Annotated in this window: 55 protein-coding genes and 3 pseudogenes (2 of these 58 running past the window's edge); 35 read left to right on the top strand and 23 right to left on the bottom strand. The window is 61.0% G+C overall.

Annotated features, from left to right (window positions below; all coding sequences use genetic code 11):
* The 5 genes in view from recB to PspCFBP13509_RS25185 are tightly spaced (at most 12 nt apart) and all read left to right on the top strand, a layout consistent with a single transcriptional unit that may run on beyond the window.
* Positions 1-745, top strand: partial view of an exodeoxyribonuclease V subunit beta gene (gene recB / locus PspCFBP13509_RS25205; RefSeq protein ID WP_065925939.1) — the end only. It extends 2,930 nt beyond the left edge of the window; only the last 745 of its 3,675 coding nucleotides appear in the window; the start codon falls outside the window, past its left edge; it ends in the stop codon at positions 743-745.
* A complete protein-coding gene (gene recD / locus PspCFBP13509_RS25200; RefSeq protein WP_065947231.1) occupies positions 742-2,847 on the top strand; it encodes an exodeoxyribonuclease V subunit alpha in 2,106 nt (701 codons plus the stop codon). Before recB ends, recD begins: the two co-directional genes overlap by 4 nt.
* A 12-nt stretch (positions 2,848-2,859) precedes the next feature.
* Positions 2,860-3,426, top strand: a complete 567-nt coding sequence (locus PspCFBP13509_RS25195) for a YfiR family protein (protein WP_065925941.1) — start codon at positions 2,860-2,862, stop codon at positions 3,424-3,426.
* Positions 3,423-4,685 carry a diguanylate cyclase domain-containing protein gene (locus tag PspCFBP13509_RS25190; protein WP_065925942.1) on the top strand — a complete coding sequence of 421 codons (1,263 nt, stop codon included), beginning with the start codon at positions 3,423-3,425 and terminating at the stop codon, positions 4,683-4,685. The genes PspCFBP13509_RS25195 and PspCFBP13509_RS25190 overlap by 4 nt, the downstream gene beginning before the upstream one ends.
* A 4-nt stretch (positions 4,686-4,689) precedes the next feature.
* Complete coding sequence (locus PspCFBP13509_RS25185; RefSeq protein ID WP_065925943.1) at positions 4,690-5,181, top strand: OmpA family protein; 492 nt, start codon at positions 4,690-4,692, stop codon at positions 5,179-5,181.
* A 101-nt stretch (positions 5,182-5,282) separates the two neighbouring features.
* Here PspCFBP13509_RS25185 and PspCFBP13509_RS25180 read toward each other — a convergent pair whose 3' ends face one another.
* Entirely contained in the window at positions 5,283-6,230 is a 948-nt protein-coding gene (locus PspCFBP13509_RS25180; protein ID WP_065925944.1) for a LysR family transcriptional regulator, read from the bottom strand.
* Positions 6,231-6,361: 131 nt separating this feature from the next.
* Between PspCFBP13509_RS25180 and PspCFBP13509_RS25175 the strand changes: the two genes are divergently transcribed.
* Positions 6,362-7,879 (top strand): CoA-acylating methylmalonate-semialdehyde dehydrogenase, encoded by a 1,518-nt coding sequence (locus tag PspCFBP13509_RS25175; RefSeq protein ID WP_065925945.1) that lies wholly within the window; start codon positions 6,362-6,364, stop codon positions 7,877-7,879.
* Positions 7,880-7,893: 14 nt separating this feature from the next.
* Positions 7,894-8,781 carry a 3-hydroxyisobutyrate dehydrogenase gene (gene mmsB, locus PspCFBP13509_RS25170; protein ID WP_065925946.1) on the top strand — a complete coding sequence of 296 codons (888 nt, stop codon included), beginning with the start codon at positions 7,894-7,896 and terminating at the stop codon, positions 8,779-8,781.
* Between the two features lie 179 nt (positions 8,782-8,960).
* On the opposite strand, the gene PspCFBP13509_RS25165 is transcribed toward mmsB, so the two are convergent.
* Entirely contained in the window at positions 8,961-9,305 is a 345-nt protein-coding gene (locus PspCFBP13509_RS25165) for a cupin domain-containing protein (RefSeq protein ID WP_003230905.1), read from the bottom strand.
* 300 nt (positions 9,306-9,605) lie between these two features.
* Between PspCFBP13509_RS25165 and kynB the strand changes: the two genes are divergently transcribed.
* Entirely contained in the window at positions 9,606-10,256 is a 651-nt protein-coding gene (gene kynB / locus PspCFBP13509_RS25160) for an arylformamidase (protein WP_065925947.1), read from the top strand.
* Complete coding sequence (gene kynA / locus PspCFBP13509_RS25155) at positions 10,253-11,110, top strand: tryptophan 2,3-dioxygenase (protein WP_090400760.1); 858 nt, start codon at positions 10,253-10,255, stop codon at positions 11,108-11,110. The genes kynB and kynA overlap by 4 nt, the downstream gene beginning before the upstream one ends.
* Before the next feature lie 43 nt (positions 11,111-11,153).
* On the opposite strand, the gene PspCFBP13509_RS25150 is transcribed toward kynA, so the two are convergent.
* From PspCFBP13509_RS25150 to antA, 4 genes are all read right to left on the bottom strand, one after another.
* A complete protein-coding gene (locus tag PspCFBP13509_RS25150) occupies positions 11,154-12,560 on the bottom strand; it encodes an amino acid permease (protein WP_065925948.1) in 1,407 nt (468 codons plus the stop codon).
* A 57-nt stretch (positions 12,561-12,617) separates the two neighbouring features.
* Positions 12,618-13,625 (bottom strand): anthranilate 1,2-dioxygenase electron transfer component AntC, encoded by a 1,008-nt coding sequence (gene antC / locus PspCFBP13509_RS25145; RefSeq protein ID WP_065925949.1) that lies wholly within the window; start codon positions 13,623-13,625, stop codon positions 12,618-12,620.
* A 206-nt stretch (positions 13,626-13,831) separates the two neighbouring features.
* On the bottom strand, positions 13,832-14,323 hold the full coding sequence (antB, locus tag PspCFBP13509_RS25140; protein ID WP_065925950.1) for an anthranilate 1,2-dioxygenase small subunit: 492 nt from the start codon (positions 14,321-14,323) through the stop codon (positions 13,832-13,834).
* Positions 14,323-15,714: an anthranilate 1,2-dioxygenase large subunit gene (antA, locus tag PspCFBP13509_RS25135; RefSeq protein ID WP_065925951.1), complete on the bottom strand. Its 1,392-nt coding sequence runs from the start codon at positions 15,712-15,714 to the stop codon at positions 14,323-14,325. Before antA ends, antB begins: the two co-directional genes overlap by 1 nt.
* A gap of 312 nt (positions 15,715-16,026) precedes the next feature.
* Between antA and PspCFBP13509_RS25130 the strand changes: the two genes are divergently transcribed.
* The gene (locus tag PspCFBP13509_RS25130) at positions 16,027-17,019 is read left to right on the top strand and encodes an AraC family transcriptional regulator (protein WP_137212848.1); all 993 of its coding nucleotides are present in this window, start codon (positions 16,027-16,029) and stop codon (positions 17,017-17,019) included.
* Between the two features lie 45 nt (positions 17,020-17,064).
* On the opposite strand, the gene PspCFBP13509_RS25125 is transcribed toward PspCFBP13509_RS25130, so the two are convergent.
* Entirely contained in the window at positions 17,065-17,940 is an 876-nt protein-coding gene (locus PspCFBP13509_RS25125; protein ID WP_065925953.1) for a LysR family transcriptional regulator, read from the bottom strand.
* Positions 17,941-18,054: 114 nt separating this feature from the next.
* On the opposite strand from PspCFBP13509_RS25125, the gene PspCFBP13509_RS25120 reads away from it, so the two are divergent.
* From PspCFBP13509_RS25120 to catA, 3 genes are read left to right on the top strand one after another with little or no spacing between them, the layout of a single operon-like run.
* Positions 18,055-19,182, top strand: a complete 1,128-nt coding sequence (locus PspCFBP13509_RS25120) for a muconate cycloisomerase family protein (protein WP_137212847.1) — start codon at positions 18,055-18,057, stop codon at positions 19,180-19,182.
* Between the two features lie 12 nt (positions 19,183-19,194).
* The gene (catC, locus tag PspCFBP13509_RS25115) at positions 19,195-19,485 is read left to right on the top strand and encodes a muconolactone Delta-isomerase (RefSeq protein WP_027607668.1); all 291 of its coding nucleotides are present in this window, start codon (positions 19,195-19,197) and stop codon (positions 19,483-19,485) included.
* 41 nt (positions 19,486-19,526) lie between these two features.
* Positions 19,527-20,456: a catechol 1,2-dioxygenase gene (gene catA, locus PspCFBP13509_RS25110; protein WP_065925955.1), complete on the top strand. Its 930-nt coding sequence runs from the start codon at positions 19,527-19,529 to the stop codon at positions 20,454-20,456.
* A gap of 80 nt (positions 20,457-20,536) precedes the next feature.
* Here the strand turns inward: catA and PspCFBP13509_RS25105 are convergent, their stop codons facing one another.
* Complete coding sequence (locus PspCFBP13509_RS25105) at positions 20,537-21,010, bottom strand: Lrp/AsnC family transcriptional regulator (protein WP_003176072.1); 474 nt, start codon at positions 21,008-21,010, stop codon at positions 20,537-20,539.
* Between the two features lie 144 nt (positions 21,011-21,154).
* Between PspCFBP13509_RS25105 and kynU the strand changes: the two genes are divergently transcribed.
* Positions 21,155-22,405, top strand: coding sequence for a kynureninase (gene kynU / locus PspCFBP13509_RS25100; protein WP_137212846.1), 1,251 nt, complete (start codon positions 21,155-21,157; stop codon positions 22,403-22,405).
* Positions 22,406-22,522: 117 nt separating this feature from the next.
* The gene (locus PspCFBP13509_RS25095; RefSeq protein ID WP_137212845.1) at positions 22,523-23,929 is read left to right on the top strand and encodes an amino acid permease; all 1,407 of its coding nucleotides are present in this window, start codon (positions 22,523-22,525) and stop codon (positions 23,927-23,929) included.
* On the opposite strand, the gene PspCFBP13509_RS25090 is transcribed toward PspCFBP13509_RS25095, so the two are convergent.
* The gene (locus tag PspCFBP13509_RS25090) at positions 23,875-24,771 is read right to left on the bottom strand and encodes a LysR substrate-binding domain-containing protein (RefSeq protein WP_065947223.1); all 897 of its coding nucleotides are present in this window, start codon (positions 24,769-24,771) and stop codon (positions 23,875-23,877) included. The genes PspCFBP13509_RS25095 and PspCFBP13509_RS25090 overlap by 55 nt on opposite strands.
* Positions 24,772-24,878: 107 nt before the next feature.
* Between PspCFBP13509_RS25090 and PspCFBP13509_RS25085 the strand changes: the two genes are divergently transcribed.
* The 7 genes from PspCFBP13509_RS25085 to PspCFBP13509_RS25055 all read left to right on the top strand — a co-directional run bounded on the left by PspCFBP13509_RS25085 (position 24,879) and on the right by PspCFBP13509_RS25055 (position 31,879).
* Complete coding sequence (locus PspCFBP13509_RS25085; RefSeq protein ID WP_137212844.1) at positions 24,879-25,643, top strand: sulfite exporter TauE/SafE family protein; 765 nt, start codon at positions 24,879-24,881, stop codon at positions 25,641-25,643.
* A 118-nt stretch (positions 25,644-25,761) separates the two neighbouring features.
* Positions 25,762-26,352: an NAD(P)H-dependent oxidoreductase gene (locus PspCFBP13509_RS25080; RefSeq protein WP_065925960.1), complete on the top strand. Its 591-nt coding sequence runs from the start codon at positions 25,762-25,764 to the stop codon at positions 26,350-26,352.
* Positions 26,353-26,382: 30 nt separating this feature from the next.
* Positions 26,383-27,279 carry a LysR family transcriptional regulator gene (locus PspCFBP13509_RS25075; RefSeq protein ID WP_065947220.1) on the top strand — a complete coding sequence of 299 codons (897 nt, stop codon included), beginning with the start codon at positions 26,383-26,385 and terminating at the stop codon, positions 27,277-27,279.
* 103 nt (positions 27,280-27,382) lie between these two features.
* Positions 27,383-28,276, top strand: coding sequence for an NAD-dependent epimerase/dehydratase family protein (locus tag PspCFBP13509_RS25070; protein WP_065947219.1), 894 nt, complete (start codon positions 27,383-27,385; stop codon positions 28,274-28,276).
* Between the two features lie 184 nt (positions 28,277-28,460).
* Entirely contained in the window at positions 28,461-29,639 is a 1,179-nt protein-coding gene (locus PspCFBP13509_RS25065) for an AAA family ATPase (RefSeq protein ID WP_074848241.1), read from the top strand.
* A complete protein-coding gene (locus tag PspCFBP13509_RS25060; RefSeq protein ID WP_137212843.1) occupies positions 29,632-30,312 on the top strand; it encodes a hypothetical protein in 681 nt (226 codons plus the stop codon). Before PspCFBP13509_RS25065 ends, PspCFBP13509_RS25060 begins: the two co-directional genes overlap by 8 nt.
* 121 nt (positions 30,313-30,433) lie before the next feature.
* Positions 30,434-31,879, top strand: coding sequence for a SulP family inorganic anion transporter (locus PspCFBP13509_RS25055; protein ID WP_137212842.1), 1,446 nt, complete (start codon positions 30,434-30,436; stop codon positions 31,877-31,879).
* A gap of 131 nt (positions 31,880-32,010) precedes the next feature.
* Here PspCFBP13509_RS25055 and PspCFBP13509_RS25050 read toward each other — a convergent pair whose 3' ends face one another.
* A complete protein-coding gene (locus PspCFBP13509_RS25050) occupies positions 32,011-32,391 on the bottom strand; it encodes a lysozyme inhibitor LprI family protein (RefSeq protein ID WP_065925965.1) in 381 nt (126 codons plus the stop codon).
* A 247-nt stretch (positions 32,392-32,638) separates the two neighbouring features.
* Between PspCFBP13509_RS25050 and PspCFBP13509_RS25045 the strand changes: the two genes are divergently transcribed.
* Genes PspCFBP13509_RS25045 through PspCFBP13509_RS25030 form a run of 4 tightly spaced genes read left to right on the top strand, consistent with a single transcriptional unit; the run spans position 32,639 to position 36,724 of the window.
* Complete coding sequence (locus PspCFBP13509_RS25045) at positions 32,639-33,988, top strand: GntT/GntP/DsdX family permease (RefSeq protein ID WP_235865606.1); 1,350 nt, start codon at positions 32,639-32,641, stop codon at positions 33,986-33,988.
* 12 nt (positions 33,989-34,000) lie between these two features.
* On the top strand, positions 34,001-34,861 hold the full coding sequence (locus PspCFBP13509_RS25040) for a MurR/RpiR family transcriptional regulator (RefSeq protein WP_065925967.1): 861 nt from the start codon (positions 34,001-34,003) through the stop codon (positions 34,859-34,861).
* Position 34,862: 1 nt separating this feature from the next.
* Positions 34,863-36,326 (top strand): N-acyl-D-amino-acid deacylase family protein, encoded by a 1,464-nt coding sequence (locus tag PspCFBP13509_RS25035; RefSeq protein ID WP_065947214.1) that lies wholly within the window; start codon positions 34,863-34,865, stop codon positions 36,324-36,326.
* A gap of 29 nt (positions 36,327-36,355) precedes the next feature.
* Entirely contained in the window at positions 36,356-36,724 is a 369-nt protein-coding gene (locus tag PspCFBP13509_RS25030; RefSeq protein ID WP_027607654.1) for a glyoxalase superfamily protein, read from the top strand.
* A 640-nt stretch (positions 36,725-37,364) separates the two neighbouring features.
* On the opposite strand, the pseudogene PspCFBP13509_RS32270 reads toward PspCFBP13509_RS25030, so the two are convergent.
* From PspCFBP13509_RS32270 to PspCFBP13509_RS32260, 3 pseudogenes are all read right to left on the bottom strand, one after another.
* Positions 37,365-37,958, bottom strand: a pseudogene (locus tag PspCFBP13509_RS32270) (methyl-accepting chemotaxis protein); the annotation flags it as partial.
* Positions 37,959-38,219: 261 nt separating this feature from the next.
* Positions 38,220-38,366 (bottom strand): annotated as a pseudogene (locus PspCFBP13509_RS32265) (HAMP domain-containing protein); the annotation flags it as partial.
* Positions 38,367-38,486: 120 nt separating this feature from the next.
* Positions 38,487-39,284 (bottom strand): annotated as a pseudogene (locus PspCFBP13509_RS32260) (methyl-accepting chemotaxis protein); the annotation flags it as partial.
* A 262-nt stretch (positions 39,285-39,546) separates the two neighbouring features.
* Between PspCFBP13509_RS32260 and PspCFBP13509_RS25020 the strand changes: the two are divergent.
* Positions 39,547-40,164 (top strand): FKBP-type peptidyl-prolyl cis-trans isomerase, encoded by a 618-nt coding sequence (locus tag PspCFBP13509_RS25020; protein WP_003176055.1) that lies wholly within the window; start codon positions 39,547-39,549, stop codon positions 40,162-40,164.
* Positions 40,165-40,299: 135 nt separating this feature from the next.
* Here the strand turns inward: PspCFBP13509_RS25020 and PspCFBP13509_RS25015 are convergent, their stop codons facing one another.
* From PspCFBP13509_RS25015 to PspCFBP13509_RS25005, 3 genes are all read right to left on the bottom strand, one after another.
* Positions 40,300-40,557: a PA4570 family protein gene (locus tag PspCFBP13509_RS25015; protein WP_003194088.1), complete on the bottom strand. Its 258-nt coding sequence runs from the start codon at positions 40,555-40,557 to the stop codon at positions 40,300-40,302.
* A 159-nt stretch (positions 40,558-40,716) separates the two neighbouring features.
* Positions 40,717-41,058 (bottom strand): zinc ribbon domain-containing protein YjdM, encoded by a 342-nt coding sequence (locus tag PspCFBP13509_RS25010; protein WP_017254008.1) that lies wholly within the window; start codon positions 41,056-41,058, stop codon positions 40,717-40,719.
* Positions 41,059-41,243: 185 nt separating this feature from the next.
* Entirely contained in the window at positions 41,244-42,212 is a 969-nt protein-coding gene (locus PspCFBP13509_RS25005) for a polyprenyl synthetase family protein (RefSeq protein WP_065947210.1), read from the bottom strand.
* Between the two features lie 239 nt (positions 42,213-42,451).
* Between PspCFBP13509_RS25005 and rplU the strand changes: the two genes are divergently transcribed.
* From rplU to PspCFBP13509_RS24970, 7 genes are all read left to right on the top strand, one after another.
* A complete protein-coding gene (gene rplU, locus PspCFBP13509_RS25000) occupies positions 42,452-42,766 on the top strand; it encodes a 50S ribosomal protein L21 (RefSeq protein WP_003176051.1) in 315 nt (104 codons plus the stop codon).
* Between the two features lie 34 nt (positions 42,767-42,800).
* The gene (rpmA, locus tag PspCFBP13509_RS24995; RefSeq protein ID WP_003176049.1) at positions 42,801-43,058 is read left to right on the top strand and encodes a 50S ribosomal protein L27; all 258 of its coding nucleotides are present in this window, start codon (positions 42,801-42,803) and stop codon (positions 43,056-43,058) included.
* A 194-nt stretch (positions 43,059-43,252) separates the two neighbouring features.
* Positions 43,253-44,476, top strand: a complete 1,224-nt coding sequence (gene cgtA, locus PspCFBP13509_RS24990) for an Obg family GTPase CgtA (RefSeq protein ID WP_015885843.1) — start codon at positions 43,253-43,255, stop codon at positions 44,474-44,476.
* A gap of 109 nt (positions 44,477-44,585) precedes the next feature.
* Positions 44,586-45,704, top strand: coding sequence for a glutamate 5-kinase (gene proB, locus PspCFBP13509_RS24985; RefSeq protein WP_065925971.1), 1,119 nt, complete (start codon positions 44,586-44,588; stop codon positions 45,702-45,704).
* Between the two features lie 16 nt (positions 45,705-45,720).
* On the top strand, positions 45,721-46,185 hold the full coding sequence (locus PspCFBP13509_RS24980; RefSeq protein WP_027607650.1) for a CreA family protein: 465 nt from the start codon (positions 45,721-45,723) through the stop codon (positions 46,183-46,185).
* A gap of 101 nt (positions 46,186-46,286) precedes the next feature.
* On the top strand, positions 46,287-46,769 hold the full coding sequence (locus tag PspCFBP13509_RS24975; RefSeq protein WP_065925972.1) for a glutathione peroxidase: 483 nt from the start codon (positions 46,287-46,289) through the stop codon (positions 46,767-46,769).
* 194 nt (positions 46,770-46,963) lie between these two features.
* Complete coding sequence (locus PspCFBP13509_RS24970) at positions 46,964-48,067, top strand: NADH:flavin oxidoreductase (RefSeq protein WP_065925973.1); 1,104 nt, start codon at positions 46,964-46,966, stop codon at positions 48,065-48,067.
* A gap of 855 nt (positions 48,068-48,922) precedes the next feature.
* On the opposite strand, the gene PspCFBP13509_RS24965 is transcribed toward PspCFBP13509_RS24970, so the two are convergent.
* Entirely contained in the window at positions 48,923-50,101 is a 1,179-nt protein-coding gene (locus PspCFBP13509_RS24965) for a glycosyltransferase family 4 protein (protein WP_065925974.1), read from the bottom strand.
* Between the two features lie 54 nt (positions 50,102-50,155).
* Complete coding sequence (gene cysZ, locus PspCFBP13509_RS24960; protein ID WP_137212841.1) at positions 50,156-50,920, bottom strand: sulfate transporter CysZ; 765 nt, start codon at positions 50,918-50,920, stop codon at positions 50,156-50,158.
* Between the two features lie 294 nt (positions 50,921-51,214).
* Between cysZ and trxB the strand changes: the two genes are divergently transcribed.
* Positions 51,215-52,177, top strand: coding sequence for a thioredoxin-disulfide reductase (trxB, locus tag PspCFBP13509_RS24950; protein WP_025858049.1), 963 nt, complete (start codon positions 51,215-51,217; stop codon positions 52,175-52,177).
* A 96-nt stretch (positions 52,178-52,273) separates the two neighbouring features.
* Here trxB and PspCFBP13509_RS24945 read toward each other — a convergent pair whose 3' ends face one another.
* The 5 genes in view from PspCFBP13509_RS24945 to folM are tightly spaced (at most 23 nt apart) and all read right to left on the bottom strand, a layout consistent with a single transcriptional unit that may run on beyond the window.
* On the bottom strand, positions 52,274-52,615 hold the full coding sequence (locus PspCFBP13509_RS24945; RefSeq protein ID WP_065925976.1) for a HopJ type III effector protein: 342 nt from the start codon (positions 52,613-52,615) through the stop codon (positions 52,274-52,276).
* On the bottom strand, positions 52,608-52,904 hold the full coding sequence (locus tag PspCFBP13509_RS24940; RefSeq protein ID WP_027607644.1) for a DUF1244 domain-containing protein: 297 nt from the start codon (positions 52,902-52,904) through the stop codon (positions 52,608-52,610). Before PspCFBP13509_RS24940 ends, PspCFBP13509_RS24945 begins: the two co-directional genes overlap by 8 nt.
* A gap of 23 nt (positions 52,905-52,927) precedes the next feature.
* Positions 52,928-53,299, bottom strand: a complete 372-nt coding sequence (folX, locus tag PspCFBP13509_RS24935; RefSeq protein ID WP_003194073.1) for a dihydroneopterin triphosphate 2'-epimerase — start codon at positions 53,297-53,299, stop codon at positions 52,928-52,930.
* A 2-nt stretch (positions 53,300-53,301) separates the two neighbouring features.
* Positions 53,302-53,862, bottom strand: a complete 561-nt coding sequence (gene folE, locus PspCFBP13509_RS24930) for a GTP cyclohydrolase I FolE (RefSeq protein ID WP_025858052.1) — start codon at positions 53,860-53,862, stop codon at positions 53,302-53,304.
* 20 nt (positions 53,863-53,882) lie between these two features.
* A protein-coding gene (gene folM / locus PspCFBP13509_RS24925; RefSeq protein WP_065925977.1) for a dihydromonapterin reductase crosses the window boundary here: on the bottom strand, positions 53,883-54,563 show its 3' portion. 30 nt of this gene lie beyond the right edge of the window; 681 of the gene's 711 nt are visible here — the last part of the coding sequence; its start codon lies beyond the right edge, outside the window; the stop codon is at positions 53,883-53,885.

The raw sequence follows: 54,563 nt of genomic DNA, 5'->3' as shown, positions 1-54,563 counted from the left end.
CCCACGCGGTCCGAACCCCGGCACCTTCCTTCACGGCCTGCTGGAGTGGGCCGGGGAAGAAGGCTTCAACGTGACCTCGCAAGCCATCGAACACGCCGTAGGCGCGCGCTGCAATCGCCGCAACTGGGAAGGCTGGATCGTCACCCTCAGCGATTGGCTGGGCCATCTGCTGCACACGCCGCTGCCGGTGGATAACGACCAGGTCGCCCTGAGCGACCTGCAGCACTACCAGATCGAAATGGAGTTCTGGTTCGCCAGCCATAAAGTCGACGTGCTCGCCCTCGACAAGCTGGTGTGCCAGTACACCCACAACGGTGTGTCCCGCGTCGCCGCCGAACCGGTGCTGCTCAACGGCATGTTCAAGGGTTTTATCGACCTCACCTTCGAACATGACGGCCGTTACTACGTGGCCGACTACAAATCCAACTGGCTCGGCCCTGACGATTCGGCCTACACCCAGGACGCCATGGAACAGTCGATCCTCGAGCACCGCTACGACCTGCAATACGTGCTTTACCTGCTCGCGCTGCATCGTCAACTCAAGGCGCGCCTGCCGGACTACGACTACGACCGTCATGTGGGTGGCGCGCTGTACCTGTTCCTGCGCGGCACTCAGGCCGTCAGCCGAGGGGCGTTTTTCACCCGGCCGCCACGGGAACTGATCGAAAGCCTGGACCTGCTGTTCCAGGGCAAGCCCATCCCGCCCAAGGCTGAGCCTGCCTGGGAACAAGGAGTGTTGTTATGAGCCTGTCGCCGTTACCGCTTGAGGCGTTAGCGCCCTTGAGCCGCGCCGCCGACCTGGTGCACCTGCTGGAGCGTTGGGTTGACAGGGGGTGGCTGCGGGCGTTGGACAAGGCGTTCGTGGGCTTCCTGCACGAGCTCGATCCACACGCCGACCCCTTGGTCCTCCTGGCGGCGGCGCTGACCAGCCATCAACTCGGCCACGGCCATGTGTGCCTGGACCTGTTCGAAACCCTCAACGCGCCGGATTTTGCCCTGTCCCTGCCGCCCGAAGGCGACCTGCAAAGCGGCGCCATGCTGCTGCCGTCGCAATTGCTCGACGGCCTCGACGGCGCCCACTGGTGCCATGCACTGGCCGCCAGCCCGTTGGTCGCCCTGGCGGTGGACGGCAGCGAATCGGCACACAGTCGTCCCCTGGTACTGTCGGGCAAACGCCTGTACCTGCGCCGCTACTGGACTTACGAACGACGTATCGACAGCGCCTTGCGCCTGCGTCTCGCCACCCAGGAAAACGTCGCCGCCGATTTGCCCCAGCGCTTGAATGGCTTGTTTGACCAGCCGGCGCCCGATGGCGTGATCGACTGGCAAAAACTCGCCTGCGCCCTGGCCACCCGCGGTGCATTCAGCATCGTCACCGGCGGCCCCGGCACCGGCAAGACCACCACCGTGGTGCGCCTGCTCGCGCTGTTGCAGGCGCCGGCCGTTGAGTCCGGCAGCCCGCTGCGTATCCGCTTGGCCGCGCCGACCGGTAAGGCCGCCGCGCGTTTGACCGAATCCATCAGCCAGCAAGTGCTGTCGCTGACAGTGGCGCAAAGCGTGAAGGAAAAGATCCCGACCCAGGTCACCACGGTCCACCGCTTGCTGGGCAGTCGCCCGGGCACTCGGCACTTCCGCCATCACCTTGGCAACCCGCTGCCCCTGGATGTGCTGGTGGTGGACGAAGCCTCGATGATCGACCTGGAAATGATGGCTAACCTGCTGGATGCGTTACCGCCCCATGCTCGCCTGGTGTTGTTGGGCGACAAGGACCAGCTTGCCTCGGTAGAGGCCGGCGCCGTACTCGGTGATTTGTGCCGCGACGCCGAAGCTGGTTGGTACAGCCCCCACACCCGCCAATGGCTGCAAACCGTCAGCGGCGAAGACCTCAGCGCCAGTGGCCTGCACGAAGACCTCGATGGCAGCCATCCCTTGGCCCAGCAAGTGGTGATGTTGCGCTACTCGCGCCGTTTCGGCGAGGGCAGCGGCATTGGCCAGCTGGCGCGCTGGGTCAACCAGCAAAACGCCGAAGAGGCCCGCAAGCTGCTGGCCGCGCGCAGCCACAGCGACTTGTTCTGCGTCAGCCTCAAAGGCGAGCACGACCACGCCCTGGAGCGCCTTGTGCTGGACGGGCAGGGCGACGGCGCCCAGGGTTATCGCTATTACCTCAACCTGCTGCACAGCGCGCGCCCCACCGTCGACACCCCGCGCGATGACCTCGCCTGGACCCACTGGGCCCAGCAACTGCTGCAAGCCTTCGATGCGTTCCAACTGCTCTGCGCCGTGCGCAAGGGCCCTTGGGGGGTGGAGGGACTGAACCTACGCATCACGGCCGCCTTGCGCAAAGTGCGGCTGATCGAGGGGGATGAGCAATGGTACGAAGGCCGTCCGGTGTTGATGACGCGCAACGATTACGGCCTGGGCTTGATGAACGGCGATATCGGCATTGCCCTCAAACTGCCTGAAAGCGACGGCGGCCCCCAGGTGCTGCGGGTGGCTTTCCCACGTAACGATGGCCAGGGTGGCGTGCGCTTTGTCCTGCCCAGCCGTCTCAATGATGTGGAAACCGTGTACGCCATGACCGTGCACAAATCCCAGGGCTCGGAGTTCACCCACACCGCGCTGATCCTGCCGGACGCGCTGAACCCGGTGCTCACCAAAGAGTTGATCTACACCGGCATTACCCGCGCCAAGCGCTGGTTCAGCCTGATCGAACCCCGGGGCGGGGTGTTTGAAGAGGCCGTGCGACGCAAGGTCAAACGCTTGAGTGGGTTGATGCTGGCGTTGGGTCAGGAGTCAGAACTATCTGATGCTGTGCTATCGTTGCGGCATCACCCCGAAAACACCTGAGAGTATCGCTGCATGAACGTGGCCGTCTCGCCCACAGAGCGTAGTTTGAGCTGGAGGCGCCTGCTGCTGGTGGCGGTTCTATGCCTGCTGGCGCCCCGCGTATTTGCCGAGGGCCCAGGCCCGGCGGACCAGCGCGCCCAGGCGGTCACGCAAGTGGTACTCGGTATCCTCAGCTATGCCCGCTGGCCGGTAGAGCCGGAGCAACTGCGCCTGTGCATCGTCGGCCCGACCCAATACACCGACGACCTGATCAAAGGCACCACCCAGGCTACCGGTCGTCCGGTCGTGGTGCGGCGCCTGCTGGTCGACCACCCCGATGTGGTCAACGCCTGCGACGCCGTGTACATCGGCAAACTCAGCAATGACGAACGCAACCGCCTGTTTGCCTCGTTGATCGGCCACCCCGTGCTCAGCATCAGCGAAGGCGGCGACCAGTGCACCGTGGGCAGCCTGTTCTGCCTGCGGGTGGGCGATGAGCAAGTGTCGTTTGAGGTCAACCTCGACTCGGTGGCGCGCAGCGGCGTGCGCATTCATCCCAGCGTGTTGCAACTGTCCCGGCGCCGGGCGCCCGCCACATGAAAGTGGCGAACGTACGACCTACCCTGCGTTCCGTCATCGGCCGAGGGCACATGATCCTGGCGCTGGTGGCGGTGACGCTGGCCAGTGTTTCCCTGACCCTGCTCGGCGTGTTGGCGCTGCGGGTCTACGCCGAACACAACCTGCACCTGATCGCCCGGTCCATCAACTACACCGTGGAAGCGGCCGTGGTGTTCAACGACCGCGGCGCGGCCACCGAAGCCCTCAGCCTGATTGCCTCCACCGAAGAAGTCGCCCAGGCTGACGTGTTCGATAGCAGTGGCCGGCTGTTGGCGCACTGGGAACGTCCGGAAACCGGCATGCTCTCCCGGGTTGAACTGGCGCTGGCGCATACCCTGCTCGAGCAGCCCATCAGCCAACCGATCCTCCACCAGGGGCGCACCATCGGCAGTATTCACCTGACCGGCCACGGCGGTAGCCTGCTGCGCTTCCTGCTCAGCGGCCTGGCGGGGATCCTGATCTGCACCGTCCTCAGTGCCTGGGTCGCCCTGCACTTGGCGCGGCGTCTGTTGCGTGGCATTACGCAGCCGCTGCAAAGCCTCGCCGCCGTGGCCCACGCCGCCCGCAGCGAGCGTGACTTCGACCGCCGCGTGCCGCCGGCCCGCATCGCCGAACTCGACAGCCTGGGCAGCGACTTCAATGCCTTGCTTGGCGAGATGGAAGCCTGGCAAAACCATCTGCAAAGCGAAAACGAAACTCTCGCCCACAAGGCCAACCACGACAGCCTTACCGGTCTGCCCAACCGCGCGTACTTCGAAGGCCGCCTGATTCGCGCGCTGCGCAGCGCCGCCAAAGCCAAGGAGCAGGTGGCCGTGCTGTACCTCGACAGCGACCGGTTCAAAGAGATCAATGACAGCTTCGGCCATGCCGCCGGTGATGCCGTGCTGGTGGCCGTCGCCGAACGGGTGCGTGCGCAATTGCGTGAAGATGACCTGGTAGCGCGCCTGGGCGGTGACGAGTTCGCCATCCTGCTGGCGCCGCTGCACAAGGTGGAAGACGCCCAGCGCATTGCCGAAAAAATCATCGCCAGCATGGACATGCCGATTGCCGTGCCTGGCGACACCCAGGTGTTGACCTCCCTCAGTATTGGTATCGCCATCTACCCCGAACATGGCGTCACACCCGGCACCTTGCTCAATGCCGCCGATGCGGCGATGTACCAGGCCAAGCGTTTGTCCTCGGGTGGCCAGCAAACGGCGGAGTCGGAGAGCCCCGTCGTCAACGTTCAACACAGGAGTTGATCCCTTGTTCTCGACCGCGCGTCTTATGTTTATCACCCTGCTGGTGACACTGCTCGCCCTTGGCGGCTGCCAGACGGCGCCTCCCAAAGGCCTGACCCCGGCGCAAGTCGCCGTCCTCAAGCAACAGGGCTTCGAGCTTACCGATGACGGCTGGGCGTTCGGTCTGTCCGGCAAAGTGCTGTTTGGCAGTGACGTCGAAACCCTTAACCAACCCAGCACCGACATCGTCCAGCGCATCGGCAAGGCCCTGCTGGGTGTAGGCATCGAGCGCGTACGCGTCGATGGCCACACCGACGGCTCGGGCAAGGAAACCTACAACCAGCAACTGTCCCTGCGCCGCGCGAAAAGCGTGGCGACGGTGCTGCAGGGCGTGGGCATGAAAGAGGAAAACATCCAGCTGCGTGGGCTGGGCAGCAGTAAACCGGTGGACACCAACGACACAGCGGAAGGGCGTACCGAGAATCGGCGGGTGTCGATTGTGGTGATCGCGGACTGAGCCGGCAGCCCGATTTCAATCTGAAATCCAATCAAAATGTGGGAGAGGGCTTGCCACCTCCCACATTCCTGCAATTTAAGGGGAGTTATCGTTGCTGGCCCTTAATCCGCAAACCGCATCTCCCTTGTCTCCCCCATCAACAACCCCTGGTTCTGCTCCGTCACTTCCCTGATGTAATCCCACAGCAGAGTAATCCGCTTCAACTTCCTCAGGTCCTCCCGGCAATACATCCAGAACTGCCGGGTAATCGCAATCTGCTCCCCCAGCACCGGCAGCAACCGTGGATCCTGCGCCGCCAGAAAGCACGGCAAGATCGCCATCGACCGCCCTTGCTGCGCCGCCACGTACTGCGCAATCACGCTGGTACTGCGCAGGCTGGCGCTGGCGCCGGGCACGACGTTGGCCAGGTACAGCAGCTCCGAGCTGAAGGCCAGATCATCCACATAGCTGATAAACGGATGCTCGGCCAAATCTGCCGGTTTGTGGATAGGCGGGTGTTGGTCGAGGTATTCCTGGGTCGCGTACAGCTGCAGTTTGTAGTCGCACAGTTTGCAGCACACGTAGGGCCCGTGTTCCGGGCGTTCCAGGGCGATGACGATGTCGGCTTCGCGCTTGGACAGGCTGATGAAGTGGGGCAGGGGCAGGATGTCGACCGAGATGGCGGGGTAGGTGTCGACGAAGTGGCTCAACTGCGGGGTGACGAAGAAGCTGCCGAAGCCTTCGGTGCAGCCCATGCGCACATGGCCGGACAGCGCCACGCCGGAGCCGGACACTTGCTCGCAGGCCATGTGCAGGGTGCTTTCGATGGACTCGGCGTAGCCCAGCAAACGCTGGCCTTCGGGGGTTAGGACGAAGCCGTTGGTCCGGGATTTTTCGAACAGCAGCGTACCGAGGGACACTTCCAATGAGCTGATGCGCCGCGACACGGTGGTGTAGTCCACCGCCAGGCGCTTGGCGGCGACGCTGGCCTTGCGGGTGCGGGCCACTTCGAGGAAAAACTTCAGGTCATCCCAATTCAGGGAACCCAGTGATGTGATGTTTTTTTGCATATTGGACCGGCTTTTATGTGCGTTCTTATTAGAGATTTGCACATCTATACTCCAAAAACAGTCCGAACGCCTCATTCTTCAAGGCGATTCAAGCGCCTTGTCTCTGCATAAATATAAGAGTTGGAGACCACATGAACGCATCTGCCGATATTTCCGTGCAACAGGTCAAGTTGCTCATCAATGGTGAGTGGGTCGAGTCCAAGACCACCCATTGGCAAGACATCGTCAACCCGGCCACCCAGCAAGTGCTGGCCAAAGTCCCGTTCGCCACGGCCGATGAAGTCAATGCCGCCATCGACGCCGCCCATCAAGCCTTCCAGACCTGGAAGCTGACGCCGATCGGCGCGCGCATGCGCATCATGCTCAAGCTGCAAGCCCTGATCCGCGAACACTCCAAGCGCATCGCGGTGGTCCTCAGCGCCGAGCAGGGCAAGACCATTGCCGATGCCGAGGGCGATATTTTCCGTGGCCTGGAAGTGGTGGAGCACGCCTGCTCCATCGGCACCCTGCAAATGGGCGAGTTCGCCGAGAACGTCGCCGGTGGCGTCGATACCTACACCCTGCGCCAACCCATTGGCGTGTGTGCCGGCATTACCCCGTTCAACTTCCCGGCGATGATTCCGCTGTGGATGTTCCCGATGGCCATCGCCTGCGGCAACACCTTCGTTCTCAAGCCGTCCGAACAAGACCCACTTTCGACCCTGCTGTTGGTGGAGCTGGCGCTGGAAGCCGGCGTACCGGCGGGTGTGCTCAACGTGGTGCACGGCGGCAAGGACGTGGTGGATGCGCTGTGCACCCATAAAGACATCAAGGCTGTGTCCTTTGTCGGTTCGACTGCCGTCGGCACTCATGTCTACGACCTGGCCGGCAAGCACGGCAAGCGCGTGCAATCGATGATGGGCGCCAAGAACCACGCCGTGGTGCTGCCGGATGCCAACCGCGAGCACACCCTCAATGCCCTCGTCGGTGCCGGTTTCGGCGCGGCGGGCCAGCGTTGCATGGCCACCTCGGTGGTGGTGCTGGTGGGCGCGGCCAAGCAATGGCTGCCGGATCTGAAAGCGCTGGCGCAAAAGCTCAAGGTCAACGCCGGCAGTGAAGCCGGCACGGATGTCGGCCCGGTGATCTCCAAGCGCGCCAAGGCCCGTATCCTGGAATTGATCGAAAGCGGCGTGAAAGAAGGCGCCAAGCTCGAGCTGGATGGCCGCGACATCAAGGTGCCGGGCTTCGAGCAAGGCAACTTCGTCGGTCCGACCCTGTTCTCGGGCGTGACCACCGATATGCAGATCTACACCCAGGAAATCTTCGGCCCGGTGCTGGTGGTGCTGGAAGTCGACACCCTCGATCAGGCCATTGCGCTGGTCAACGCCAACCCGTTCGGCAACGGCACCGGCCTGTTCACCCAGAGCGGGGCGGCGGCGCGTAAATTCCAGAGCGAAATCGATGTGGGCCAGGTCGGTATCAACATCCCGATCCCGGTGCCGGTGCCGTTCTTCAGCTTCACCGGTTCCCGTGGCTCCAAGCTCGGCGACCTCGGCCCGTACGGCAAGCAAGTGGTGCAGTTCTACACCCAGACCAAGACCGTCACCAGCCGTTGGTTTGACGACGACACGGTCAACGATGGCGTCAATACCACCATCAACCTGCGCTGATTCGGGAGACGACCATGAAGATTGCATTTATCGGCTTGGGCAACATGGGCGCACCGATGGCCCGCAACCTGATCAAGGCCGGCCATGGGCTGAACCTGTTCGACCTGAACCAGACGGTGCTCAAGGAACTCGCCGAATTGGGCGGCAACATCAGCGACTCGCCGCGTGACGCTGCCCGCGGCGCCGAGCTGGTGATCACCATGCTGCCCGCCGCCGCCCATGTGCGCAGTGTCTGGTTGAATGAAGACGGTGTGCTGGCGGGGATCGGCAACGGCGTGCCCGCGGTGGATTGCAGCACCATCGATCCACAGACCGCGCGCGACGTCGCCGCTGCTGCCGCCAAGCAAGGCGTGGTGATGGCCGACGCACCGGTCTCCGGCGGCACCGGCGGGGCGCAGGCCGGGACCCTGACCTTCATGGTCGGCGCCACCCCGGAACTGTTCGCCACCCTGCAACCGGTGCTGGCACAGATGGGCCGCAACATCGTGCACTGCGGCGATGTGGGCACCGGGCAAATCGCCAAGATCTGCAACAACCTGCTGCTCGGCATCAGCATGGTCGGCGTCAGCGAAGCCATGGCCTTGGGCGACGCGCTGGGCATCGATACCCAGGTGCTGGCCGGGATCATCAACAGCTCCACCGGGCGCTGCTGGAGTTCCGACACCTACAACCCATGGCCGGGCGTGATCGAAACCGCGCCGTCGTCCCGTGGCTATACCGGCGGGTTCGGCGCCGATTTGATGCTCAAGGATTTGGGCCTGGCTACCGAGGCGGCGCGCCAGGCGAAACAGCCGGTGATTCTGGGGGCTGTGGCTCAGCAGTTGTACCAATCGATGAGTCAGCGTGGGGAAGGGGGCCAAGACTTCTCGGCGATTATCAACAGCTACCGCAAGCCCAAATAAGGGCATTCAGGGACGAGCATTGTGGTGAGCGGGCTTGCCCCGCGCTGGGGCGCGAAGCGGCCCTGAAACCAGACGCCGCATTCTTTCTGAGAGAATGCGGCGTTTTTTATTGGGGCTGCTTTGCAGCCCAGCGCGGGGCAAGCCCGCTCACCACAGAAGGCGACTGCACCACAAAAAACTCAAGCAAACACAAAATACTTACGTACCGTCTCGACCACTTCCCACGTTCCCTTCATCCCTGGCTCCACCACAAAGATATCCCCAGCCCGCAAGTGAATCGGTTCCATCCCCTCAGGCGTGATCACGCAGTAGCCTTCCTGGAAATGGCAGTATTCCCATTTCACATATTCGACATACCACTTGCCCGGCGTGCAGATCCAGGTGCCCATGATCTTGCTGCCGTCTTCGCTGGTGTAGGCGTTGAGGTTGACGGTGTGCGGGTCGCCTTCGAGCTTTTCCCATTTGCAGGCATCCAGGACCGGCAGGGGGTGGGTGTCGCGCAGTACGGTGATGGGCTTGGACATGATGACTCCGAGGCAGGGAATGGAAAGATGCACCCTAAGGCCTGGGACGTTGCGCCAGTGGTCTGAACTCGACATCGGGATGCCCAGAAGCGCAGGTGAACACGACTCCTCAAGCCATGTGCAGTCAATGTGGGAGGGGGCTTGCCCCCGATGGCGCCGGGTCAGCCGACACTTTTGAGCGTGAATCAGTGATTTCCTCGCAGTAAGTGCGAAAGAAGTCACTCACGGCGCACGAATTCGCAAGAAAATTCACGTCTGGCCCTCGTATCATTCACCCCAGTAACCGCCGAGAGCCTTCAAATGACCTCAATAAAAACGTGGTGGGATATCAGCCCGCCCTTGAGCACGGCAACCCCGACCTGGCCGGGCGATACGCCGTTCCAGGAAGAGCGTGTGTGGCAGTTCGGCCCGGAGTGCCCGGTGAATGTCGGACGCATCACCCTGTCGCCGCACACCGGCGCCCATGTGGATGCGCCGCTGCATTACAGCGCCGACGGAGCGCCGATTGGCGAGGTGTCGCTGGAGGTGTACATGGGCCCGTGCCGGGTGCTGCATTGCCTGGACAGCGGTGCGCTGGTCCAGCCCCATCAGTTGCAAGGGCGTGTGGATAACCTGCCGGAGCGCGTGCTGCTGCGTACTTATCCACAAGCACCGCTGACCGAATGGGATTCGAACTTCACCGCCATCGCCCCGCAGACCATTGAACTGCTGGCCGGCCTGGGTGTGCGCCTGATCGGTATCGACACGCCCTCCCTGGACCCGCAACAGTCCAAGACCATGGATGCCCACAACGCCGTGGCGCGGCATGGCATGGCGATCCTTGAAGGCATCGTGCTCGACGACGTACCGGAGGGCGACTACGAACTGATCGCCCTGCCGCTGCGTTTCGCCAACCTGGACGCCAGCCCGGTCCGTGCCATTCTCCGCCCGCTCAAGGAGCCCACGCGATGAGCCAATGTCCTTTCTCTGCCGACTACCAGCCACCGGAAGAATGGCATAACGCCGAACTGAATTTTTCCGAGTCCATGAGCTACGGCGACTACCTGGACCTGGGCAAAGTGCTCAGCGCCCAGCACCCGCTGTCGCCGGACCACAACGAAATGCTCTTCATCATCCAGCACCAGACCTCCGAGCTGTGGATGAAGCTGATGCTCCACGAACTCAAGGCCGCCCGCGAACACGTGCGCCTGGGCGAGTTGCCGCCGGCATTCAAGATGCTGGCGCGGGTGTCGCGGATCTTCGATCAACTGGTGCACGCCTGGGCCGTGCTGGCGACCATGACGCCGTCGGAATACAAGGCGATTCGCCCGTTCCTGGGGCAATCGTCCGGGTTCCAGTCGTTCCAGTACCGCGAGATCGAATTTATCCTCGGCAACAAGAGCCCGGCGCTGTTGCGCCCCCACGCCCATCGGCCTGAGTTGTTGCAAGAGTTGCAGGTAGCGATTGCCACACCGTCGCTGTATGACGAGGCGATCAACCTGATGATCAAGGCCGGCCTGGCGATTGATCCGAAACGTGCCGAACGCGACCCGACGGCGGCGACGGTTCACGATGAGTCGGTGGAGGCGGCGTGGCGCGAGGTGTATCGCGATCCGAGCCGGTATTGGGACTTGTATCAGTTGGCCGAGAAGTTTATCGACCTGGAGGATTCGTTCCGCCAATGGCGCTTCCGGCATGTGACCACAGTGGAGCGGATTATCGGCTTCCAGCCCGGCACCGGCGGCACCGAGGGCGTGGGTTACCTGCGCAAGATGCTCGACACCGTGCTGTTCCCCGAGCTGTGGCGAGTGCGCTCCACGCTGTAAACAAAAAGCCCCGGATCACCGGGGCTTTTCATTTGCAATGCAATCAAATGCGGGAGGCGGCGACCGCTTTCGTCTTGCTCATTCGCAACCGGTAGGCCACATAGATAACCCCCACCCAAACCGGCATCGCATACACCGACTCGCGAATCCCCGGGATCGCCAGCATCACGCTGATGATCATCAGCATGAACGCCAGGCACAGGTAGTTGCTGAACGGGAACCAGAAGGTCTTGAACGACGGTGTTACCCCTTGCTCACCCATGGCTTTGCGGAACTTGATGTGGGTGATGCTGATCAGCGCCCAGTTGATCATCAGCGAGGCAACCACCAGCGCGAACAGCAGCTCCAGGGCACTTTGCGGTGCCACGTAGTTGACCACCACGCACAGCATCGTCACCAGCGCCGAGATCGCCAGGGCTCGCAGCGGTACGCCTTGCTTGTTGAGCTTCATCAGCGCTTTCGGCGCATCGCCTTGCTCGGCCAGGCCGAACAGCATGCGGCTGTTGCAGTACACGCCGCTGTTGTACACCGACAGCGCCGCGGTCAGCACCACGAAGTTGAGGATGTGGGCGGCGGTGTCGTTGCCGATCAGCGAGAAGATCTGCACAAACGGGCTGCCGCTGTAGGCATCGCCTGACGCGCCGAGGGTTTGCAGCAGTTGATCCCATGGGTACAGCGACAGCAGTACGGTCAATGCGCCGACGTAGAAAATCAGGATCCGGTACACCACCTGGTTGATCGCCTTGGGGATCACCTTGCGGGGCTCACTGGCCTCGGCAGCGGTGATACCCACCAGCTCCAGGCCGCCGAACGAGAACATGATGAAGGCCATGGACATCAACAGCCCCATGCCGCCATTCGGGAAGAATCCGCCGTGGCTCCACAGGTTGCTGACCGACGCTTGCGGGCCGCCGGTGCCGCTGAACAGCAGGTAACAGCCGAGCACGATCATGCCGACAATCGCCACCACCTTGATGATCGCGAACCAGAACTCCGCTTCACCGAAGAACTTCACGTTCAGGGTGTTGATCAGGTTCACCGCGACAAAGAACACCAGGGCGCTGACCCAGGTCGGGATCTGCGGCCACCAGAACTGGATGTACTTGCCCACCGCAGTCAGCTCGGCCATGCCCACCAGCACGTAGAGCACCCAGTAGTTCCAGCCGGCCAGGAAGCCCGCGTAACCGCCCCAGTATTTGTGCGCGAAGTGGCTGAACGAGCCGGCCACCGGTTCTTCGACGATCATCTCGCCGAGCTGGCGCATGATCAGGAACGCGATGAAACCGGCGATCGCGTAGCCCAGGATCATCGACGGCCCTGCCGACTTGAGTACCCCGGCCGAACCGAGGAACAGCCCCGTGCCTATCGCCCCGCCCAAGGCGATCAACTGAATATGCCGGTTCTTAAGGCCACGCTTGAGGCCTGCCGGGTTAACCATGTCATCCGCCATTAACGTTCCCTTCTACTTGTTTTTCTCGGGGTAGAACCCCTCAGAAGTGCTGAGGAGTCAGATATTACTCTGCGTAAACTTTTCGTAATACAGCTGAACGCCATCAAGTGCCTGATCCGCCAGCCATTGTTGGATGGATTCGACCATTGGCGGAGGGCCGCACACGTACATATCCGCCAATCCGTCGCGCAATTCGGCCAGGTCGAAATGCTCGGTGAGGTAGCCGCGCTTGCCGGCCCAGTCGGGGGCGGCATCGCTGAGGACTTCGGTGTAGCGAAAACCCGGCAGTTTCGCCGCATAGGCCGCGATGCGTGGGGCTTCGCATAAGTCCTCGGCGCCGCGTACGCCATAGTAGAGATGCACCGGCTGGTTGCAGCCGGTGGCGGCCAGTTGATCGAGCATGCCCAGCAGCGCCGACAGCCCGGTGCCGCCGGCGACCAGCACCAGCGGTTGGGTCACATGGCGCAGGTAGAACGCACCCAGCGGTGCTTCCATCCGCAGTTCATCGCCGACTTGGCAGCGCTCACGCAGGTAGTTGCTCATCACCCCATCGGGCAGCAAGCGGATCAGGAACTGCAATTGATTGCCCGCCAGGTTGGCGAAGGAGTAGGAACGCCAATGGCCTGTGCCCGGTACCGCAAGGCGCGCATATTGGCCCGGTAGAAAATCCAGCGGCGCATCCAACTGCACCTTCAGGATCGCCGTGCTGGTCGACACCTGTTGCACCTCGCTGACCGTCCCGCGCACTTGCACCGGCCCCGGCGCATTGCACAGGCTCGAATCAAAGTCGAAGTAGAACGCCGCGTCGGACTTCACCCGCGTCTGGCAACTGAGCATCTTGCGCTGTTGCAGGTCGAGCCTAGAGAGGGCTTCCTCGTCCACATAGTCCTGGGTGTAGTCACCCGACTCGCACCGCCCCTGGCAGGTGCCGCACACGCCTTCGCGGCAGTCCAGGGGGATCTTGATGCCATTGCGCAGCGCCGCATCCAACAGGATTTCATTTGCGCCCACCGGGAAAAACAGGGTCTTGCCGTCGGCAAAACTGAAGGCCACTTTGTGATTCATGTGTTGTTCTCTGCATATTTATGACGTACGTACGGCCTGTTGTGGTGAGCGGGCTTGCCCCGCGCTGGGCTGCGAAGCAGCCCCATGAGAGTCGCCGCATTTTTCCCGCCAAACCGCAGTGCTTGCACCAAGGGCCGCTGCGCGACCCAGCGCGGGGCAAGCCCGCTCATCACAAAAAGCCCGCTCACCACAACAACAAGGGTGCTTTAGAGGTGATAGAAATCCAGCACCGAATTGATGGTGTCGTTAAGCAGCAGCGCATGCTTGCGAGTGATCAGCCAACTGTCGCCATGGGGCTTGAGGCGATAGGTGGCATGCCCGTAGAACTGCTCCGATGTGGCCAGCCGATAGAACAGCGTGTGCCAGTTCAACCGGACCTCCAGCGTGCCGTCCGCCTGCTCGGCGATGCGTACGTTGTTGATCAGGTGCAAGGTGCGCGGCATCGGTGTAGCGGACGCCGCCTTGCCGGTGCGCAGGCGGAACACGCGGTCTTCCAAGCCCGAACGGTTGGCGTAGTAGATCAGCGACATCTCGCGCTTGGGGTCGCGGGTGTAGACGTGCTCCGAGTCCCATTGCGGCAGGTGGAATTCGCTCTGGGGGTCGAACAACTGCACGTAGGCGTCCCAGTCCTGGGCGTCGCACAGCTCGGACTTAAGGTAGAAAAACTGCTCGATCCGATACTGCAATGGCGCATTCATCATTCCACCTCCCGCAGTGTCAGCGCGTGTTGGTCCAGGCCCTTGAGCAGGAAGTGCTGCCAGTTGCGGTGCTGGTTGACGTACAGGCCTTCATGGGTGAATTCGGTGCCGGTCATGGCCGGCGAGATGCCGATGGCTTCGCTGTTCGGCGTTGGCCCGGTTTCCCAGCGATGGCTGCCGCGTGAAATATCGCTCCAGCGTTCCAGGCGGCCCTGGAAACCACGCTGGGCTTCGCGGAACTCCACCAGGTCGTCCGGTGTGCCCATGCCCGAGACGTTGAAGAAGTCTTCGAACTGGCGAATACGGTTTTCACGGTCGGCGTCGGATTCGCCTTTCACCCCCAGGCACTGGCTGATGATCTCGGTCTTGTTCCACGCCACCGGACGAATGATGCGCAGCTGCGAGCTGATCTGGTCGAGGAAGAACAGGCTCGGGTAGATATTCAGGTTACGCAGGCGGTGCATCATCCACTCGGCCTTCTGCTGGCCATGCTCTTGTACCAGGCGCGGCATGATGGTGGCGTAGCCGGAGCGCACGCTGGGGTTGGGCATGTCGCTGAACAGCACGCTGTGGCCATTGTTGAAGGCGAACCAGCCGTCATCGGTGTTGGCGTCGCCGGCGCCGAGCTTGCTGTAGTCCAGGGTGCTGGCGGACCCGCTGCCGCTCTCGGTATTCACCTGCTGGCGATGCTGCACCGTGGCCACGTAGTTGTAGTGCACGGTGCTGACGTGATACCCGTCCAGGCCGTTTTCGTTTTGCAGTTTCCAGTTGCCGTCGTAGGTGTAGGCCGACTTGCCCGGCAGCACCTCCAACTCACCAGTGGCGGACTGCGCGACCATCATGTCGAAGAACACTTTGGCGTCGCCGAGGAAGTCTTCCAGGCTGTCACGGCCATTCACATCCAGGCTGATGAAGACAAAACCCTTGTAGCTCTCGATGCGGGCCTTTTTCAGGCCGCGCGTTGCCTTGTCGAAACTTTCCGGATATTCCCCCGGCGCCTTGACCTTCACCAGCCTGCCATCGCTCTTGTAGCACCAGGCGTGGAACGGACAGGTGAAGGTGGACTGGTTGCCTTTGCCGACCCGGGTCAGGGTGGTGCCGCGATGCTGGCAGGCGTTGACCAGCGCATTGAGCCGGCCCTCGCCATCACGGGTAATGATCATCGGCTGGCGCCCGGCGCGCATCGTCACGAAGTCATGATGATTGGCCAGTTCGCTTTCATGGCAGGCGTAGATCCAGTTCTTCTCGAAGATCAACTCCATCTCAAGATCAAACAGCTCCGGCTCGGTGAACATGTCGCGGGCGATGCGGAATACGGCGTCTGCCGGGCGAAAATCCAGGCAGCTCTCGATAAAGCTTTTCCATTGCTCGACGCTTCTTGCACCACTCATGGGAGGCACCTTTTGATAATGGCTGAACAGGTGAGCCATTAAGAGGCTGCGGCAAGGTGGCGGGCTATCCGCTTAATGGGGGAAGGTGGGCCGCAAAGTTGGGCAGCAAATACCCACGGTGGTGCAGGGCGGTGACGCGACGCGCTACCGTCTGGCGAGGCAAGGGGCGTCAACACCTGCGGTTTATCCACATAGTGGACGGTTGCTATCCACCCGGTTGCAATCGGGCCGGCGTGGCGTAGAACTTGCTGTGGAGCCACAACGACGCGCCGCCAGAGCGCGCAACCGCCTGACCGCCGTGGGTGCACACTGATGAATAGTCCTACACGCGATATCCATGTCCAACGCTTCGACCTCGAAGGCGCCCGCAGCTGGATGTCCGGCATTTGCGGGCCGCACCGCCTGGCGACGAGCACGCCCGAGCGCCTGCGCTTTCATCACAGTGCCAACGTGTTCAAGTCCCGGGCCACCACCCTGGGCGTGATCGAATACGGCACCGACGTGACCATCGATATCGAAGACGCCGAGCACTTCAGCAGCTACAGCCTCACGCTGCCGTTGGTGGGTGAGCAGGAGCTGAGCAAGAACGGCCAACGCCTGAGTTCCAACCGTGACCAGGGCGTGATCATTGCGCCCAATGAACACCAGGTGCTGGCCATATCCGGTGACTGCCGCAAGTTGCAGGTGGTGATCACGCGGGCGGCGATGAGCGAGTCGCTGGAGGGCTTGCTGCAACGGCCGGTTGACGCGCCGCTGCAATTTGAACCGGTGATGGATGCGGTGGAGGGGGCGTCGGCGTCGTGGTGGCGCATGGCGCGCTACTTCATCGCCGAATTGGAGTGCCGTAGCGAATTGTATGAACAGGCGGCGTTCACCCGTGACCTGGAAAGCTCATTGATCAAGGGCCTGATCCTCGCCCAGCCGAACAACTACTCGGAAGAACTGCGCGCCGTACTGGGGGTGAAACTGCCCCATTACCTGATCCGTGCGCGCCAATACATTCACGCCAACGCCCGCGAGGCGCTGCACCTGGAAGACCTGGAAACCGCTGCCGGGGTGTCGCGGTTCAAGCTGTTCGATGCGTTTCGCAAGTACTTTGCCCTGTCACCCATGGCCTACCTGAAGAAGCACCGGCTGAGTGCGGTGCGCCAGGAAATCCTCGAGCACGGATCGATCCGCACCATCTCCGAGATCGCCTTCGGCTGGGGCTTTACCCACCTGGGGCGGTTCTCGGCGGAGTATCGAAAACTGTTCGATGAATCCCCCAGCCAGACGCTGCAACGCATGCGTATGCGCAGTACTTGAACCTGATGAAGATCAACCTGTGGGAGGGGCGGTACCTGGGCGATTTCAGATCAGTTCTTCAACCAACTGCAGGCAATGACTGAGCCCCGGCGACTGATCATTCACCCGTCGGCTGAGAATGATCGGCGAGGTCGCCGTCGCTTCCACAACCGGCGTGTAGCCGATATCCGCGCGATGCAGCACCTGCACCGACGCCGGCACCAGTGTCACGCCCATGCCCGCACCGACCAGGCCGATGGCGGTCTGCAGTTCGTTGGTCCACTGCGCCACCTTGAGGCTCAGGCCGTGGGCGTCGAACAGTGCAATCACATGGTCGGCATAGCTGGGGCGCGGGTTACCGGGGTAGAGCACAAACGGCTCGGCGGCCAGTTGGGCGAGGGTCGCGGGTGCATCGAGCAATGGGTGGCCGGCGGGCAGCACGGCGACCAACCGATCCTCCACCAGCACGCGCTGGACGATGGCCGGGTCGTCGATACGAATGCGCCCGAAGCCCACGTCGATACGTCCGGCCTTGAGCGCCTCGACCTGCTGCAAGGTGGTCATCTCCGACAGCCCCAACTCCAGTTCCAACGCCTCATGGCTGCGCAACCGCCGGATCAATTCCGGCAGCACGCCATACAAGGTCGACGGCGCAAAGCCGATGCCCAGCCAGGTCTTCTCGCCCTGGCCGATGCGGCGGGTGTTGTCGCAGACCTTGGCCAATTGTTCGAGCAACACATTGGCGTGCTCATAGAAAAACCGCCCGGCTTCGGTCAGCCGCAGCGGTCGGCCACGCTCCAGCAGAATCACGCCCAATTCCTCTTCCAATTGTTGGATCTGCCGGCTCAACGGTGGCTGGGCGATGTGCAGGCGTTCGGCCGCGCGGGTGAAGTTGAGGGTCTGCCCCAACACCTGGAAGTAGCGCAGATGACGCAGTTCCATAACGGCTCCTTTCATACCTTAAGGGTATTGCTCGAGACTAATTCTATATTGGAAGCCAGGAAAAATGCGGCACAGAATCGACGTAAATCTATAAAGAACCCAGCGGGTATTGCCATGCCGATTTGCGCCATCGAGTCGATCGAGACCATTATCGTCGACCTTCCCACCCTTCGCCCGCACAAGCTGGCGATGCACACCCTGCAAAACCAGACCCTGGTGATCATCCGCGTGCGCTGCGCCGACGGCATCGAAGGCATCGGTGAATCCACCACCATCGGCGGCCTGAGCTACGGCAACGAGAGCCCCGAGAGCATCAAGGTCAACATCGACCGTCACTTCGCCCCACTGCTGATCGGCCAGGACGCCAGCAATATCAACGCGGCCATGTTGCGCCTGGAACGCAGCATTCGCGGCAACACCTTTGCCAAATCCGGTGTCGAAAGCGCCTTGCTCGACGCCCTTGGCAAGCGCCTGAACCTGCCGGTCAGCGAACTGCTCGGTGGGCGTGTGCGCGATGCACTGCCGGTGGCCTGGACCCTCGCCAGCGGCAATACCGCCCAGGACATTGCCGAGGCCGAAAAGATGCTCGACCTGCGCCGCCACCGCATCTTCAAATTGAAGATCGGTGCCGGTGAAGTTGGCGAGGACCTGGCCCATGTCATCGCGATCAAACAGGCCCTGGGCGAGCGTGCCAGCGTGCGCGTCGACGTCAACCAGGCCTGGGACGAAGCCGTGGCCCTGCGTGCGTGCAAGGTGCTCGGCGACCACGGCGTCGACCTGATCGAACAGCCGATCTCGCGTAACAACCGTGGCGGCATGGCCCGGCTCAACCTGTCGAGCCCGGCGCCGATCATGGCCGACGAATCCATCGAGTGTGTGGAAGATGCCTTCAACCTGGCCCGTGAAGGCGCGGCCTCGGTGTTCGCCCTGAAGATCGCCAAGAACGGCGGCCCCCGCGCGGTATTGCGCACCGCCGCGATTGCCGAGGCCGCTGGTATCGGCCTGTACGGCGGCACCATGCTGGAAGGGGGGATCGGCACCCTGGCGTCGGCGCATGCCTTCCTCACGCTGAACAAACTGGCGTGGGGCACCGAGTTGTTCGGCCCGCTGTTGCTGACCGAAGACATTCTTGCCGAGCCGCCGCTGTACCGCGATTTCCAGCTGCATGTCTCCCACATGCCGGGCCTGGGCCTGGCCATCGATGAGGAGCGCCTGGCGTTCTTCCGTCGTGACAAACACTAAGAGGCGCCGCCCATGTTGTTCCACGTAAAAATGACCGTGAACCTGCCCGTCGACATGCACCCCGAGCGCGCCGCCAGCCTCAAGGCCGACGAAAAGGCCTTTGCCCAGCGTCTGCAGCACCAGGGCAAATGGCGCCACTTATGGCGCATCGCCGGGCTCTACGCCAACTACAGCGTGTTCGACGTCGACAGCGTGCAAGAACTGCATGACCTGCTGATGCAACTGCCGCTTTACCCCTACATGGCCATCGAAGTGAATGCCTTGTGCCGGCACCCTTCGTCAATCCATGAAGACGACCGCTAGGCCGGTTTTCACCCTGATAACTACAAGATGAGGAACGCACCATGTCCATCCGACTGTCCCAGACTGCCCAGGCCCAACGGTTTCTCGAAGAAGCCAGCGGCAACCTCACTGACGGCGGCAACCCGCGCACCAAGGCGCTGATCTACCGGATCCTGCGCGATACGGTAAACATCATCGAAGACCTGGACGTGACCCCGGAAGAGTTCTGGAAGGCGGTCAACTACCTCAACGAACTGGGCAAGCACCAGGAGGCCGGACTGCTCGCCGCCGGGCTCGGCCTGGAGCATTACCTGGATATGCTGATGGACGCCGCCGACGAGGAAGCCGGCAAGTCCGGTGGTACCCCGCGCACCATCGAAGGTCCGCTGTATGTGGCCGGCGCGCCGCTGTCGAAGTACGAGGCGCGGCTGGACGATGGCAAGGACGACGCTGTGCCGCTGTTTATGCGCGGGCAGGTGCGCGACACCGACGGCAAGCCGTTGGCGGGGGCGATTGTCGATGTGTGGCAGGCCAATACCGGCGGTACGTATTCGTGGTTCGACCCGACGCAATCCGAATTCAACCTGCGCCGCCGTATCGAGACCGACGCCCAGGGCAACTACCGCTTTCGCAGCATCGTGCCGTCGGGCTACGGCTGCCCGCCGACCGGGCCGACCCAGCAGTTGCTCGATCAACTGGGGCGTCACGGGCAGCGCCCGGCGCATATCCACTTCTTCATCTCGGCGCCGGGGTATCGGCACCTGACCACCCAGATCAACCTGTCGGATGACCCGTACCTGCACGATGATTTTGCCTACGCGACGCGGGACGAATTGATTGCCGAGATTCGCTTCAGTGACGATCAGCAACTGGCGCGGGAGTTTGGCGTGGAGGGGCGGTTTGCACAGATTGATTTTGACTTTGAGTTGCAGACCGCCGCAGCGCCGGTAGAGCAAAAACGCATGCAGCGGGTTCGCGCGTTGGAGGATTGATCAATACGGTCAAAAATGTGGGAGGGGGCAAGTCGAATCGTCGCACCGCCCCTCCCACATTTGATCGGTGTCGTGGCTGACTATTTGCGAACGACCAGATCAAGCACCTCATCCCGATCCTTGATCTTCTGCAGCACAATCTCCGAGCGGATATCCATCACCCCCGCCGTGCGGTTCAGGTGGTTCACGATAAAGTCCGAAAAGTGCTTGAGGTTGCGTGCCTGCACCCGCAGCACATAGTTGCTGGCGCCGGTGATCACGTAGGCGCTGGCCACTTCCGGCCAGCCTTGCACCTTCTTGATAAACGTCTCATGCCAATCCTCCACATCCTGGCGCAATGACAGGTGGACGATGGCCTCCAGTTCAATCCCCAACTGCTCGGCATTTAACACTGCACGGTAGCCGCTGATAATCCCTTCGCTCTCCAGCAGGCGTAGACGACGCAGGCAGGCAGAGGGCGACAACGCGACTTTTTCCGCCAGTTCCTGGTTGCTGATACGGCCATCCTGTTGCAGGAAATGCAGGAGGCGCAGGTCGGTGGCGTCAAGGATCATGGTTAGAATAAATCCGCGTATTTAGGGGTTAAATTCGAATTTCCTACAGCTTAATTAGCCTGTTACCCACCACTTTGCACGAAAATTCTCTAAATCTTCGTTCATTATTTGCTGCATCCTCACTGACAAAAACCAGGACAACCCATGACCCCTCGCAGCCATTGCCAAGCCCTCGACACCCAGGACCCGCTGGCGCCGCTACGTCAGCAGTTCGCCTTGCCGCAGGACGTTATCTACTTGGACGGCAACTCCCTCGGTGCGCGTCCGGTGGCGGCGTTGGCGCGGGCGCAGGCGGTCATCGCGCAAGAGTGGGGCAATGGCTTGATCCGCAGTTGGAACAGCGCCGGCTGGGCCGACTTGTCCCAGCGCCTGGGCAACCGCCTGGCGCCGATGATCGGTGCGCGGGGCGGTGAGGTGGTGATCACCGACACTACCTCGATCAACCTGTTCAAGGTGCTCAGCGCCGCCTTGAGCGTGCAGCGCCAACGTGAGCCGGCGCGCAAGGTGATCGTCAGCGAAGCGAGCAACTTCCCCACCGATTTGTACATCGCCCAGGGCCTCGCCGAGTTGCTGCAACAGGGCTATTCCCTGCGCCTGGTCAACAGCCCGGATGAACTGCCCCGGGCCATCGACGGCGACGTGGCGGTGGTGATGCTCACCCACGTCAACTACAAGACCGGCTACATGTACGACATGCAGGCGCTCACCGCCTTGAGCCATGAATGCGGCGCGCTGAGCATCTGGGACCTGGCGCATTCAGCGGGCGCAGTGCCCATCGACCTGCACGGGGCCGGTGCTGACTATGCGATTGGCTGCACTTACAAATACCTCAACGGCGGCCCCGGCTCCCAGGCGTTCGTGTGGGTCAACCCGGCGTTGGTAGACCTGGTGCACCAGCCGCTGTCGGGCTGGTTCGGGCATACCCGGCAGTTCGCCATGGAATCCAGCTATGCGCCGAGCGCCGGCATCGCCCGCTACCTGTGCGGCACCCAGCCGATCACGTCGCTGGCGATGGTGGAATGCGGCCTGGAGATTTTCGAACAGACCGACATGGCCCGCCTGCGCAGCAAATCCCTGGCGCTGACCGACCTGTTTATCGAGTTGGTCGAAAGCCGCTGCGCCGCCCACAACCTTGTGCTGATCACTCCCCGTGAACACGCTCGGCGTGGCAGCCATGTGAGCTTCGAACACCCGGAGGGATATGCGGTGATCCAGGCCCTGATCGCACGTGGCGTGATCGGTGATTACCGCGAGCCGCGCATCATGCGTTTTGGGTTTACGCCGCTGTACACGAGTTTTACCGAGGTGTGGGATGCGGTGGAAATCCTCGGTGAGATTCTCGACAACGGCACCTGGGACCAGCCGCAATTCAAGGTCCGCCACAGCGTCACCTGAAGATAATGCAGATCAAAATGTGGGAGGGGCGGTGCGATGATTCGACTTGCCCCCTCCAACAGGGGATTTGCGTCAATATCCAAATAGTGCAACCACAATAATAAAGGGGCACACCACGTGAGCACACCCGACAACGGCTTTGCCGAGATCACCCACCGCGAACTGGGCCTGAGGCGCCAGCTCACTTCCGGCCAGATGAGCATGATCGCCATCGGTGGCGCCATCGGCACCGGGCTGTTCATGGGCAGCGCCTATGCCATCGGCTACGCCGGGCCCAGCGTGCTGGTGAGCTACGCGATCGGCGCGTTGATCACCTTGCTGCTGATGGGCTGCCTGGCCGAGATGACGGTGGCCCATTCCACCTCGGGCTCTTTCGGCGCCTATGCCGAGTTCTACATCAGCCCGCTGGCCGGGTTCCTGGTGCGTTATGCCTACTGGGCGGCGATTGTGCTGGCGGTGGGGGCCGAGGTCACGGCGGTGGCGATGTACATGAAGTACTGGTTCGCCCACGTGCCGGAATGGGTGTGGATCGTGTCGTTTTCCAGCGTGCTGATCCTGCTCAACGCCATCAGCGTCAAGACTTTCGGCAACTTCGAATACTGGTTTTCGACGATCAAGATCAGCGCCATCGTCGGCTTCATCATCCTCGCGGTGTACGTGGTATTCGGCTCCGGCAACCCGCAATACGGGGTGCAGAACTACACGGCCCACGACGGGTTTTTCCCCCATGGCTTGAGCGGCATGTGGATCGCCGTGATCGTGTCGATCTTCAGCTACCTGAGCGTCGAGATGATTGCCGTGGCTGCCGGTGAGGCGGCGGACCCGGAGCAGGCCGTGAAGAAAGCCTTTCGCGCGACCATCGTGCGGCTGGTGGTGTTTTACCTGCTGACCCTGGCGCTGATGCTCGCCATCGTGCCATGGAACCAGGCCGGCCAGGCCCAGAGCCCGTTCGTCACGGTGATGCAGACCATCGGCATTCCCGGCGCCACCGGGGTAATGAATTTCGTGATCCTGATTGCGGCCTTGTCGGCGATGAACAGCCAGCTCTACATCACCACGCGCATGATGTTCAGCCTGTCCCGCGCCGGCTTTGCGCCCAGGTCCATGGGGGCGTTGAGCAAGAGCGGCATTCCGCTGAATGCCTTGCTGTTGTCCAGCTCGGGCATCGCCCTGGCGACGCTGTTGAACCTGGTGTACCCGGAAAGTTCGTTCACCCTGATGATGGCGATCTCGATGTTTGGCGCGATCTTCACCTGGTTCATGATCTTCCTCACGCACCTGTTCTTCCGGCGCTATCGCAAGCGTCATGGCGGCGCGAAGCTGTCGTTCCAGTTGCGCCTGTTTCCCTACAGCACGTTATTGGGGCTGATGCTGATGGGCGCAGTGATGATCACCACGTACTTCACCGAAGCGTTCAAGATGACCCTGGTGTTTGGCGTGCCGTTCCTGCTGATTCTGTCCGCGGTGTATTACGGGTTTTTCCGCAAGGGCAGGGCCAAGGCATCGAACAAGGCCTTGGCGTAACCCGGCAATTGTTCGAACGAACGCGCGCATAACAGCAACGTGCGGCAAGCCCACTCTTCCTGCAACGGTTGGGCGATGAAGCGGCGCGGCGCTGGCCAGCGCGCCAGCGCCGCCTGGGGCACGATGCCCAGGCCGGCGCCGCGGGCCACCATGCGAATCAACCCGTCAAAACCGTCGGCGCGGATGCGCGTCTGCACACGAAAGCCCGCGTGCAGTGCCTGTTCTTCCAGGTACACCGCGAGGGCGCTGGCGGCGGCCAGACCCACGTAGTCGTATTGCAGGCTGTCGACAAAGCTCACCGTGCCGCCCGCCAGGGGATGGTCGTGCGGCATGATCAGCGCCAGCGGGTCGTCGCGAAAGGGCAAAGTCTGCAAGCCATGGGTGTCCACGGCGTCGGAGATGATCCCCAGCTCCGCCGTGCCCTGGCGCAAGGCCTGGGTGATGCGCAGGCTGGGCAATTCCTGCAGGTCGATATCGAGGTTGGGGTGTTCGCGCAGAAAGTCCGCGAGCAGTTCCGGCAGGTATTCGCTGAGCGCAGTGGTGTTGCACAGCAGGCGCACCTGGCCTTTGACGCCCTTGGCATATTCCGCCAGGTCCTGTTGCAGGTGCTCGGCCTGTTGCAACAACAGGCGGGCGTGACGGGCCAGGGCCTTGCCTGCCGGTGTGGGGGTGACGCCGCGACGTCCACGCTGGAGAAACTCGATGCCCAACGACGCCTCCATCGCCCGGATGCGGGCACTGGCGGCGGCCAGGGATAAATGGCTGCGGGCCGCGCCGGCGGTGATGTTGCCGGTGTCGAGGGTGTGCAGGTAGAGGCGCAGGTCGATCAGGTCAAAGTGCATGGCTGATGGCTCGAGGGAGTAGACGGGCCTCAGGCTCACGCAAAACAAGAGGCTGCCTCAGTATATGGCGAATTTTAGAGCGCATCGAAAAGTCGCACACTCTGCCCATGAATACCTTCCTCGCGTTTTACCAGAACCTCGGCCCCGCCCTTACCTTGCTGGTGATCGGCACCTTCCTGCTGGCCGGTACGGTCAAGGGTATCATCGGCCTGGGCCTGCCCACTGTCGCCATGGGCATGCTCGGCCTGGCTATGTTACCGGCGCAGGCTGCGGCATTACTGATCATCCCTTCGACCGTCACCAACCTGTGGCAGTTGGCATTCGGCGGGCACCTGAGTGCGTTGCTCCGGCGGCTGTGGCCGATGTTGCTGCTGATTTTCCTCGGCACTGGGCTGGGCACGGTGTGGCTGGGGATGGACGGCGGGCAATGGGTGGTGCGCGCACTGGGCGCGGCGTTGCTGGCGTATGCACTGAGCGGACTGTTCCTGCCCACGTTCAAGGTCAAGGCCCGGACCGAGCGTTGGCTGGGCCCGGTGTGCGGGCTGATCACCGGCCTCATCACCTCGGCCACCGGTGTGTTTGTGATTCCTGCCGTACCGTACCTGCAGGCACTGGGTTTGAATCGCGATCAACTGGTGCAGGCGTTGGGGTTGTCGTTCACGGTATCGACCCTGGCCCTGGCCGCCGGTCTGGCCTGGCGCGGGACGTTGGGCGCTGGCGCAATCAATGCCTCGTTGCTGGCCTTGGTGCCGGCGCTGCTGGGCATGTGGCTGGGCCAGGTGGTGCGCCAGCGCATCAGTGCGGTGCTGTTCAAGCGGGTATTTTTTATCGGCATGGCACTGCTGGGCGGGCATTTGCTGATCGGCGGTTAACAATTAGTGATCCATTCGTGCCTTGTGGTCAAAGGTATTTTGCCCGGTGCCGGCTTATTCCGAAGGGCCGAGGTGGATAGGCTGCGTCCAGACATTTTCAACCTTCTGGATGCTTCCCATGAAAAAAGTACTCCTGCTCAACGGCGGTAAAAAGTTCGCCCACTCCGATGGCCGCTACAACACCACCCTGCATGACACCGCCTTGGCGGTATTGGACCGAGGCGGTATCGACGTCAAGGTCACCCATATCGACGAAGGCTACGACGTGGCTGAAGAGGTCGCCAAATTCCTCTGGGCAGACGTGATCATCTACCAGATGCCCGGCTGGTGGATGGGCGCGCCGTGGATCGTCAAGAAGTACATCGACGAAGTCTTCACCGAGGGCCACGGCAGCCTGTACGCCAGCGATGGCCGCACCCGTTCCGACGCCTCGCAGAAATACGGCAGCGGTGGCCTGGTCCAGGGCAAGCACTACATGCTGTCACTGACCTGGAATGCACCGCAGCAAGCCTTCGACGATCCGACCGATTTCTTCGAAGCCAAGGGCGTGGATGCGGTGTACTTCCCGTTCCACAAAGCCAACGAGTTCCTCGGCATGACCGGCCTGCCGACCTTCCTGTGCGTGGACGTGATGAAACGCCCGGCCATCGAGGTGGATGTGGCGCGCTACGAACAGCATCTGGCGCGGGTGTTCAACCTCTCGGTGTAAGCTGCGGTACACCGATAACGAGGACCGCCCGTGAAAGCCCGATCCGATGAGCTACAGATCTTCGTCAGCGTGATTGAGTGCGGCTCGATTTCCGCCGCCGCGGAGCAGGTCGGGCAGACGCCATCGGCGGTCAGTCGCACCCTGTCGCGCCTGGAAGCCAAGCTTGAGACCACGCTGATCAACCGCACCACGCGGCGCATGGACCTGACCGAGGAGGGCAAGTACTTCTTCGAGCAGGCCAAGCTCATCCTGGCGCAGATGGACGAGCTGGAAGAGCGCCTGTCGTCACGTCAGAAGAACCCCGCCGGGCGCCTGCGCATCAATGCCGCCGTGCCGTTCATGCTGCATGGGATCGTGCCCTACATCGCCGAATTCCGCCGTTTGTACCCGCAGATCCAGCTGGAGTTGAACAGCGATGACCTGATCATCGACCTGCTGGAACAGAGCACCGATATTGCGATTCGCATCGGTGCCCTGGCCGACTCAACCCTGCATGCGCGATCCCTGGGCTGTACGCCGCTGCATATCCTCGCCAGCCCTGATTACCTCAAACAGTACGGCACGCCGACGACGGTCGCCGAGTTGGCTGACCACACCCTGCTGGGCTTTACCCAGACCGAAACCCTCAACCACTGGCCGCTGCGTCATGTGGAGGGTGACCGCTGGCTGATCGAGCCCAGCGTGGCCGCGTCCAGTGGTGAAACCCTGCGCCAGTTGGCGTTGGAAGGGCAGGGCATTTGTTGCCTGTCGAACTTCATGACCGTCGAAGACATCAATGCCGGGCGCCTGGTGCCGGTGCTGGAGGCGTTCAACAGCGGGTATCGCCAACCGATCCACGCGGTGTTCTACCGCAACTCGCAATTGGCGCTGCGCATCCAGTGCTTCCTGGACTTTATCCAGGCCAAGCTGGCGCGGTATGCCTGCTGATTCGTGACCCTCACGCAAGAGTGAATTGGGCGGTGCGGGCTTATTCGTCAGGGATGAGTCCGTAACAATGGACCCATCACTTACCCCGTCAGGAGCACTCTCCATGCACGTATTCATTACCGGCGCAGCCGGTTTTATCGGCGGTTCCATCGCCACCGGCCTGGTCAAGGCCGGTCACACGGTCACCGGCCTGGTACGTAGCGCCGAGCAAGCGGCTGAAATGACCGCCCTGGGCATCAACCCGGTGATCGGCACCCTCGACGATGCTGCTGTGTTGACCGAGCAAGCGCACAAAGCCGATGCAGTGATCAATGCCGCGAGCAGCGACCATCGTGCTGCGGTGGAAACCCTGCTGGCCGCACTGAAAGGTTCGGACAAGCCATTCCTGCACACCAGCGGTTCGAGCATCGTGGGGGATGCGTCGGGCGGTAAGTCCAGCGATGTCATCTATTTCGAAGACAGCCTGCCGGAACCGACCGTCGACAAGGCTGCCCGCGTGGCCATCGACAACCTGATCCTGGCGGCCGCAAAAGACGGCGTGAACTCAGCGGTGATCTGCAACACGCTGATCTACGGCCACAGTCTCGGTGTGAAGCGCGACAGCGTGCAACTGCCGCGCTTGCTCAAGCAGGCACGCAAGAGCGGTGTGGTGCGCCATGTCGGCACCGGGCAGAACATCTGGTCCAACGTGCACATTGAAGACGTGGTGGCGCTGTACCTGCTGGCACTGACTCGCAACGTGCCGGGTACGTTCTACTTTGTGGAAAGCGGCGAGGCCTCGTTTATCGACATGACCACGGCGATTGCCCAAGCCCTGAACCTGGGCCGGCCGCAGGATTGGCCGTTGGCCGAGGCTGAGGCCGAGTGGGGCTATGAAATGGCCAACTATGGCCTGGGCTCCAACAGCCGCGTGCGCGGCAGGCATGCCCGCGAGTTGCTGGGCTGGGCGCCGAAGCGTACGTCCGTAGTCGAGTGGATTCGCCACGAGATGGTTTAACAGAGGTGGGACACGGAGGGTATGCAGCTTAAGCGGTCGCCATTGGGCGGCCGTTTGTGTTTATGGACTGAATGAACGTGTACATGGATTGCGTGAAAGGCTTCCAGCCTAGAGAATGCAAGGATTCTGTTATCAGGCTTATGCCCGCCTGCGGTTTTTGGCGATGAAAGACTTGGAGTCTCGAATGATAAAAACCATAGTGATTAAAGGCTTCAAGTCTATTCCAGAGTTGACGCTAGAGTTAGGACGAGTTAATTGCTTTATCGGCGCCAACGGTGTCGGTAAAAGTAATATCTTGGAGGCCATTGGTGTTTTGGGCGCAGCAGCAAACGGCGTAGTTGATTCGGAGTCTCTTCTGCGACGTGGCGTCAGACCTGGTTTGCCGAGACTTTACAAAACGTCGTTCACCGGCGGAAGAACGCCGCCAGAAATTCGATTGAGTGCCATAGGTGCTCAAAGTGAGGAATATCGAACTTCAATTTTGAACCCTATTGATAAGCCTGAGCCGGCTTGGGAGTTCAAGACAGAGTATCTACGAGATTCGAATACTGAGATTCTGACTGCCGGTGTCAGAAGTTTGAAAAATTTGAAACCTACTGCTGGATTGGCGGCACTTAAGTTGGTGGATCTTTCACCGGATAACCCGGCTGCCAAATTGATGCAGCAGTTGCAGGACTACGCGATTTATAGCCCGAATACACCCACCCTACGGGCAATGGTGGCTGACCCGCAAACGCGTTCACCGCTGGGGTTGTCGGGCGGGCGGCTGGCTGACGCATTTGCTGAACTCAAGAGTGCTTTGGACGCTGATCCGCAATTGATGGACTCCGTACTGGAGTTAATCGACTGGGTTGTCGATATTGACGCCGTATCAACGGCAAATTCTTTATTGTCACCCTCGGTATCCCGTACTGGCCAAAGCGTTCTAAAGCTTACTGATCGATATATGAAAAGTGGGCGCAACTCTCTCACGGCATACGACGCCAGTGAGGGCGCTTTGTACGTATTGTTCAGTGCAATTCTATGTTTATCTCCTGCCGCGCCGATGGTGCTTGCGATTGACAATCTGGACCAAGCCTTGAACCCGCGTCTTGCCATGCGGCTGACTGAAAAACTGTCTTATTGGTTGAAGAAAAACGATGCCCGCAGACAGCTACTTTTTACAACTCATAACCCTGCCGTACTTGATGGACTTGACCTTTCGGATGATGAAATTCGTTTATTTGCGGTTGATCGCAATAGTGAAGGCCATACCAGTGTTATTCGGATAGAGCCAACCGAAAAGCTACTGAAAATGAACAAAGAATATCCGCTGTCCCGGCTATGGATGATGGGGCACCTAGGGGCGCTGCCCAATGTCTGACTTGCGCATCGCGTTGATCGCCGAAGGAAAAACCGACCTGGTGGTGGTGGAGGCTGCTCTTAAGGCGATTTTATTAGAGCCGTTTGTTCTCAAACTGATACAACCAGAAGCATCTTCACGTGAACTGGGTGAGGGCTGGGGTGGTGTTGCCAAGTGGTGTCATCAAAGTGTCGAGCGCGGTGAGGGCGTATTGCATGATGATCCAACACTTTTTTTGTATGACTTTTACATCATTCATTTGGACGCTGATGTGGCTGGCATGACGTATGCGCATGCCAGGCTTGAAGAGCTTGCTCAGCAACACAGTTGGGGCGCGTTGCCGTGTCAGATGCCGTGTCCTGTTGCACAGGATTCGGTTACCGCTTTGCGTACCGTCCTGCTGTCCTGGCTAGGCAGTCCTGTTCCCACAAGCAAGACAGTGATTTGTATTCCCTCCAAGGCTATTGAGTCTTGGTTGGCGGCCGCCATCCTCCCGGCCACTGCAACTGCGCTTACAGATATCGAATGCAATTTTAATATGAAAACGGTATTGGCTCAGTTGCCCAAGGCGTCCCGGATCAACAAGCGAGCTGACTACATATTGAGAGCCCCTTTAGTCCAGAGTAGATGGAAGCGGGTATGTCAGCTTTGCACCCAGGCCGATGTCTTTGATCAGGATGTCAGAGCTGTGTAGTCTTCGTCGGCTGTTAAGATTCCCGCGATTTTCACACCCTTCAAAAAAGGCGATCAGTCAGGATCGCGTTTGTCATCATTGATGGCTGAAGTTTTTACTGACTTATACTTTTTGGTACCTCATGAACCTCACTCGTCTGCGCGCCGATGCCCTGGCCGGCCTCACCACGTCCTTTGCGCTGCTGCCCGAATGCATCGCCTTTGCCCTGGTGGCTCACCTCAACCCGCTGATGGGGCTGTACGGCGCCTTTATCATCTGCACCCTCACGGCGTTGTTCGGCGGCCGGCCCGGCATGGTGTCCGGGGCGGCAGGCTCGATGGCGGTGGTGATCGTCGCGCTGGTGGTGCAGCACGGCGTGGAATACCTGCTGGCTACGGTGCTGCTGGGCGGGCTGATCATGGTCGCGTTCGGCCTGTTGCGCCTGGGCAAGCTGGTGCGCATGGTGCCGCACCCGGTGATGCTGGGGTTCGTCAACGGCCTGGCGATCATCATTGCCCTGGCCCAGTTGGAACATTTCAAGAACGGTGAACGCTGGCTCAGCGGTACGCCGTTGTACGTGATGACGGGCCTGGTGCTGGTGACCATGGCCATCGTCTACCTGCTGCCGCGCATCACCCGTGCGGTGCCGCCGGCCCTGGTGGCGATCCTTGGCGTGGGCCTGGCCGTGTACCTGCTCGGCCTGCCGACCCGTACCCTCGGCGACATGGCCCACATCGCCGGCGGCCTGCCGATCTTCGCGCTGCCGCAGATCCCCTGGACCCTGGAAACCCTCGGCATCATCGCCCCCTATGCGTTCCTGATGGCCATGGTCGGCCTGCTGGAAACCCTGCTGACCCTGAACCTCACCGACGAAATCACCGAGACCCGTGGCTACCCCGACCGCGAAAGCGTGGCCCTGGGCGCGGCGAATATGCTCTCGGGCCTGTTCGGCGGGATGGGCGGTTGCGCGATGATCGGGCAAACCGTGATCAACCTCAGCTCTGGCGGGCGTGGACGTTTCTCCGGGGTGTTCGCCGGGGTGATGATCCTGCTGTTTATTTTGTTTCTGTCACCGCTGATCGAGCGGATCCCGCTGGCGGCGCTGGTGGGGGTGATGTTCGTGGTGTCCCAGCAGACCTTCGCCTGGGCGTCCCTGCGGGTGATCAACAAGGTGCCGCTCAATGATGTGCTGGTGATTATCGCGGTAACAGTGATCACGGTGTTCACCGACCTGGCCACCGCCGTGCTGTGCGGCATCGTGATCGCAGCACTGAACTTTGCCTGGCAACAGGCCCGTGAGCTGTACGCCGATGAGCATCTGGAAGCGGATGGCAGCAAGCTCTATCGCCTGCACGGTACGCTGTTCTTTGCCTCGACGACGCCGTTCCTGAACCAGTTCGACCCGGCCAACGACCCCGCCCAGGTGACGCTGGATTGTCGTCACCTGAGCTTTGTCGACTACTCGGCGATTGCCGCACTGATGACCCTGCGCGAGCGCTACAGCAAGGCCGGCAAGCATTTGCGCGTGCTGCATTTGTCCGAACGCTGCAAGAAGCTGCTCAAGCGTGCCAAGGTTCACCACGACTGATCACATACCCCTGTAGGAGCGAGCTTGCTCGCGAAAAACCAGAGAGCGCCGCGGGCATCCAGAAAGCCCGCGTTGTCGTTGGCGATCTTCGCGAGCAAGCTCGCTCCTACAGAGGGCGATGCAGCCTTGCATTACGGCCCGACCAGGTCTTCCAGTTCCTGGGCGCGGGTCTGGGTCATGTCCAGCACGCAGCCGGTGCCGTTGACCTGGTCGATGGTGCCGCCGGTAGCCGAGCCGACGAAGGCACAATTGGCGTCACGGTACTTGATCCACAGGCGCTGCAGGTCCTGCAGTTGCTGCCTGCGGTTGCCTTCCTGGGCGGCGAGGGCGGTTTTGTAGGCTTTGTTCAGGCGCGTGTCTTGCACCTTGGTTTCCTTGACGTTGCAGCTGACCATGTCGGCAGTGGTATTGGCGCCGTCCATGCATTTTTTCAGCGCCGGGTTGTCGGCAGCGGCGGCAGTGCCGCACACGGCGAGAAGCAGGGCGCCGGCGGCGAGTGTGGTGCGAATCATGCTCGATTTTCCTGGCATCGGTGGATGTGCATTCTATGACTCAAGCCTCTTCGTTGAGTTTCCAGCCTTCTCTGAACTTCATGTAAGAACACCCCCCGAATTTTCATGCGCGGCCCTTGGGCATACCCCAACGCGACAGCGCTTATCTGTGGGCGAAAGTTACTTTCATAAAATTTGAAAATGCTCCTCGGTAATGATTTATGAGTTTCACAACCAATTCGACGTGACCCTTTCCGAGGAGTACCGCATGGCCGCATCACCGGGCTTCGGGCTGTTGGCATACGCTGCCATCGCCATCATTGCTTTGATCGTGCTGATCGCACGTTACCGGCTCAACCCGTTTATCGTCATCACCCTGGTGTCCATCGGCCTGGCGCTGATGGCCGGGATGCCGGCGGACACCATCATGGGCTCCTACGAGGCGGGCGTCGGCAAAACCCTGGGGCATATCGCCCTGGTCGTGGCGCTGGGCACCATGCTCGGCAAGATGATGGCCGAGTCCGGTGGTGCCGAGCAGGTGGCGCGCACCCTGATCAACCGTTTCGGTGAACGTAATGCCCATTGGGCCATGGTGTGCATCGCCTTCCTGGTGGGGCTGCCGCTGTTTTTCGAAGTGGGCTTTGTGCTGCTGGTGCCAATCGCCTTTACCGTGGCGCGGCGCGTGGGGGTGTCGATCCTGATGGTCGGCCTGCCGATGGTCGCCGGCCTGTCGGTGGTGCATGCGCTGGTGCCGCCGCACCCGGCGGCGATGATGGCCGTGCTGGCGTATAACGCGTCGGTGGGGCAGACCGTGCTCTATGCGATCCTCATCGGTATCCCGACGGCGATCATCGCCGGCCCGGTGTACGCCAAATTCATCGTGCCGCGTATTCACCTGCCGGCGGAAAACCCGCTGGAACGCCAGTTCATCGAGCGCGAACCCCGTGAGCGTTTGCCGAGCTTTGCACTGACCATGGGCACCATCCTGTTGCCGGTGGTGCTGATGATGATCGGCGGTTGGGCCAACGTGATTTCCACCCCGGGTACGGGCTTCAACCAGTTCCTGCTGTTTATCGGCAACTCGGTGATCGCGCTGCTGGTGGCGACCCTGGTGAGTTTCTGGACCCTGGGCCTGGCGCAGGGCTTCAACCGCGAGTCGATCCTCAGGTTCACCAATGAATGCCTGGCGCCGACCGCGAGTATCACCTTGCTGGTGGGCGCAGGCGGTGGCCTGAACCGGATCCTCGTGGATGCAGGCGTCACTCATGAGATCCTCGGCCTAGCCCATGCCTTCCACTTGTCGCCGCTGGTGATGGGCTGGCTGTTCGCGGCGTTGATGCGGATTGCGACGGGCTCAGCCACGGTAGCCATGACTACGGCTTCGGGCGTGGTAGCCCCGGTCGCCCTGGGCCTGGGTTATCCACACCCGGAATTGCTGGTGTTGGCTACTGGCGCGGGTTCGGTGATCTTTTCCCACGTTAACGACGGCGGCTTCTGGCTGATCAAGGAATACTTCAATATGACGGTGATCCAGACCTTCAAGACCTGGACCGTATTGGAGACCCTGATCTCTGTGGTTGCCTTCGGTCTGACTTACGGTCTGTCCTGCATTTTGTAACCCGGAGCCTCCATGGACATCCTCTACCAGATCCGCGCCCGCCAGGATTCCTTCAGCGCCGGCGAAGGGCGTATCGCCAGGCTGATGCTGGAGGATGTGGGCTTTGCCGCCTCCGCCAGCCTGGAAGAGCTGTCCCAACGGGCCGAGGTCAGTACCGCGACCTTATCGCGGTTTGCCCGCAGTGTCGGTTGCCGGGACTTGCGCGATCTGCGCCTGCAACTGGCCCAGGCCAGCGGCGTCGGCAGCCGCTTCCTGGACCCGGCGGGGTTGCCTGAGCAGTCGGCGTTTCATCGGCAGATTCTTGGCGATATCGAGGCGACGCTGCGCCAGCATTTGTCGGGTTTCAACCAGGCCAGCTTTGTCGATGCGGTCAACCTGCTGGGCAAGGCGCGGATGATCCACGCGTTCGGCATGGGCGGGCCGTCGAGTTTGTGCAGCGATGAATTGCAGGTGCGCCTGGTTCGCCTGGGCTACCCCATTGCCGCCAGCCACGACCCGGTGATGATGCGTGTCACGGCGGCAACCCTGGGGCCGGAACACGCGCTGATCGTCTGCTCGCTCACCGGCCTCACCCCCGAGTTGCTTGATGTGGTGGCGCTGGCGCGCAACTACGACGCGCGCATCGTCGCCATCACCCTGGCCGACTCGCCCCTGGCGCAGTTGGCGGATGTGCTGCTGCCGCTGCAACCGGCCGAAACCAGTTTTATCTACAAACCCACGGCGGCGCGCTACGGCATGCTGCTGGCCATCGACCTGCTCGCCACCGAGCTGGCGCTGGCCCTGCCCGACGACAACCAGGAACGTTTGCGCCGGATCAAGCTGGCCCTCGACGATTATCGCGGCGGCCCTGACAGCCTGCCGCTTGGAGATTGATATGACGTACGACACGCTGATTCGCCAGGCGCTGATCATCGATGGCAGCAACACCGAAGGGTTTGTCGCCGATGTGGGGCTGCGTGACGGGCGCATCGAGACCATTGGCGACTTATCGACGGCGGTGGCCGCGCATGAAATCGATGCGACTGGCCGTGTGCTGGCGCCGGGCTTTATCGATGTCCACACCCATGACGACACGGTGCTCATCCGCCAGCCACAGATGCTGCCCAAGCTCAGCCAGGGCGTGACCACGGTGATTGTCGGCAACTGTGGCATCAGCGCCTCACCGGTGAGTTTGCGCAGCGATCCGCCGGACCCGATGAACTTGTTGGGCAGCGCTGCAGCGTTTGTTTATCCCCGTTTCAGCGACTATCGCAGCGCCGTTGAAAGCGCTCATCCAGCGGTCAACGTTGCGGCATTGATCGGTCACACGGCGCTGCGCAGTAACCACATGGACGACCTGCATCGCACTGCCACACCGGATGAAATCGCCGCCATGCGCGTGCAGTTGCACGAGAGTCTCGAGGCCGGCGCCCTCGGTTTATCCACAGGCCTGGCCTACGCCAGCGCGTTCAGTGCCGAGACCGATGAAGTGCTGCAACTGAGTGAAGAACTCACGTCCTTCGGTGCGGTGTACACCACCCATTTGCGCAGCGAATTCGAACCGGTGCTGGAGGCGATGGACGAGGCTTTTCTGATTGGCCGGCACGCACAGGTACCGGTGATCATTTCCCACCTCAAATGTGCGGGAGCGGGGAACTGGGGGCGTAGTCCGCAGCTGTTGGCAGCGTTGGAATCAGCGGCTAAAACCCATCCGGTGGGGTGTGATTGTTATCCCTATGCGGCCAGTTCCTCGACCCTGGACCTCAAGCAGGTGACCGACGCGTTTCGCATCACGATTACCTGGTCGACGCCGCACCCGGAAGTGGGTGGGCGCGACTTGCAGGACATTGCCGGCGAATGGGACGTCTCCCTGATGGACGCCGCCCGTCGTCTGCAGCCTGCGGGGGCGGTGTACTACGGGATGGATGAAGCGGATGTGCGACGCATCCTTGCGCATCCATTGTCGATGGTGGGGTCTGATGGGTTGCCCGAAGATCCGTTTCCACACCCACGCTTGTGGGGGGCGTTTCCACGGGTGCTGGGGCATTTCAGCCGGGATGTCGGGTTGTTCCCGTTGCATACCGCCGTGCACAAGATGACCGGCTTGTCGGCAGCGCGTTTTGGGTTATCCGAGCGTGGTGAAATTCGTGAAGGGCATTGGGCCGACCTGGTGTTGTTCGACCCGTTGCGGGTGCGGGATGTGGCGGATTTCAATGAGCCACAGCGGGCGGCGCAAGGCATTGACGGCGTGTGGGTCAACGGCGTGTTGAGCTACAGCGATGGTCGGGCGAACGGTCAGCGACCGGGGCGATTCCTGGCGCGCAGTGGGGATTTGCGTGGTGGGTTTTCGACTCTATAGTGGGCGCTTTCATACACGGAGCGATTGCCATGCACTTAGGAAAAGTCACCCCCATCCTGCGGATTTTCGATGAGGCCAAGGCCTTGGAGTTCTACGTCGACTTCCTGGGGTTCAAGGTCGATTGGCAGCATCGCTTTGAGGCGAATTATCCACTCTATCTGCAAGTGTCGCTGGGCGATTGTGTGCTGCACCTGTCCGAACATCATGGCGATGCTTCGCCGGGCGCGGCGGTGCGGATTCAGGCGCAAGGGGTGGACACGTACCAGCAGCAGTTGGCAGGCAAGGATTACCGTTACGCCAAGCCTGGGGTTGAGGAAACGCCTTGGGGATCGCGGGAGATGAGCATCAAGGATCCGTTTGGGAATCGGGTGGTGTTTGTTGAGGAAGGTGAGGGCTGAGAGGCAAATCGCAGACAATAAAAAACCGCCTTAGTAGGGCGGTTTTTTATTGCAATCCCGGTTAGTAGCTGGGGTTGCATATTCAGCGGAAGCTATGACCAGCGAGAAGAATACTACTGCCGATTGTCGCGCCCCGCAAGGACTGGCCAAGGCCGACGATTTTCACGCATTTCACTGAATGTTTAAAAAAAACGGTGGCAAGAATTGGCAATAAATTAGCGGAGCTCTGCGGAGGGTTTTCTCATCGCCCGTCACACCTTCGATGAAGATGTTGGTTAGTATCACCCCCGTTCCAAGTATGTCGTTTGTAGGTGGCTGGGTATGCGCGCGGAATTATGGACCGAACGCCACGGGCTAGTAATCCGTGCCGGATTTATGCGGGAGGAACCAAAGCCCGGCCGCCTCATCGGAAGCTATGACCAGCATCCTAAGGCCCACATGTTCCGGTAAGTGTGCTGGAGGTAAGGTCCAACTTACGGAGGGCTGAGTATGTCTAAGTTTGCACGACGTACATGGAACCTCGTAGTGAACTGCCTACGTGCTTATCACGTATGGAAGTTCCTGCGGGACAGCTTCGATGACCGCTAACGTCTGAGAAGTGGAGCCGCCTCGGTATATGCCGAGGCGGCTTTTTGGTTTCTTACACCCGGAAGTGACTGACCATCTGCTGCAACTGGCTACCCAAACGTGCCAGTTCCACGCTCGATTTTGCCGTCTCATCGCTCGCGGTGGCGGTCTGCTCGGACACGTCACGCACATTCACGATGCTGCGGCTGATCTCTTCGGCCACGGCGCTTTGTTGTTCGGCAGCGGCGGCGATCTGCTGGTTCATCGACTGGATGTTCGACACCGTGCGGGTAATGTTTTCCAGTGACACACCGGCCTTGCGCGTCAGTTCGACACTGCTGTCGGTGAGGCTGCGGCTGTTGTTCATCACGTTGGCGACTTGCTGGGTGCCGTTCTGCAAACCGGCGACCAGGCCTTCGATTTCCTCGGTGGATTTCTGCGTGCGCTGGGCCAGGCCGCGCACTTCGTCGGCGACCACGGCAAAGCCGCGACCGGCTTCACCGGCACGCGCCGCTTCGATCGCTGCGTTGAGGGCCAGCAAGTTGGTCTGTTCGGCCACAGCCTTGATCACGTCCATCACGCTGCCGATCTTGTTGCTCTCTTGTTGCAGGTGCGCCATGGCATCGGTGGAACGTTCCACTTCGGCGGCCAGGCGTTCGATCTGGGCGATGGCCTCGGCCACCACTTTATCGCCTGCGCGGGCCTGGCCGTCAGCGTCGGCGGCGGCCAGAGAAGCTTGCTCGGCGTTGCGTGCGACTTCCTGCACGGTGGCGGTCATTTCGTGCATTGCCGTGGCGACCTGATCGGTCTCGATCTTCTGGCTGTTCACACCGGCGCTGGTCTGCTCGGTGACGGCCGACAGTTCTTCGGCGGCGCTGGCGATCTGGGTCACGCCGTCGCGAATCCCGCTGATCAGTTCACGCAAGGTGGTGCCCATGCGCTGGATGCCTTGTTGCAGTACGCCCAGCTCATCGCGACGGGTGACCTGGATATTGTGGCTCAGGTCGCCGGAGGCGATGCGCTCAACCACGGCCAGGGTTTCCTGGATCGGGCGGGTGATCTGGCGGGTGATCACCCAGGCAGCAATGATGCCGACCAGCAGTGCAAGCAAGGTGCTGATCAATTGCAGGCTACGGGCTTGTGCACTTTCGGCGTCACGGCGGTTCAACTGGATGTCGTAGAGCTTGTCACTGATGGTGACGATGTCGGCACCCTGGGTGGTCATTTCAGCACGGGCGGCGACAATGTTGGCGTTGGCGGCCTTGTAGTTCTGCACGGCGCTGCGATAGGCGCCAAGGGCGGTTTCCAAAGAGGTCAGTGCGCTTTGCTGGCTGGCGCCGAAGGCGGCGCTGAGGTCTTTCAAGCCACTGATGGCTTTTTCGATTTGTGCGGCAGCGCGGGCTTCGGTATCCGGGTTGACGTTGCCGGTGTAGCCACGTACTTCATAGCGGGCCAACTGGAACTGCATCTTGGCGTCGGCCACGGCCTGGAACTGTGCAAGGTGCTCCGCGCTGTCGGGCATTTGCTTCACACTGGCTTCCAGCGCGTCGATTTGGGCGTTGGCGATATCGGCCTTGTCGCCCATCATTTGGCGAGAGGTATTACCGTTACGGTAAGCCTCACGCATTTTGTTCAGGGATTGCTGATAAGCCGTGATGATGGCTTTCTGCTCGTTGAGCAGCTTGACGTTTTCCGGGCTCTTGAAGCTGTCCAGGAGTTTCTGTTGCTGGGCAGCGAAGGTGTCCAGGCTGGTCTGCACGTTCTGCGCCACGGCTTCGTCGCCGTTAGCGAGCATGTATTGCAGGCGCACGATGCGCAGTTTGGTCAGCGACGCGTTGAGCTGGGTGATATCGCTCATCCAGTTACTACGGTCGATCAGGCTGCCGAGGCTGGTCCAGCCGGTGAAGGCCAGGATTGAGGTGAGGACCAGTACCAGGCCAAAGCCCAGGCCCAGTTTGAGGTTGACGCTGATGTTACCGAACCAGCTGTTCATCGAATGCTCCGCGAAGGTGATTTTTTGTCTGCTGGACGGTGTTGTTGTTTGAGCCAGCCAAGGTGTGTAGGCCTGTATCGGCGAAAGGGTTTGAATCTGAAGCGCTTTTATCGTGCGTGCGACGAAGCGTCGCGATCCCGGTGCCGCTCTGCCGTGCAGGGCTCATCACGAGCGGGTCTTGTGTGCTAGTCTGCTGGCCCTTTTAGTTCAGGGCGGCGCGCACATCACTGTTTCCAGTGCTGCCCTACAGCGGAGCCTCTTCATGTCCGAAGTTAATCTGTCCACCGACGAAACCCGCGTCAGCTACGGTATCGGCCGTCAGTTGGGCGACCAACTGCGCGACAACCCACCACCGGGTGTGAGCCTGGACGCGATCCTGGCTGGCCTGACCGATGCATTCGCCGGCAAACCAAGCCGTGTTGACCAGGAGCAAATGGCCGCCAGCTTCAAGGTCATCCGCGAAATCATGCAAGCCGAGGCTGCTGCCAAGGCTGAAGCCGCCGCAGGCGCTGGCCTGGCGTTCCTGGCTGAAAACGCCAAGCGTGATGGCATCACCACCCTGGCTTCCGGCCTGCAATTTGAAGTGCTGACCGCAGGTGACGGCGCCAAGCCGACCCGTGAAGACCAGGTTCGTACTCACTACCACGGCACCTTGATCGACGGCACGGTGTTCGACAGCTCCTACGAGCGTGGCCAGCCTGCAGAATTCCCGGTAGGCGGCGTGATCGCCGGCTGGACCGAAGCCCTGCAACTGATGAATGCCGGCAGCAAATGGCGCCTGTACGTGCCGAGCGAATTGGCTTACGGCGCTCAAGGCGTTGGCAGCATTCCGCCGCACAGCGTGCTGGTATTCGACGTCGAACTGCTCGACGTTCTGTAAGACCTGCTTTTGATTACCTGTAGGAGCGAGCTTGCTCGCGAAAAACGTCAACGATGACGCGGGCATCCTGGATGAGCGCGTTGTTTATGCGGTCTTCGCGAGCAAGCTCGCTCCTACAGTGTTTTGCTGGTTTCCTCATGGATGAAATTTGCCATTGAGCTCCGTCGCCGGGCGCAACGCTCGGGCATAGCAGAACAGAAACAGATTACGCACCACTTCCTTGAGCACTCCTGGTTCACTCGAACTCAGGCCGTTGACGTCCAGGTCACCCTGATCCTGCAATTCATTCAGCGCTTCTTCTTCCAGCACCGCACAGACTTCGCCGGTTTCCCGATGAAGGATGCGCAGGTAAGGGTGTGGGCGGTCGAGCCAGGCATCTATCAAATAAGTCATGGGTACATCTCCTTGATGGGTTTCAATGAGAATAATTCTTATTCGTAGAATAGCAAGTGCCTATTGGCAGTTCCCTGGTTTTTCTGTGTGGATATTGCGAGGGGTCAACAGGGAGGGCAAAACGCCATCCCGCGCGGGCGCGGGATGGATGCAGCAGGTTCAGACTTTGCGCACGAACTCGGACTTGAGTTTCATCGGGCCGATACCGTCGATCTTGCAATCGATATCGTGGTCGCCGTCGCACAGGCGGATGTTCTTGACCTTGGTGCCGACCTTCACGACCAGGGACGTGCCCTTGACCTTGAGGTCTTTGATCACGGTGATGGTGTCGCCGTCCTGCAGGACGTTGCCCACAGAGTCTTTCTTCACGGTTTCATCGCCGGCTGCTTCGGCCTCGCCATTGGCGGACCACTCATGGGCGCATTCCGGGCAGATCAGCTGGGCGCCGTCTTCATAGGTGTATTCGGAATTGCATTTCGGGCAGGGTGGCAACGTGCTCACTAAAGCTCCTTGAGATTCAGGGATGACTAAAAGTCGCACATTATATAGGGTTTTGTGATGTTGCAGGCTGTATGAAATCCAAATGTGGGAGGGGGCTTGCCCCGATGACGGTGTTCCAGCCGATATATCGACTGGCTGATCCACCGCGATCGGGAGCAAGCCCCCTCCCACATTGTAGGTATGGCTTAGTGAGTACGGGCGACCGCAAACTCACTCAGCTCAACCAGGGCATCCCGGTACTCGCTGGCCGGAAGGGCTTGCAGGCACTTGATCGCACGGGCCACGTAGTCACGCGCCAGTTGCGCGGTGTACTCCAGGGAGCCGGAAGCTTCCACGGCAGCACGGATGGCCTCCAGGTCTTCGATCCCGCCTTTCTGGATCGCCTTGCGCACGAGTGCCGCCTGTTCCGGCGTGCCTTCGCGCATGGTGTAGATCAGCGGCAAGGTCGGTTTGCCTTCGGCCAGGTCGTCGCCGACGTTCTTGCCCAGGGTCTCTGCATCGCCACGGTAGTCGAGCAGGTCGTCCACCAGCTGGAATGCCACGCCCAGATGGTCGCCAAAGGTACGCAGGGCTTCGGCCTGCTCGGCGGTCGCGCCACAGAGCGCGGCGGCACTGTGTGTGGAGGCTTCGAAGAGCATCGCGGTCTTGCCGCGAATCACTTCCATATAGGTTTCTTCGGTGGTGCTGGCGTCGCGAACCTTGGACAGCTGCAGCACTTCGCCTTCAGCGATGATGCGCGTGGCCTGGGAAAGAATCTTCATCACCGGCATCGAGCCCAGCTCGACCATCATTTCGAACGAGCGCGAGTACAGGAAGTCGCCCACCAGCACGCTCGGGGCATTGCCCCACATCGCATTGGCGGTCTCGCGGCCACGGCGCATGCCGGACATGTCGACCACGTCGTCATGCAGCAGGGTCGCGGTGTGCAGGAACTCGATGGTGGCGGCCAGCAGGCGCAGGTCATCGCCTTCGCGGCCCAGGGCCTTGCCACACAGCAGCACTAATAAAGGACGCAGGCGTTTACCGCCCGCCGACGTAATATAGTCGCCAATTTTGGAGACCAGCGGCACTTTAGACGTCAGCTGCTGCTTGATGATGCCGTCGACGGCGCTAAAATCGTCCGCGACCGCGCGGTAGAAAGCTTGGGGTTGCATCAGCGACAGTCGCTCCAGAAGGGTTGCGCGGCATGCTAGGACCCTGACCCCGTAGTGTCAAGGCGCGATAGACGGCCACTTGCAACACCCATTTACCTTGCGTACAATCGCGCACCCTGAACTTCCTGGGCAGCACCTGCCTTACGCAATTGCATTCGGGACGTCCATCCCATGCAGCCATGCCAGCCAATACCTCTTCTTATAAAGCGCTGGGTGAGCAGGATTATCGGAGAAATACCATGTCGTACGCAGTAATTGTTACTGGTGGCAAGCAATACAAGGTCGCCCCAGGTGAATACCTGAAGATCGAAAAACTGGAAATCGCTACCGGCGAATCCGTTACCTTTGATCGCGTTCTGTTGGTCGCCAATGGCGATGACGTGAACATCGGCGCTCCAGTTGTTGCTGGCGCTACCGTTGTGGCTGAAGTGATCTCCCAAGGTCGTCACGATAAAGTCCGCATCATCAAGTTCCGTCGTCGTAAGCACCACATGAAGCGTATGGGCCACCGCCAGTGGTACACCGAGATCAAAATCACCGGTATTCAGGCTTAATTTCAGCCTAATTCCTCACTAGGAGAATTGACTCATGGCACACAAAAAAGCTGGTGGTAGTACCCGTAACGGTCGCGACTCAGAAGCCAAACGCCTTGGCGTTAAGATGTATGGCGGCCAGAAAATCATTCCGGGCAACATCATCGTGCGTCAGCGCGGCACCCAATTCCACGCCGGTTACGGTGTTGGCATGGGTAAAGATCACACCCTCTTCGCGAAAATCGAAGGCGTGATCAAGTTTGAAGTAAAAGGCGCGTTCAACCGCCGTTACGTGAGCGTTGTCGCCGCTTAATTGCGCGATCGCTGGAAAAGCCCTGTCTTGCGACGGGGCTTTTTCGTTTGTGGAGTGAGTCTCTTGCAAAGCTGTTTGTAATGGGCTCAAGCAGCTGGATTTGCGGCTGTTGATTGAGGTCGCTGCGCTCATTTTTGCAAGAGTCTTATGTCTTGGTTTCTTAAGCTCGTCCATGCGGCGAGAGGCGTTTTGTTATGAAGTTCGTTGATGAAGTTTCCATCCGAGTAAAAGCAGGCGACGGCGGTAACGGTTGCATGAGTTTCCGTCGCGAAAAATTCATCGAAAACGGTGGCCCTAACGGCGGTGACGGCGGTGACGGCGGTTCCATCTACATGATGGCCGACGAAAACCTCAACACCCTGGTCGACTACCGTTACACCCGGCACTTCGATGCCGAGCGTGGCTCCAACGGCGGCAGCACCGACTGCACCGGTAAAAAAGGCGAAGACCTGGTACTGCGTGTACCGGTCGGCACCACGATCATCGACTCCGCGACCCAGGAAGTGATTGGCGACCTGACCAAGGCCGGCCAGAAACTGATGGTTGTACAGGGCGGCTGGCACGGTCTGGGTAACACCCGATTCAAGTCCAGTACCAACCGTGCACCGCGCCAGACCACGCCGGGCAAGCCGGGCGAGCAACGCGACCTGAAGCTGGAAATGAAAGTACTGGCTGACGTGGGCCTGCTGGGCCTGCCGAACGCCGGCAAAAGTACCTTCATCCGCTCGGTGTCGGCCGCCAAGCCGAAAGTCGCCGACTACCCGTTCACCACCCTGGTGCCAAACCTGGGCGTGGTCAGCGTCGACCGCTGGAAAAGCTTCGTGATCGCCGACATTCCCGGCCTGATCGAAGGGGCTTCCGACGGTGCTGGCCTGGGGATTCGCTTCCTCAAGCATTTGTCCCGCACCCGTTTGCTGCTGCACCTCGTCGACATGGCGCCATTGGATGACACCAGTGCACCGGACGCCGCCGAAGTGATCGTCAGCGAACTGACCAAGTTCAGCCCGGCCCTGGCCGAGCGTGATCGCTGGTTGGTGCTGAACAAGTGCGACCAGATCCTCGAGGAAGAGCACGAGGAGCGCGTCAAGGAAATCGTCGATCGCCTGGAATGGACAGGTCCGGTCTACGTGATCTCGGCGATCGCCAAAGAAGGCACCGAGCGCCTGACCCGCGACATCATGCGCTACCTGGAAGACCGTGCCGACCGTCTGGCGGCCGACCCGGTATTCAAGGCCGAACTCGCCGAACTCGATCAGCAGATCGAAGACGAGGCCCGTGCCCAGTTGCAGGCCCTGGACGACCAGCGTGCCTTGCGTCGCAGCGGCGTGAAGTCGGTCCATGATATCGGCGACGATGATTGGGACGAAGAAGACGTGGATGATGAAGACGGTCCGGAAATCATTTACGTGCGCGACTGATAGGTTGCGATAAACTCGAACGCCGCTCCCTGGAGCGGCGTTTTGGTATCCGGGTATAACGTTATGGCCAGCGCTGGGTCGCGCGGCCCTCTATCTAAGGTTGAAGATGATGCGGAGCAAAGTGACAGGTGCGCAGCGCTGGGTCGTAAAGATCGGAAGTGCGCTGCTGACGGCAGATGGCAAAGGCCTGGATCGTGCAGCCATGAGCGTCTGGGTCGAGCAGATGGTGGCCTTGCATGAGGCGGGTGTCGAGTTGGTGCTGGTGTCGTCCGGGGCGGTTGCCGCCGGGATGAGCCGCCTCGGCTGGACCGCGCGACCCAGCGCGATGCACGAACTGCAAGCCGCCGCCGCCATCGGCCAGATGGGCCTGGTGCAAGCCTGGGAATCCAGCTTTGCCGAGCATGGCCGCCACACGGCGCAGATCCTGCTGACCCACGATGACCTGTCCGACCGCAAGCGTTACCTCAACGCCCGCAGCACCTTGCGTGCGTTGGTGGAGCTTAAGGTCATCCCGGTGATCAACGAGAACGATACCGTGGTCACCGACGAGATCCGTTTCGGTGATAACGACACCCTGGCCGCGCTGGTGGCCAACCTGGTGGAGGCCGACCTGCTGGTGATCCTCACCGACCGCGACGGCATGTTCGACGCCGACCCGCGCCACAACCCCGATGCCCAACTGATCTACGAAGCGCGCGCCGATGACCCGGCGCTCGACGCCGTGGCCGGCAGCGTCGGCGGCGCCCTGGGGCGTGGCGGCATGCAGACCAAGTTGCGCGCAGCACGCCTGGCAGCACGTTCCGGGGCCCACACCATCATCGTCGGTGGGCGCCTGGAGCGTGTGCTGGATCGCCTCAAGGCGGGTGAGCGCATCGGTACGTTGCTGTCGCCCGAACGCGGCATGCTGGCGGCGCGCAAGCAATGGCTGGCCGGGCACCTGCAAACCCGCGGCACCCTGGTGCTCGACGATGGTGCGGTGTCGGCGTTGTCTCAGGGCCACAAGAGCCTGCTGCCGGTGGGCGTCAAGTTGGTGCAGGGCAGCTTCCGCCGTGGCGAGATGGTGGTGTGCGTGGCGCCCGACGGTCGTGAGATCGCCCGTGGCCTGGCCAACTACAGCGCCCTGGAAGCGCAGAAAATCATTGGACAATCGTCTGACGCGATTGTCGGACTCTTGGGTTACATGGCGGAACCGGAACTGGTTCACCGCGATAACCTGATCCTGGTCTAAACAAAGGGAATACACGATGCGCGTGATGAAGGGATTGCTCGGCCTGCTGCTGGCCCTGCCGCTGCTGGCTTCGGCCGAAGAAGTTGGCCAGGTGTCGACGGTGTTCAAGTTCGTCGGCCCCAACGACCGGATTGTGGTCGAAGCGTTCGATGACCCCAAGGTCGACGGTGTGACCTGCTATTTGTCACGCGCCAAGACCGGCGGCGTGAAAGGTGGCCTGGGCTTGGCCGAAGACCGTGCCGAAGCCTCGATCGCCTGCCGTCAGGTCGGCCCGATTCGCTTCAAGGGCGAGCTCAAGGACGGCGACGAAGTGTTCAAGGAGCGCACCTCGCTGGTGTTCAAGACCATGCAGGTGGTGCGTTTCCTCGACAAGAAGCGCAATACCCTGGTGTACCTGGTCTACAGTGACCGCTTGATCGAAGGCAGCCCGCAGAACGCGGTGACGGCGATTCCTATTCTGCCGTGGCCGACCGCTCAGTAATCCGCAGGCAAGTTTTGCAATCGGCGTCTATGATTGCAGGCTTGCGGGTTGTAATCTCGAAGCGCTGCTTTGCTAAGAACATGGGAAATCTGGAGTTCGTCATGAGTGCTTTCCACGACCTGAAACTCAAAGCTTTGGACGGACAAGAGCTGCCGCTGGCGCCCTTCAAGGGGCACGTTGTGCTGGTGGTCAACGTAGCCTCCAAGTGTGGCCTGACCCCGCAATACGCTGCGCTGGAAAACCTTTATCAGCAGTACAAGGACCAGGGATTTACCGTGCTTGGCCTGCCGTGCAACCAGTTTGCAGGCCAGGAACCGGGTACCGAGGAAGAAATCCGCGAGTTCTGTAGCCTGAACTACGGCGTGACCTTCCCCCTGGGCAGCAAGCTCGATGTGAACGGCCCTGAGCGTCACCAGCTGTACCGTTTGCTGGCGGGCGAGGGCGCCGAGTTTCCAGGGGATATCACCTGGAATTTCGAGAAATTCCTGCTGGGCAAGGATGGCCGGGTCCTCGCGCGTTTCTCGCCGCGCACCGCACCGGATGATCCAACGGTCGTGCAGGCTATCGAAAAAGCCCTGAATTGAGCACCTGTCGGTGCAGCTTCAAGTTGTAAGCTTGAAGCTGCAAGTAGAAGCACATGCGCGGCTCTTGCAGCTTTAAGCTTGCAGCTGGCCGCTGCTTTCATACCCCTTAATCACCCAAATCAATAGTGCTATTCGGCACGCTGCACTCCTCATATTATCCGCATCATAAACCTCGTCTTCCGCGGAGTGCTCCCATGCCTGTCCAAGCCTTGTTCAAACCGTTCCAGCTCGGTGCACTGCAGCTGTCGACCCGTGTGGTCATGGCGCCGATGACCCGTTCGTTTTCCCCAGGTGGCGTGCCTGATTCCAAGGTCATCGAGTACTACCGCCGCCGTGCCGCTGCCGGCGTGGGCCTGATCATTACCGAAGGCACCGTGGTTGGTCACCCAGCCTCCAATGGCTACCCGAATGTCCCGCATTTCTACGGCGAGGCGGCGCTGGCCGGCTGGAAGAAGGTCGTCGATGCCGTGCACGCCGAAGGTGGCAAGATTGTCCCGCAGCTCTGGCACGTGGGCAGTGTGCGCCGCATCGGTACCGAGCCTGACGCCAGTGTGCCGGCCTACGGCCCGATGGAAAAACTCAAGGATGGCAACGTGGTCGTCCACGGCATGACCACCCAGGACATCAAGGATGTCATTGCCGCGTTCGCCCAAGCCGCCAAGGATGCCCAGGGCATCGGCATGGACGGCGTGGAAATCCATGGCGCCCACGGCTATCTGGTCGACCAGTTCTTCTGGGAAGGCAGCAACCAGCGCACCGACGAATACGGCGGCAGCCTGGCCAACCGTTCGCGCTTTGCCATCGAGTTGATCCAGGCCACCCGCGCCGCCGTCGGCCCGGACTTCCCGATCATCTTGCGTTTCTCCCAGTGGAAGCAGCAGGACTACACCGCACGCCTGGTGCAAACCCCCGAGGCCTTGGGTGAATTCCTCAAGCCGTTGTCTGATGCCGGTGTGGATATTTTCCACTGCTCCACCCGTCGTTTCTGGGAGCCGGAGTTCGAAGGTTCCGACCTCAACCTCGCCGGCTGGACCCGCCAACTCACGGGCAAACCGACGATCACCGTGGGCAGTGTCGGCCTGGATGGCGAATTCCTGCAGTTCATGGTCAACACCGACAAGGTTGCCCAACCGGCCAGTCTGGAAAAGCTGCTGGAGCGCTTGAACAACGACGAGTTCGACCTGGTCGCTGTTGGCCGTGCGCTGCTGGTGGATCCGGATTGGGCCGTGAAGGTGCGTGAAGGTCGTGAAGGCGACATTCTGCCGTTCAGTCGCGAGGCGTTGACGACCCTGGTGTAGGGGGGAGCCCAGGCCTGCGTTCACTATCGACGGCTGAGCGTGAGGGTTTAGCTGTTTCAGGCGAAAGGCTGGGTATTGAATACCCGGCCTTCCGCTTGTGTTCAGGCCATCATTCGCCTCAATGCTTATTGCCTTGTCCTTGGTCCATATGGATTAAAGCTAGAAGTGCTGTCCGTCTGGTCGGAACGTGCCCATTGAGGTGGCCTGACGGAACATTGCTCCTGGTTTGGGCGCGTACCCCCAGGTAGTGGAAGGCGGTCAGTGGGCTGCGGGCGTTGCCAGTCGTTCTGCGCCGGCTGCCAGGCGTTTTGCGAGTGTGTGGACTGTGGGCGGTTGTCATGGTTGTGCGGTGGGCGTTGCCAGTCGTTCTGCGCCGGCCGCCAGGCGTTTTGCGGGCGTGTGGACTGCGGGCGGTTGTCATGGTTGTGCGATGGGCGTTGCCAGTCATTCTGCGCCGTTTGCCAGTTGTTTTGCGGGCGCGAAGGTTGCGGGCGGTTCCAGCCAGTGTTTGCGTGGTTCTGGTGGTTTTGACCGCTTCCGGATGGGGATGCCCATGCGGAGGGGTTGAATGGTTGGAATCTCAGCGCCATTGATCCATTTATCAGTGTCGACATAGTGCTCTCTATTAGTTTTTCAGCATGAATGACCTGCCTCGTTCGAGTGTGTTTCACAGGAACACACCCCCTCTTACGGCAGGTGTCATATCAGTGGTGATAATTCGTTCGACGTTCCGGCAATATCCTGTTGTGGCGTGCCGATTCAGGCAGTCCCAAGCAGGGATTCCTACCGTTGAAACCAATATTCAAGGGGTAGGCAGGCAGGACCGGGAATTGGCCTACGTCATTCGTAGAGGGTTCAACGAATGTCAGGCAGTGTTGGAGCTGCCAAATGTTCTGCGCACACATCGCGTAACTGGTTCTCGAACTGCTCGATAATCGCCGGCCAGCCCTGGCGGCTCGCATGTTGGCGTGCATTGAGGCGGGCCCTGCGCAAATGTTCGCTGTCTTCCAGCAACCATCTGGCCGCATCGCAAAACGCGTCCTCATCACCCGGCATGGCCAGCACACCGTTGTAACCATGGCGGATATGCTGGGTCGCCGCCGCCTGGTCGTACGCCACCACACCCAGCCCGGAGGCCATGGCCTCGAGCACCACATTGCCGAAGGTTTCGGTCAGGCTGGGGAACAGGAACACATCCCCGGATGCGTAATGCCGCGCCAGTTCTTCGCCGCGCTGGGTGCCACAGAACACCGCGTCGGGCAGGTCGCGCTCGAGCATCGGGCGTTGCGGGCCATCGCCGACGATGATCAGTTTCAGCCGACGCTGTGGATAAGTTGCCTGCAGCGCGTCAAAGCAGCGCTTGAGCAGCCCGAGGTTTTTCTCCTGGGCCAGGCGCCCCACGTGCAGTACGGCAATATCGTCGTTTTCCAGGCCCCAGCTTTCCCGTAGTGCGTTGTCACGCTTGGCCGGGTGGAATAATTGGCTGTCCACCCCGCGCGCCAGCATCCCCAGTCGCTCGAAATGCCGGCGCTCCAGTTCCAGGCGTTGGCTGGCGCTGGGCACCAGGGTCAAGGTCGAACGGTTATGAAACCAACGCAGGTAGTGCGTAACCATGCGGCTTAACAGGCTTAGGCCGTACTGGTTGGAGTACTGCTGGAAATTGGTGTGAAAACCGCTGACCACGCTGATTCCCAGGCGCCGCGCCGCCCGCAGCGCCGACAGCCCCAGCGGGCCCTCGGTGGCGATGTAGAGCACGTCGGGGCGCTGGCGTGTCCAGCGGCGCAGCAACTTGTGCATCGACGACTGGCCCCATTGCAGGCCTGGGTAACCCGGCAGCGGCCAGCCACGGCAGAGCAGCAAGCCATCATCGCTGGGCCGGCTTGCATCGGCGCCCTGGCGCGGGCGAACCAGTTCGACTTGATGGCCACGCGCGCGCAAACCTTCGCACAGGCGGCCAAGGGTATTGGCCACCCCGTTGATCTCTGGCGGGAAGGTTTCGGTGATGAGAGTGATGTGGAGCGAAGCTGTCGTCATGAACCACAGTGTCGCCGTGGGCCATGTCGCCATTGTGTCATGCAGATGATGGATTTATGACTTGGCCACTTTCGGCGTCGCCATGGCCTCGGCGCCCTGTTCACGCACCCAGAACAAGGTCGCCCCGGCCACTGCCGCCGGCATCATCAACAGGTTGACCACCGGCACCAGCAGCACCAGGTAGACGATGCCGCCGAAGCTCATGCTCTGCCAGCGCTTCTGGCGCAGCCAGGCGAGCATTTCGTTCCAGCCCAGCTTGTGGTTATCGGCCGGGTAGTCGATGTATTGGATCGCCATCATCCACACGCCGAACAGCAACCACAGTGGCGCGGCGATCAGGTTGACCACCGGAATGAACGACAGGATAAACAGGCCGATGGCCCGTGGCAGGAAGTAGCCCAGCTTGCGCATTTCCCGGGCCAGGGTACGCGGAACCATTTCAATCAGTTCGCCCCAGCTGAAGGCCGGGAAGTCATCGGTACCCCGTACCACCACTTCGACTTTCTCGGAAAGAAAGCCGTTGAACGGTGCCGCGATGATATTGGCGAGCATGGTGAAGGTGAAAAACACCATCAGCACCACCAGCACCACAAACAGCGGCCATAGCAGGTAATTCAGAAAGCTCAGCCAGCCGGGCAGGGTCGGCATCAAGTGGTCGACCCACAGGCTGAACTGATGGCCGGCAAAGTAGATCAAGCCGACGAACAGCATCAGGTTGATCGCCAGCGGCAGCAACACAAACAGGCGCAGGCCGGGGCTCAGCACCAGTTTGAGGCCTTCACGCAGGTATTGCGGGCCGGAAAGAACAGGGGCGGGCATGGAGAACTCCGAGCAGGATGACGAACGCGCCGACCTTACCGGCTTTGCCTTCAAGGCGAAAGCGTGGTCGGTGTGACGACATCAACGGTAACAAAGGCGTCGATTAATCGGCCTGACTGCATAGAGACCGCCTATGAGCTGGATTGTTATTCCGTATTTCCTTAATCTTGCCCCCCTCGATACGCTGCACCCATTATTTTTCAGGGCCTGCGAGTTAAAGCCTTCCCCAAGTGCTTCGTGGTCCCTTTTTTATTCCAGCCGTCTTGTAGTCCGGGCGGTCGATAGGAGTGAGTCATGTCTGATACCCGTCATTCGCGAGTGATTATTCTCGGTTCCGGCCCTGCCGGTTACAGCGCTGCCGTCTACGCTGCCCGGGCCAACCTCAAGCCGCTGCTGATCACCGGCATGCAGGCGGGCGGTCAGTTGACCACCACCACTGAAGTCGACAACTGGCCGGGCGATGTCCACGGCCTGACCGGTCCGGTGCTGATGGAACGTATGAAAGAACACGCCGAGCGCTTTGAAACCGAGATCGTGTTTGATCACATCAACAAGGTCGACTTCTCGAAAAAACCTTACAGCCTGACCGGCGACAGCGGCGTCTACACCTGCGACGCACTGATCATCGCCACTGGCGCCAGCGCTCGTTACCTGGGCTTGCCATCGGAAGAAGCGTTCATGGGCAAGGGCGTTTCCGCTTGCGCCACCTGTGACGGGTTCTTCTACCGCAACAAGCCGGTCGCCGTGGTCGGTGGCGGCAACACGGCCGTGGAAGAGGCGCTGTACCTGGCCAACATCGCCAGCACCGTGACCCTGGTTCACCGTCGCGAGACGTTCCGCGCCGAGAAGATCCTGATCGACAAGCTGCACGCCCGTGTCGCCGAAGGCAAGATCATCCTCAAGCTCAACGCCACCCTGGATGAAGTCCTGGGCGACAACATGGGTGTGACCGGTGCTCGCCTGAAAAACAACGACGGCAGCTTCGACGAGCTGAAAGTCGACGGCGTGTTCATCGCCATCGGCCACACCCCGAACACATCGTTGTTCGAAGGCGTGCTGGAAGCCAAAGACGGTTACCTGGTGGTGCAAGGCGGTCGTGAAGGCAACGCCACCGCGACCAACATCGAAGGCATCTTCGCTGCCGGCGACGTGGCCGACCACGTCTACCGCCAGGCCATCACCTCGGCCGGCGCCGGTTGCATGGCGGCCCTGGACGCCGAGCGTTACCTCGACGGTTTGAAGGACGCTGCGTTCTAAATTGTTGAAATAAAAAAACCGGCTGCGAGGCCGGTTTTTTTATGGGTGCAATTTAAATCTGGGAGGGACAAGCCCTCTCTCACATTTGCATCTGACTCAGGATTTGCGGGTCAGTGGCTGGGCGGCGAATTTCACACCTGCCAACCCATGGGCAATCAACGCGCGGATATTGCCATGGTCACTGCCCTCAGGCGTGGCCACCACCGAGCGGTAATGCTCGCCAAACGCCAGCAGCGCTTCCTGGTCGCTCAAGCCTTCCAGCAGCGCCAGGCCCAAGGTCTTGCACGAACCTTCGTTCTGCCCGGCAGCGTTTTCCACATCGCCGTTGGTGAAGGCCTGCGGCTGGTAATCGTAACCGGCAGCGACAAACGCCAGGGTGTCGGCAAAAACGTGTGCGCCGCTGTCGAGGCTGGCGCGCAGGGTGTTCAAATCAGTCATGGGTCTTTCCTTTGGCGAACGCCGCCTGTTGTTCGGCGCTGGCTTCTTGCTGGTATTGGGCTTTCCACTCGGCGTACGGCATGCCGTACACCACTTCACGGGCGTCATCGAGGCTCAGCTCGATCTGGCGCTCGTCGGCCTCGGCCTTGTACCACTTGGACAGGCAGTTACGGCAGAAACCGGCGAGGTTCATCAGGTCGATGTTCTGCACATCCTTGCGGCTGTCCAGATGCGCCACCAGCCGGCGGAAGGCGGCGGCTTCGAGTTCGAGGCGTTGTTGATCGTTCATAGGGCTCACTGACAATTCAGGGGTTAGCGGCTGGCCGCCAGGGTAATCGACACCGACTCGGCAAAGCGCAGCGCATGGGGCTTGTCCACTTCGACTTCGGCGTACAGCACCGATTCGTTGCTCATCACCAGGTCCAGCAGTTCCTGGGTCAGGCGCTCCAGCAAGGCAAAGCGGTTGCCTTCCACGTGGGCGATGATGGCCTTGGTGATGGTGCGGTAGTTCAGCGCGTGGTCGATGTCGTTGTCGCGCACGGCTTCCTGGGCGGCATACAGGATGGTCAGGTTGATCAGCACATCCTGCTTGTTGAGGATTTCGTCCTCATTGATACCGATGAAGGTGCGCAGGCACAGGTCCTTGACCCGGATGCGCGCCATGCCTGGTTGAAGTTGTGGCATTGCTACTTGCTCCGTCCAATCAGTTGCAGGAACTCCATGCGCGTGGTGTTCGACTCGCGGAACGCGCCGAGCATCACCGAGGTGTTCATGGTTGAATTCTGTTTTTCCACGCCGCGCATCATCATGCACATGTGCTTGGCTTCGATCACCACGGCCACACCGGCGGCCTGGGTCACGTCCTGGATGGCGTCGGCGATTTGCCGGGTGAGGTTTTCCTGGATCTGCAGGCGCCGGGCGAACATGTCGACGATACGCGCCAGCTTCGACAGGCCCAGCACCTTGCCGGTCGGAATATAGGCCACGTGGGCCTTGCCGATAAAGGGCAGCAGGTGATGCTCGCACAGCGAATACAGCTCGATGTCCTTGAGGATCACCATCTCGTCGTTGTCGGAGGCGAACAGTGCGCCATTGACGATTTCCTCGAGGTTCTGTTCATAGCCATGACACAGGTACTGCATGGCCTTGGCGGCACGCTTGGGGGTGTCGAGCAAGCCTTCGCGTTCCGGGTCTTCGCCCAGGCCCTTGAGGATCTCGCGGTAATGGTGGGGCAGAGATAAGGTCATACAACATCCTCACAAACGGCTTACTTGATATGCCGCCCGCCGTTGACGGTCAGGGTGGTACCGGTGACATAGGGGTTGTCCAGCAGGTAACGCACACTCTGGTAGATCACCTCGGGACCAGGCTCGATGCCCAGGGCCGACTTGGCCAGCACCTTGGTGCGATAGGCCGCGTCGTCGCCTTCGTTGAACATCACCATCGCCGGGGCGATGCCGTTGACCTTGATCAGCGGCGCAAACTGCGTGGCGAACGACAGCGTGAGGCTCTCGAGCCCGGCCTTGGTGGCGCAGTAGGCGATGTGCTGGCGGCTGCCCTTGCGCACCACGTCATCGCTGATATGCACGATGTCGGCAGGTGTCGAGCGTTGCAGCAAGGGTGAACAATGCAGGTTGATCAGGTACGGCGCAAGCATGTGCACGCTGAACATGTCGGTAAAGGCACGGCTTTCGTCGCCCGGCGCCTCTGCGACCCAGGCCGAAGCGTTGTGGATGATCGCACGCAGGCTTTGGGTTTGGCTGTTCAGTTCAGCGATAAACGCGAGAATTCCGGCTTCGGTGGAGAAGTCGGCAAACACGCCGACTGCGCCACGCTCACGCAGGGCCTGCACGCCGGGGCGTTCGCTGCGGTAGCTGAAAATCACCGGCTGGCCTTCGTCCAGCAGGCGCTCGGCGCAATGCAGGCCGACACGCTGGCCGGCGCCGGT

Source organism: Pseudomonas sp. CFBP13509 (assembly GCF_005233485.1).
Classification (GTDB): domain Bacteria; phylum Pseudomonadota; class Gammaproteobacteria; order Pseudomonadales; family Pseudomonadaceae; genus Aquipseudomonas; species Aquipseudomonas marginalis.
This window is presented reverse-complemented; position numbering and strand designations above follow the sequence as displayed.

What these genes read in the sequence shown, in the direction of transcription:
- recD (WP_065947231.1), top strand. Translation starts at nt 742, where the DNA reads ATGAGCCTGTCGCCGTTACCGCTTGAGGCGTTAGCGCCCTTGAGCCGC.
- PspCFBP13509_RS25195 (WP_065925941.1), top strand. Translation starts at nt 2,860, where the DNA reads ATGAACGTGGCCGTCTCGCCCACAGAGCGTAGTTTGAGCTGGAGGCGC.
- PspCFBP13509_RS25190 (WP_065925942.1), top strand. Translation starts at nt 3,423, where the DNA reads ATGAAAGTGGCGAACGTACGACCTACCCTGCGTTCCGTCATCGGCCGA.
- PspCFBP13509_RS25180 (WP_065925944.1), bottom strand. Translation starts at nt 6,230, where the DNA reads ATGCAAAAAAACATCACATCACTGGGTTCCCTGAATTGGGATGACCTG.
- PspCFBP13509_RS25175 (WP_065925945.1), top strand. Translation starts at nt 6,362, where the DNA reads ATGAACGCATCTGCCGATATTTCCGTGCAACAGGTCAAGTTGCTCATC.
- mmsB (WP_065925946.1), top strand. Translation starts at nt 7,894, where the DNA reads ATGAAGATTGCATTTATCGGCTTGGGCAACATGGGCGCACCGATGGCC.
- PspCFBP13509_RS25165 (WP_003230905.1), bottom strand. Translation starts at nt 9,305, where the DNA reads ATGTCCAAGCCCATCACCGTACTGCGCGACACCCACCCCCTGCCGGTC.
- kynB (WP_065925947.1), top strand. Translation starts at nt 9,606, where the DNA reads ATGACCTCAATAAAAACGTGGTGGGATATCAGCCCGCCCTTGAGCACG.
- kynA (WP_090400760.1), top strand. Translation starts at nt 10,253, where the DNA reads ATGAGCCAATGTCCTTTCTCTGCCGACTACCAGCCACCGGAAGAATGG.
- PspCFBP13509_RS25150 (WP_065925948.1), bottom strand. Translation starts at nt 12,560, where the DNA reads ATGGCGGATGACATGGTTAACCCGGCAGGCCTCAAGCGTGGCCTTAAG.
- antC (WP_065925949.1), bottom strand. Translation starts at nt 13,625, where the DNA reads ATGAATCACAAAGTGGCCTTCAGTTTTGCCGACGGCAAGACCCTGTTT.
- antB (WP_065925950.1), bottom strand. Translation starts at nt 14,323, where the DNA reads ATGAATGCGCCATTGCAGTATCGGATCGAGCAGTTTTTCTACCTTAAG.
- antA (WP_065925951.1), bottom strand. Translation starts at nt 15,714, where the DNA reads ATGAGTGGTGCAAGAAGCGTCGAGCAATGGAAAAGCTTTATCGAGAGC.
- PspCFBP13509_RS25130 (WP_137212848.1), top strand. Translation starts at nt 16,027, where the DNA reads ATGAATAGTCCTACACGCGATATCCATGTCCAACGCTTCGACCTCGAA.
- PspCFBP13509_RS25125 (WP_065925953.1), bottom strand. Translation starts at nt 17,940, where the DNA reads ATGGAACTGCGTCATCTGCGCTACTTCCAGGTGTTGGGGCAGACCCTC.
- PspCFBP13509_RS25120 (WP_137212847.1), top strand. Translation starts at nt 18,055, where the DNA reads ATGCCGATTTGCGCCATCGAGTCGATCGAGACCATTATCGTCGACCTT.
- catC (WP_027607668.1), top strand. Translation starts at nt 19,195, where the DNA reads ATGTTGTTCCACGTAAAAATGACCGTGAACCTGCCCGTCGACATGCAC.
- catA (WP_065925955.1), top strand. Translation starts at nt 19,527, where the DNA reads ATGTCCATCCGACTGTCCCAGACTGCCCAGGCCCAACGGTTTCTCGAA.
- PspCFBP13509_RS25105 (WP_003176072.1), bottom strand. Translation starts at nt 21,010, where the DNA reads ATGATCCTTGACGCCACCGACCTGCGCCTCCTGCATTTCCTGCAACAG.
- kynU (WP_137212846.1), top strand. Translation starts at nt 21,155, where the DNA reads ATGACCCCTCGCAGCCATTGCCAAGCCCTCGACACCCAGGACCCGCTG.
- PspCFBP13509_RS25090 (WP_065947223.1), bottom strand. Translation starts at nt 24,771, where the DNA reads ATGCACTTTGACCTGATCGACCTGCGCCTCTACCTGCACACCCTCGAC.
- PspCFBP13509_RS25085 (WP_137212844.1), top strand. Translation starts at nt 24,879, where the DNA reads ATGAATACCTTCCTCGCGTTTTACCAGAACCTCGGCCCCGCCCTTACC.
- PspCFBP13509_RS25080 (WP_065925960.1), top strand. Translation starts at nt 25,762, where the DNA reads ATGAAAAAAGTACTCCTGCTCAACGGCGGTAAAAAGTTCGCCCACTCC.
- PspCFBP13509_RS25070 (WP_065947219.1), top strand. Translation starts at nt 27,383, where the DNA reads ATGCACGTATTCATTACCGGCGCAGCCGGTTTTATCGGCGGTTCCATC.
- PspCFBP13509_RS25065 (WP_074848241.1), top strand. Translation starts at nt 28,461, where the DNA reads ATGATAAAAACCATAGTGATTAAAGGCTTCAAGTCTATTCCAGAGTTG.
- PspCFBP13509_RS25060 (WP_137212843.1), top strand. Translation starts at nt 29,632, where the DNA reads ATGTCTGACTTGCGCATCGCGTTGATCGCCGAAGGAAAAACCGACCTG.
- PspCFBP13509_RS25055 (WP_137212842.1), top strand. Translation starts at nt 30,434, where the DNA reads ATGAACCTCACTCGTCTGCGCGCCGATGCCCTGGCCGGCCTCACCACG.
- PspCFBP13509_RS25050 (WP_065925965.1), bottom strand. Translation starts at nt 32,391, where the DNA reads ATGATTCGCACCACACTCGCCGCCGGCGCCCTGCTTCTCGCCGTGTGC.
- PspCFBP13509_RS25045 (WP_235865606.1), top strand. Translation starts at nt 32,639, where the DNA reads ATGGCCGCATCACCGGGCTTCGGGCTGTTGGCATACGCTGCCATCGCC.
- PspCFBP13509_RS25040 (WP_065925967.1), top strand. Translation starts at nt 34,001, where the DNA reads ATGGACATCCTCTACCAGATCCGCGCCCGCCAGGATTCCTTCAGCGCC.
- PspCFBP13509_RS25035 (WP_065947214.1), top strand. Translation starts at nt 34,863, where the DNA reads ATGACGTACGACACGCTGATTCGCCAGGCGCTGATCATCGATGGCAGC.
- PspCFBP13509_RS25030 (WP_027607654.1), top strand. Translation starts at nt 36,356, where the DNA reads ATGCACTTAGGAAAAGTCACCCCCATCCTGCGGATTTTCGATGAGGCC.
- PspCFBP13509_RS25020 (WP_003176055.1), top strand. Translation starts at nt 39,547, where the DNA reads ATGTCCGAAGTTAATCTGTCCACCGACGAAACCCGCGTCAGCTACGGT.
- PspCFBP13509_RS25015 (WP_003194088.1), bottom strand. Translation starts at nt 40,557, where the DNA reads ATGACTTATTTGATAGATGCCTGGCTCGACCGCCCACACCCTTACCTG.
- PspCFBP13509_RS25005 (WP_065947210.1), bottom strand. Translation starts at nt 42,212, where the DNA reads ATGCAACCCCAAGCTTTCTACCGCGCGGTCGCGGACGATTTTAGCGCC.
- rplU (WP_003176051.1), top strand. Translation starts at nt 42,452, where the DNA reads ATGTCGTACGCAGTAATTGTTACTGGTGGCAAGCAATACAAGGTCGCC.
- rpmA (WP_003176049.1), top strand. Translation starts at nt 42,801, where the DNA reads ATGGCACACAAAAAAGCTGGTGGTAGTACCCGTAACGGTCGCGACTCA.
- cgtA (WP_015885843.1), top strand. Translation starts at nt 43,253, where the DNA reads ATGAAGTTCGTTGATGAAGTTTCCATCCGAGTAAAAGCAGGCGACGGC.
- proB (WP_065925971.1), top strand. Translation starts at nt 44,586, where the DNA reads ATGCGGAGCAAAGTGACAGGTGCGCAGCGCTGGGTCGTAAAGATCGGA.
- PspCFBP13509_RS24980 (WP_027607650.1), top strand. Translation starts at nt 45,721, where the DNA reads ATGCGCGTGATGAAGGGATTGCTCGGCCTGCTGCTGGCCCTGCCGCTG.
- PspCFBP13509_RS24975 (WP_065925972.1), top strand. Translation starts at nt 46,287, where the DNA reads ATGAGTGCTTTCCACGACCTGAAACTCAAAGCTTTGGACGGACAAGAG.
- PspCFBP13509_RS24970 (WP_065925973.1), top strand. Translation starts at nt 46,964, where the DNA reads ATGCCTGTCCAAGCCTTGTTCAAACCGTTCCAGCTCGGTGCACTGCAG.
- PspCFBP13509_RS24965 (WP_065925974.1), bottom strand. Translation starts at nt 50,101, where the DNA reads ATGACGACAGCTTCGCTCCACATCACTCTCATCACCGAAACCTTCCCG.
- cysZ (WP_137212841.1), bottom strand. Translation starts at nt 50,920, where the DNA reads ATGCCCGCCCCTGTTCTTTCCGGCCCGCAATACCTGCGTGAAGGCCTC.
- trxB (WP_025858049.1), top strand. Translation starts at nt 51,215, where the DNA reads ATGTCTGATACCCGTCATTCGCGAGTGATTATTCTCGGTTCCGGCCCT.
- PspCFBP13509_RS24945 (WP_065925976.1), bottom strand. Translation starts at nt 52,615, where the DNA reads ATGACTGATTTGAACACCCTGCGCGCCAGCCTCGACAGCGGCGCACAC.
- PspCFBP13509_RS24940 (WP_027607644.1), bottom strand. Translation starts at nt 52,904, where the DNA reads ATGAACGATCAACAACGCCTCGAACTCGAAGCCGCCGCCTTCCGCCGG.
- folX (WP_003194073.1), bottom strand. Translation starts at nt 53,299, where the DNA reads ATGCCACAACTTCAACCAGGCATGGCGCGCATCCGGGTCAAGGACCTG.
- folE (WP_025858052.1), bottom strand. Translation starts at nt 53,862, where the DNA reads ATGACCTTATCTCTGCCCCACCATTACCGCGAGATCCTCAAGGGCCTG.